This is a genomic window from Tunturiibacter empetritectus (assembly GCF_013410875.1).
In the GTDB taxonomy this organism is placed as follows: domain Bacteria; phylum Acidobacteriota; class Terriglobia; order Terriglobales; family Acidobacteriaceae; genus Edaphobacter; species Edaphobacter empetritectus.
The window spans coordinates 1,092,121-1,149,791 of record NZ_JACCCU010000001.1 but is presented as its reverse complement, the minus strand read 5'-3'; the positions used below and the strand labels follow the sequence as shown (position 1 = coordinate 1,149,791).

47 protein-coding genes, 1 tRNA gene and 1 pseudogene (2 of these 49 only partly in view) are annotated in these 57,671 nt (G+C 55.9%); 25 read left to right on the top strand and 24 right to left on the bottom strand.

Annotated features, from left to right (window positions below; all coding sequences use genetic code 11):
- A protein-coding gene (locus HDF08_RS04825) for an aldose epimerase family protein (RefSeq protein ID WP_179637434.1) crosses the window boundary here: on the bottom strand, window positions 1-511 show its 5' end (the start). The gene continues 518 nt to the left of window position 1, outside the view; only the first 511 of its 1,029 coding nucleotides appear in the window; it begins with the start codon at window positions 509-511; its stop codon lies beyond the left edge, outside the window.
- A 34-nt stretch (window positions 512-545) separates the two neighbouring features.
- Window positions 546-1,907, bottom strand: coding sequence for a Gfo/Idh/MocA family protein (locus tag HDF08_RS04820; protein WP_179637433.1), 1,362 nt, complete (start codon window positions 1,905-1,907; stop codon window positions 546-548).
- A 252-nt stretch (window positions 1,908-2,159) separates the two neighbouring features.
- On the opposite strand from HDF08_RS04820, the gene HDF08_RS04815 reads away from it, so the two are divergent.
- Entirely contained in the window at window positions 2,160-3,353 is a 1,194-nt protein-coding gene (locus HDF08_RS04815) for an acyltransferase family protein (protein WP_179637432.1), read from the top strand.
- Between the two features lie 151 nt (window positions 3,354-3,504).
- Window positions 3,505-4,332 (top strand): DeoR/GlpR family DNA-binding transcription regulator, encoded by an 828-nt coding sequence (locus HDF08_RS04810; protein WP_257031042.1) that lies wholly within the window; start codon window positions 3,505-3,507, stop codon window positions 4,330-4,332.
- A gap of 120 nt (window positions 4,333-4,452) precedes the next feature.
- Here the strand turns inward: HDF08_RS04810 and HDF08_RS04805 are convergent, their stop codons facing one another.
- The 5 genes and pseudogenes from HDF08_RS04805 to HDF08_RS04790 form a co-directional block, all read right to left on the bottom strand.
- Window positions 4,453-7,896 carry a TonB-dependent receptor gene (locus HDF08_RS04805; RefSeq protein WP_179637431.1) on the bottom strand — a complete coding sequence of 1,148 codons (3,444 nt, stop codon included), beginning with the start codon at window positions 7,894-7,896 and terminating at the stop codon, window positions 4,453-4,455.
- Window positions 7,897-9,471: 1,575 nt separating this feature from the next.
- Complete coding sequence (locus tag HDF08_RS22100; RefSeq protein WP_373563170.1) at window positions 9,472-9,759, bottom strand: OB-fold nucleic acid binding domain-containing protein; 288 nt, start codon at window positions 9,757-9,759, stop codon at window positions 9,472-9,474.
- Between the two features lie 300 nt (window positions 9,760-10,059).
- Window positions 10,060-12,629, bottom strand: a pseudogene (locus HDF08_RS21950) (DNA polymerase III subunit alpha); the annotation flags it as partial.
- A gap of 67 nt (window positions 12,630-12,696) precedes the next feature.
- Window positions 12,697-14,187 (bottom strand): DNA polymerase Y family protein, encoded by a 1,491-nt coding sequence (locus tag HDF08_RS04795; protein ID WP_179637430.1) that lies wholly within the window; start codon window positions 14,185-14,187, stop codon window positions 12,697-12,699.
- Window positions 14,184-14,957, bottom strand: a complete 774-nt coding sequence (locus HDF08_RS04790; protein WP_179637429.1) for an ATPase domain-containing protein — start codon at window positions 14,955-14,957, stop codon at window positions 14,184-14,186. Before HDF08_RS04790 ends, HDF08_RS04795 begins: the two co-directional genes overlap by 4 nt.
- Before the next feature lie 209 nt (window positions 14,958-15,166).
- Between HDF08_RS04790 and HDF08_RS04785 the strand changes: the two genes are divergently transcribed.
- The 11 genes from HDF08_RS04785 to HDF08_RS04735 all read left to right on the top strand — a co-directional run bounded on the left by HDF08_RS04785 (window position 15,167) and on the right by HDF08_RS04735 (window position 22,866).
- Window positions 15,167-15,382 carry a hypothetical protein gene (locus tag HDF08_RS04785; protein ID WP_179637428.1) on the top strand — a complete coding sequence of 72 codons (216 nt, stop codon included), beginning with the start codon at window positions 15,167-15,169 and terminating at the stop codon, window positions 15,380-15,382.
- A 334-nt stretch (window positions 15,383-15,716) separates the two neighbouring features.
- Window positions 15,717-15,923, top strand: a complete 207-nt coding sequence (locus tag HDF08_RS04780) for a hypothetical protein (RefSeq protein WP_179637427.1) — start codon at window positions 15,717-15,719, stop codon at window positions 15,921-15,923.
- Window positions 15,924-15,955: 32 nt separating this feature from the next.
- On the top strand, window positions 15,956-16,429 hold the full coding sequence (locus tag HDF08_RS04775) for a hypothetical protein (RefSeq protein WP_179637426.1): 474 nt from the start codon (window positions 15,956-15,958) through the stop codon (window positions 16,427-16,429).
- 62 nt (window positions 16,430-16,491) lie between these two features.
- Entirely contained in the window at window positions 16,492-17,331 is an 840-nt protein-coding gene (ku, locus tag HDF08_RS04770) for a non-homologous end joining protein Ku (protein WP_179637425.1), read from the top strand.
- A complete protein-coding gene (locus tag HDF08_RS04765; protein WP_179637424.1) occupies window positions 17,331-18,113 on the top strand; it encodes an SOS response-associated peptidase in 783 nt (260 codons plus the stop codon). Before ku ends, HDF08_RS04765 begins: the two co-directional genes overlap by 1 nt.
- A 245-nt stretch (window positions 18,114-18,358) precedes the next feature.
- Window positions 18,359-19,657: a hypothetical protein gene (locus HDF08_RS04760; RefSeq protein WP_179637423.1), complete on the top strand. Its 1,299-nt coding sequence runs from the start codon at window positions 18,359-18,361 to the stop codon at window positions 19,655-19,657.
- Window positions 19,658-20,091: 434 nt separating this feature from the next.
- Window positions 20,092-20,400 carry a helix-turn-helix domain-containing protein gene (locus HDF08_RS04755; protein ID WP_179637422.1) on the top strand — a complete coding sequence of 103 codons (309 nt, stop codon included), beginning with the start codon at window positions 20,092-20,094 and terminating at the stop codon, window positions 20,398-20,400.
- Window positions 20,400-20,876: a hypothetical protein gene (locus HDF08_RS04750; RefSeq protein ID WP_179637421.1), complete on the top strand. Its 477-nt coding sequence runs from the start codon at window positions 20,400-20,402 to the stop codon at window positions 20,874-20,876. The genes HDF08_RS04755 and HDF08_RS04750 overlap by 1 nt, the downstream gene beginning before the upstream one ends.
- Before the next feature lie 312 nt (window positions 20,877-21,188).
- Window positions 21,189-21,407, top strand: coding sequence for a helix-turn-helix domain-containing protein (locus HDF08_RS22095; protein ID WP_179637420.1), 219 nt, complete (start codon window positions 21,189-21,191; stop codon window positions 21,405-21,407).
- Between the two features lie 41 nt (window positions 21,408-21,448).
- On the top strand, window positions 21,449-21,667 hold the full coding sequence (locus tag HDF08_RS04740) for a hypothetical protein (protein WP_179637419.1): 219 nt from the start codon (window positions 21,449-21,451) through the stop codon (window positions 21,665-21,667).
- A gap of 143 nt (window positions 21,668-21,810) precedes the next feature.
- A complete protein-coding gene (locus HDF08_RS04735) occupies window positions 21,811-22,866 on the top strand; it encodes a tyrosine-type recombinase/integrase (protein ID WP_373563169.1) in 1,056 nt (351 codons plus the stop codon).
- Window positions 22,867-22,887: 21 nt separating this feature from the next.
- On the opposite strand, the gene HDF08_RS04730 is transcribed toward HDF08_RS04735, so the two are convergent.
- A tRNA-Leu gene (locus HDF08_RS04730) sits at window positions 22,888-22,977 on the bottom strand.
- Between the two features lie 148 nt (window positions 22,978-23,125).
- Between HDF08_RS04730 and HDF08_RS04725 the strand changes: the two genes are divergently transcribed.
- Together HDF08_RS04725 and HDF08_RS04720 are read left to right on the top strand one after the other, a co-directional pair.
- On the top strand, window positions 23,126-24,361 hold the full coding sequence (locus HDF08_RS04725) for an ABC transporter permease (RefSeq protein WP_257030869.1): 1,236 nt from the start codon (window positions 23,126-23,128) through the stop codon (window positions 24,359-24,361).
- A gap of 2 nt (window positions 24,362-24,363) precedes the next feature.
- A complete protein-coding gene (locus tag HDF08_RS04720) occupies window positions 24,364-25,620 on the top strand; it encodes an ABC transporter permease (RefSeq protein ID WP_179637416.1) in 1,257 nt (418 codons plus the stop codon).
- Window positions 25,621-25,774: 154 nt separating this feature from the next.
- Here HDF08_RS04720 and HDF08_RS04715 read toward each other — a convergent pair whose 3' ends face one another.
- Both HDF08_RS04715 and HDF08_RS04710 read right to left on the bottom strand, forming a co-directional pair.
- On the bottom strand, window positions 25,775-26,038 hold the full coding sequence (locus HDF08_RS04715) for a hypothetical protein (RefSeq protein WP_179637415.1): 264 nt from the start codon (window positions 26,036-26,038) through the stop codon (window positions 25,775-25,777).
- 214 nt (window positions 26,039-26,252) lie between these two features.
- Window positions 26,253-28,712, bottom strand: coding sequence for a transglycosylase SLT domain-containing protein (locus HDF08_RS04710; RefSeq protein ID WP_373563121.1), 2,460 nt, complete (start codon window positions 28,710-28,712; stop codon window positions 26,253-26,255).
- 323 nt (window positions 28,713-29,035) lie between these two features.
- Between HDF08_RS04710 and HDF08_RS04705 the strand changes: the two genes are divergently transcribed.
- The 3 genes from HDF08_RS04705 to HDF08_RS04695 all read left to right on the top strand — a co-directional run bounded on the left by HDF08_RS04705 (window position 29,036) and on the right by HDF08_RS04695 (window position 30,769).
- Window positions 29,036-29,674: a PEP-CTERM sorting domain-containing protein gene (locus HDF08_RS04705; protein WP_179637414.1), complete on the top strand. Its 639-nt coding sequence runs from the start codon at window positions 29,036-29,038 to the stop codon at window positions 29,672-29,674.
- Window positions 29,675-29,909: 235 nt separating this feature from the next.
- The gene (locus HDF08_RS04700) at window positions 29,910-30,536 is read left to right on the top strand and encodes a sigma-70 family RNA polymerase sigma factor (RefSeq protein WP_179637413.1); all 627 of its coding nucleotides are present in this window, start codon (window positions 29,910-29,912) and stop codon (window positions 30,534-30,536) included.
- A complete protein-coding gene (locus HDF08_RS04695; protein ID WP_179637412.1) occupies window positions 30,533-30,769 on the top strand; it encodes an anti-sigma factor family protein in 237 nt (78 codons plus the stop codon). Before HDF08_RS04700 ends, HDF08_RS04695 begins: the two co-directional genes overlap by 4 nt.
- Before the next feature lie 231 nt (window positions 30,770-31,000).
- On the opposite strand, the gene HDF08_RS04690 is transcribed toward HDF08_RS04695, so the two are convergent.
- From HDF08_RS04690 to HDF08_RS04680, 3 genes are all read right to left on the bottom strand, one after another.
- A complete protein-coding gene (locus HDF08_RS04690) occupies window positions 31,001-31,375 on the bottom strand; it encodes a DUF779 domain-containing protein (RefSeq protein WP_179637411.1) in 375 nt (124 codons plus the stop codon).
- Between the two features lie 226 nt (window positions 31,376-31,601).
- Window positions 31,602-33,131 carry an aldehyde dehydrogenase gene (adh, locus tag HDF08_RS04685; protein ID WP_218884492.1) on the bottom strand — a complete coding sequence of 510 codons (1,530 nt, stop codon included), beginning with the start codon at window positions 33,129-33,131 and terminating at the stop codon, window positions 31,602-31,604.
- A 68-nt stretch (window positions 33,132-33,199) separates the two neighbouring features.
- Window positions 33,200-33,811 carry an NUDIX hydrolase gene (locus HDF08_RS04680; protein ID WP_179638782.1) on the bottom strand — a complete coding sequence of 204 codons (612 nt, stop codon included), beginning with the start codon at window positions 33,809-33,811 and terminating at the stop codon, window positions 33,200-33,202.
- Window positions 33,812-33,889: 78 nt separating this feature from the next.
- On the opposite strand from HDF08_RS04680, the gene HDF08_RS04675 reads away from it, so the two are divergent.
- Window positions 33,890-34,648 carry a DeoR/GlpR family DNA-binding transcription regulator gene (locus HDF08_RS04675; protein ID WP_179637410.1) on the top strand — a complete coding sequence of 253 codons (759 nt, stop codon included), beginning with the start codon at window positions 33,890-33,892 and terminating at the stop codon, window positions 34,646-34,648.
- A 68-nt stretch (window positions 34,649-34,716) separates the two neighbouring features.
- On the opposite strand, the gene zwf is transcribed toward HDF08_RS04675, so the two are convergent.
- From zwf to HDF08_RS04640, 7 genes are all read right to left on the bottom strand, one after another.
- Window positions 34,717-36,123 (bottom strand): glucose-6-phosphate dehydrogenase, encoded by a 1,407-nt coding sequence (zwf, locus tag HDF08_RS04670; RefSeq protein ID WP_179637409.1) that lies wholly within the window; start codon window positions 36,121-36,123, stop codon window positions 34,717-34,719.
- Between the two features lie 23 nt (window positions 36,124-36,146).
- Complete coding sequence (gnd, locus tag HDF08_RS04665; RefSeq protein WP_179637408.1) at window positions 36,147-37,169, bottom strand: phosphogluconate dehydrogenase (NAD(+)-dependent, decarboxylating); 1,023 nt, start codon at window positions 37,167-37,169, stop codon at window positions 36,147-36,149.
- A gap of 81 nt (window positions 37,170-37,250) precedes the next feature.
- On the bottom strand, window positions 37,251-38,885 hold the full coding sequence (gene pgi, locus HDF08_RS04660; protein WP_179637407.1) for a glucose-6-phosphate isomerase: 1,635 nt from the start codon (window positions 38,883-38,885) through the stop codon (window positions 37,251-37,253).
- Between the two features lie 331 nt (window positions 38,886-39,216).
- Window positions 39,217-40,563 carry a phosphoglucosamine mutase gene (gene glmM / locus HDF08_RS04655; protein WP_179637406.1) on the bottom strand — a complete coding sequence of 449 codons (1,347 nt, stop codon included), beginning with the start codon at window positions 40,561-40,563 and terminating at the stop codon, window positions 39,217-39,219.
- A complete protein-coding gene (xseA, locus tag HDF08_RS04650; RefSeq protein WP_179637405.1) occupies window positions 40,560-42,197 on the bottom strand; it encodes an exodeoxyribonuclease VII large subunit in 1,638 nt (545 codons plus the stop codon). Before xseA ends, glmM begins: the two co-directional genes overlap by 4 nt.
- A 40-nt stretch (window positions 42,198-42,237) precedes the next feature.
- A complete protein-coding gene (locus tag HDF08_RS04645; protein ID WP_179637404.1) occupies window positions 42,238-42,462 on the bottom strand; it encodes a DUF2905 family protein in 225 nt (74 codons plus the stop codon).
- Between the two features lie 12 nt (window positions 42,463-42,474).
- Window positions 42,475-42,846, bottom strand: a complete 372-nt coding sequence (locus HDF08_RS04640) for a response regulator (protein WP_179637403.1) — start codon at window positions 42,844-42,846, stop codon at window positions 42,475-42,477.
- Between the two features lie 271 nt (window positions 42,847-43,117).
- On the opposite strand from HDF08_RS04640, the gene HDF08_RS04635 reads away from it, so the two are divergent.
- Window positions 43,118-44,308 carry a potassium channel family protein gene (locus tag HDF08_RS04635; RefSeq protein ID WP_179637402.1) on the top strand — a complete coding sequence of 397 codons (1,191 nt, stop codon included), beginning with the start codon at window positions 43,118-43,120 and terminating at the stop codon, window positions 44,306-44,308.
- 80 nt (window positions 44,309-44,388) lie between these two features.
- Here HDF08_RS04635 and HDF08_RS04630 read toward each other — a convergent pair whose 3' ends face one another.
- Entirely contained in the window at window positions 44,389-45,150 is a 762-nt protein-coding gene (locus HDF08_RS04630) for a tetratricopeptide repeat protein (RefSeq protein ID WP_373563120.1), read from the bottom strand.
- A gap of 259 nt (window positions 45,151-45,409) precedes the next feature.
- On the opposite strand from HDF08_RS04630, the gene HDF08_RS04625 reads away from it, so the two are divergent.
- The gene (locus HDF08_RS04625) at window positions 45,410-47,257 is read left to right on the top strand and encodes a phosphoenolpyruvate carboxykinase (GTP) (RefSeq protein WP_179637401.1); all 1,848 of its coding nucleotides are present in this window, start codon (window positions 45,410-45,412) and stop codon (window positions 47,255-47,257) included.
- 297 nt (window positions 47,258-47,554) lie between these two features.
- Window positions 47,555-48,361 carry a HugZ family pyridoxamine 5'-phosphate oxidase gene (locus HDF08_RS04620; RefSeq protein ID WP_179637400.1) on the top strand — a complete coding sequence of 269 codons (807 nt, stop codon included), beginning with the start codon at window positions 47,555-47,557 and terminating at the stop codon, window positions 48,359-48,361.
- A 254-nt stretch (window positions 48,362-48,615) separates the two neighbouring features.
- Here the strand turns inward: HDF08_RS04620 and HDF08_RS04615 are convergent, their stop codons facing one another.
- Window positions 48,616-49,299, bottom strand: a complete 684-nt coding sequence (locus HDF08_RS04615) for a TetR/AcrR family transcriptional regulator (RefSeq protein WP_179637399.1) — start codon at window positions 49,297-49,299, stop codon at window positions 48,616-48,618.
- Between the two features lie 142 nt (window positions 49,300-49,441).
- Here HDF08_RS04615 and HDF08_RS04610 point away from each other — a divergent pair, with 142 nt between their 5' ends.
- Window positions 49,442-50,197 carry an SDR family oxidoreductase gene (locus HDF08_RS04610; RefSeq protein ID WP_179637398.1) on the top strand — a complete coding sequence of 252 codons (756 nt, stop codon included), beginning with the start codon at window positions 49,442-49,444 and terminating at the stop codon, window positions 50,195-50,197.
- Window positions 50,198-50,329: 132 nt separating this feature from the next.
- Here the strand turns inward: HDF08_RS04610 and HDF08_RS04605 are convergent, their stop codons facing one another.
- A complete protein-coding gene (locus HDF08_RS04605; protein WP_179637397.1) occupies window positions 50,330-53,947 on the bottom strand; it encodes a TonB-dependent receptor in 3,618 nt (1,205 codons plus the stop codon).
- A gap of 257 nt (window positions 53,948-54,204) precedes the next feature.
- Here HDF08_RS04605 and HDF08_RS04600 point away from each other — a divergent pair, with 257 nt between their 5' ends.
- Window positions 54,205-55,899 carry an MFS transporter gene (locus tag HDF08_RS04600; RefSeq protein ID WP_179637396.1) on the top strand — a complete coding sequence of 565 codons (1,695 nt, stop codon included), beginning with the start codon at window positions 54,205-54,207 and terminating at the stop codon, window positions 55,897-55,899.
- Window positions 55,900-56,103: 204 nt separating this feature from the next.
- Window positions 56,104-56,493: a hypothetical protein gene (locus HDF08_RS04595; RefSeq protein ID WP_179637395.1), complete on the top strand. Its 390-nt coding sequence runs from the start codon at window positions 56,104-56,106 to the stop codon at window positions 56,491-56,493.
- Window positions 56,494-56,682: 189 nt separating this feature from the next.
- On the opposite strand, the gene HDF08_RS04590 is transcribed toward HDF08_RS04595, so the two are convergent.
- Window positions 56,683-57,671, bottom strand: the final stretch of a protein-coding gene (locus HDF08_RS04590; RefSeq protein WP_179637394.1) for a 2-oxoglutarate dehydrogenase E1 component. The gene runs 1,498 nt beyond the window's last position; only the last 989 of its 2,487 coding nucleotides appear in the window; the start codon falls outside the window, past its right edge — the gene reads right to left on this strand; its stop codon occupies window positions 56,683-56,685.

The window sequence follows — 57,671 nt, the reverse complement described above, 5'->3', positions numbered from 1 at the left end:
AAACACTCTTCGGTAAGACGATGCGGTCCCCTACGTCAATCGAAAGCAAAGGGTGACACGCATAGAGATACTCGACAGGCTGTGAGCCTAAATTCTGAACTACATAATCAATCCGCAGAGACGTTGGATAAACCTCAAGCCGCTTCGTAAAACGCAGCGGTCGGCTGGTCCCATCAGCTGTGATAGTGACAGAGTGTGCAGTGGCTGGCTCCTGGAGTGTCCACGGAATTGCCCAGAAGTCTCCATGATCGGGTACTTCAAGGTCTGGTATGCCAATTCCCGATCTCGCAACTGTCGGAAGACACTCGTCGATCCCTGAACAGGCCCCATCCTGAAAACTTATGCCTGGAGTCATACGCTCATAAGGGTTGCGTGGACCGGAATCCACCGACTGGAGCAGGAATTCAAACCCCGCGCCTTGCAGCGACTCGATTCTGCCGCCGCTGCCCGGCAGCAGAACTACTTTTATCGGACCGTTCTCCAAAACAATCCGATCGTTGTCTGTGTTCATGCTGTGTCGCACCAATTCTAGTTCGACCGCGTTACTAGACCTGCGTCGCGATTGCCGAGACCTTTCGCTCCCGCCACTTGCCTCGCGTGAAGTCGGGAAATTCCATCGGTGCACTACCGCGACTCACAGAAGCAATACTAAGCGGAGTTACCGAGGACCATGCAGCGGCATCGTAAACATCCATATCAGGCGGCAGACCCTCGCGGACACACTGGAGCAGGCGATAAAGCATGATGTAATCCATGCCTCCGTGACCTCCAATTTTTTTGGCGATCTCTCCTTCTTTCTTCCAGAGTGGGTGCTCATACTCCTTCCACGAGTCGATTGGTTCCCACGATTCGTCTTTGTTCTGACCGTCAAGATAGATACGTGGAGGATAGTCTTCGAAGATCCCCTTCGTTCCCGCTATGAGATTGATGCGGTCGTACGGATGCGGAGTAGAAACCGTGTGCTTTACCGTAATAGTCAGACCATTAGCTGTCTTGATCAATGACGTGTTCATATCGCCTGTGATGTATTTTTCTGTCATTCGAGGATCGCTCGCCTGCAGGTGCTCTTTACGGTACGCATCCAAGCCGCGCTGAGGAGTGCTCATCGAAACGATATAGCCAAACCGATCGCCACGCTGAACTCCCATGTAATTCGCCACGGGCCCCAGGCCATGGGTCGGATATAAGTTACCGTCACGTTTGGTATGCTCTGTCCGTCTCCAAAGCCCCTCGCCAGCGTTAGAAAACAACTCTTCTCGAAGATCGTGAAGATAGGCGCCTTCACCATAAAGCAGATCACCAAATTTACCCGCATGCACCATGCGAAGAATCAGCGTCTCGTTGTAGCCATAGCAGCAGTTCTCAAGCATCGTGCAGTGTTTGCGGGTCTCTTCTGATGTTTTAACGATCTTCCAACAGTCCTCGATCGTCGTGACGGCGGGCACTTCCACAGCAACATCCTTGCCGTGTTTCATGGCAGAGACAGCCATCTCTGCGTGCCAATTCCACGGGGTCGCCACCACAACCAGATCCACGTCCTGTCTGCCTAACATCTTTTCGAAAGCGTGCGGGCCATCGGTATATAACTCGGGGCTCTTTTGACCTGATCCCACAACCAACGAAGCGGCGTGTTCGGCCTTCTCTTTTACCACGTCACACAGCGCTACTACTTGAGCATCCGCGGCCAGCAGATTTTCAAGGAGATTCGTTCCGCGTCCGCCTGTGCCGATCATAGCGATCCTTGGATTACGCTTTTCAAAAGGAACGTCGATCATGCTGGCCGATCCGCCCGCTTCTGCCTGTGCCAGACTTCCAAGGCTTGCACTTACGGCACTGGCTGCGCTTATCTGCACAAATCGGCGTCTAGTCCACGATCCCAATCCGGTAACCTTTTCGTCGAAACTCATGTGAATTCTCCTTGGATTTCTGATCGCAGAGCATTACCTAAGTTAAATCAATTCGCAAGCAATCGAAATGTTTAATCTTTCGCATAAGAGTATTTGAATTAAACATTGAGTGTCAAAGCCATAATATGTCGCCGCAGTGAAGATATGTGAAAGATAATGAAGCCTATTCATGCTAAAATTGGCACACCGCGACGCTCCAGTAAACCTCTTGGCGTCTGTCGCATTAGAAAATGACTCCGGGAGATCCCGCTTATGGGTGCAGCTGTCGACATAATACCGCCGCAGCGTAACGTTGCCGTTGATGCCTATCGCGGTCTGGTCATGCTTTTGATGATGGGCGAAGTAATGCAATTTGAGACAGTTGCCCACTCCTTCCCAAACAGCACCCTATGGCGCATCCTTTCCTTCAATCAGACGCATGTCCAATGGGTAGGGATGGGGCTTCACGACATGATTCAACCATCTTTTACCTTCCTTGTCGGCGTCGCGCTTCCCTATTCTTTGAGAAGCCGCCACCGAAAAGGTGAAACATTTCAGCGGATGGTCGGCCATACGATTTGGCGAAGCTTTCTTTTGGTAGCGCTCGGGATCTTTCTGAGGTCCATCCACAGCGAAATGACGAACTTCACCTTTGAAGACACTCTGACCCAGATCGGTCTTGGATACACCTTTGCATTTCTCCTTACTTTTGTCCGACCTCGCTGGCAGTGGACCGCCTTTGGAGTGATCCTGTTTGGCTACTGGTTGGCATGGGCTCTCTATCCGGCCCCTGGACCGGCCTTCCCTTATGCTTCTGTCGGAGTGCCTGACGACTGGCATCAGCATCTCTTGCACGGATTCGCTTCACATTGGAACAAGAACAGCAACCTTGGTCAGGCCTTTGATCTATGGTTCCTGAATCTGTTTCCGCGGCCAAGTCGGTTCCTCTTCAATGACGGCGGATATCTCACTCTCAGTTTTATTCCTACGCTCGGCACTATGTTGCTCGGCTTGGCCGCGGGCCGTTGGCTGATTGCGGACAAACCGAATGTCCCATTGCGCAAGTTTTTGACCGCAGCTGTCATCCTGATAGCTGCGGGCCTCCTGCTGCACTTCACAGGAATTTGCCCCATTGTCAAAAGAATTTGGACGCCTGCATGGACACTTTTTAGTGGCGGAATGTGCTTCCTTTTTCTTGCCGCGTTTTCATGGATCGTGGACATCAAGAAACATACGCGTCTTGCATTTCCTCTTGTCGTAATTGGCATGAATTCAATCGCAGCTTATCTAATGGCTCATCTTTTCGAGGATTTCGTTGAGAGCAGCTTCCGCATCAATTTGCGCATGGCGACGCTCAATATCTTCGGCACTGCTCTCGAGCCCGTCACACTTGGGCTCCTTACGCTCGCAGTTTACTGGCTTATACTTCACTGGATGTTCCGGAATAAAATATTTCTTCGCATCTGATCACGAGGGATGCTCAAGCTCTTTTGAAGAAAATGACCTGCCGTGGCCCGGGTTGTCTCCGATATGCTGTACTTATTATTCCGGCTTCGATCTCGCGTAGACTTTGCACTGAGAGCAGCGCGGCATCTTTCAGGAGAGCGGAGTGGGTGAAATGAAGAGAGAAGTAGCTGAAAACCATACAGGCGAGTCGCGCGTAGAGGAGCCTTTGCAGGAAGGAATGATGGCAGAGGAGCGCCGAATGCAGATTCTCCAGATCCTGAGGTCTGAGGGCCGGGCAAAAGTAAACGAACTCGTGCGCCGCTTCAATACCTCGGCGGTCACCATCCGCAGCGATCTCAATGAATTAGATCAACGAGGCCTTGTGCAGCGTTCACACGGCGGCGCGGTCATCCAAGACACTGTATTTCGCGAGTCTCCTGTACACGAACGCATCAAGAGCCAGTCAAAAGAGAAACAACGCATTGGCGCAATGGCGGCTACGCTCGTTCGAGAGGGCGAGACGATCATCCTCGATTCAGGCACCACAACGCTCGAGGTCGCTCGGCATCTCAAGAATATCCCGCATCTTCAGGTCATCACAAACGGAGTGAATATCGCAGCCGAACTTCTTGGTTCACGCAACACCCAGATCATCATGATGGGTGGCACTGTACGTAACGATTCAGCCTCAATCGTTGGTCGGGCTACCGAAGATATGCTTGAACAGTTCTCAGCGGACAAACTATTCCTGTGCGGCGCAGGCTGCGATCCCGACTTCGGCGTGAGCGGCACAAATCTGGAAGAGACAATGGCCAATCGCGCAATGCTGCGTGCGGCACGTGAGATCATCGTGGTCGCCGATGCTAGTAAGTTCAGCAAGCGCAGCATGTCCTTGATAGCCTCATTTTCAGAGGTTGACATGGTTATCAGTGATGTAAGCTTGCTACCTGAACTTCAGGAAAGAATTCGATCTTTTGGTTGCAAACTGATTCTGGTTTAAAAAACGTTGATTAGGTATGCTCTGCGCTGGTGCAGATAGAGTTCTTCTACCCATTTTGCTAAGTTACGTAAAAAGACCGCGTCGATTCAACTTTCGCGGTCTTTTCTCATTGCAAAGAGACTAGTAGTAGAACTTCGCGCCAATCTGGATAAGCCTTGGGTCTCGCGCTGCGGTCACAACACCAAAGTTTGTTGAACCGAAGGTAGTAGCGTTATTGGAATTCTGTGGACCTGGGGCCGCAAAGAGAAAGTTCGGATGATTGAGCGCGTTGTAGAACTCCCCACGCAGTTCAAAGCGGCGAGCCTCTCCGACAGGAATTGTTTTTAGCACCGAGATATCCCAGTTCTTCACGCCTGGACCGTTGACTGTGTTAAGCGATACGTTTCCAAAAGATCCGAATGCAGGATCCTGAAAGGCACATGTATTGAAAAACGTACCAGCAGCGCACGGTTTGCCGGAGGCTTTCTGCCCGGGGACAAAATCAGGTCGTTGTTGCCCATCGGAGTTTGCAAAGTTCGCATTGGAGTCGGTAACCGTGTACCAGGTGCCTGAAGATAGCGTGGCTATACCAGACAGCTGCCAGTGCCCAATAATGTAATCCAACGGACGTCCGGCCGATCCGGCGAACTCTTTCCCTGTCCCGATTGGAAGATCCCACGAGTAGCCAGTCGTAAAGCGGTGCCGGACATCGAAGTCCAGATTTCCATACTCACCTACAGTCCTGCCGTCACGGAAGGAGTCGTTATTCTGTGCTCCTAAATTGGCGTTTGAGGAGTTGCCAAGACCGTGGCTGTACGTATAGTTAACGATCGCAGCTACGCCATGACTCAAGTGCTGCTCGAGTTTAAGTTGGCCGGAGTTATAGTTGGTAAAGCCATTCGAGCGCAGCCATCCAATCGACGTGTCCAGCGTCGGAAAAGGACGGCGTGGGGCAGACGGAGCGGACGAGTCTGCAGTAGGTGCAGCCTGATTCACGTTTGCAAATGTATAGAGATGCGTTCCCTTGGATCCGACGTATGCCACTTCGATGGTTGTGTGTGGAGTGATCTCATGTTGCACCGTCAAATGCCATTGTGCTACGTAGGGTGTCTTCAACTTATCTTCGGAGAAGAGATTAGGTGTATTCGGGTCGCTAAGAGCGTCAGATGGGAAGCCATCCGACAACGTGCGTAGGCCTGGAATCGAACAGTCCAGCACGGACGCATACGATGCGAGACTACAAGGCGCAACATAATTCTGCGAGGCGAAGTAAGGTGGGTTAAAGCCGGGACTTGGGTTACTGTATGGCCCGCTCTCTTCCCCATTGAAGAAAAGACCAGTACCCGCACGCAAGACCCACCCTTGCCAAAACTGAAGCGCCAGACCGAAGCGCGGAGAAACATTGGTATAGATTGGCGGAATCAATCCGTTCGAAGCCGTTCTATTCACAGTAAGCAAACCTGCAAGCGTAGGGGTTAGCACCGCGTTGTTACTGCGAGGGATGTCGAGTTGACCTGTGATCGGATTGAAGTTGGCCTGCGAATTATGACGTTCGAGTATGGCGGAGAAGAAGTCGTAGCGAATTCCCGCATTGATCGTCAGCTTCGGTGTGGCACGCCAATCATCCTGCAGGAAAATCCCGAAGACCTTCCTGTTGTAGTCGACGTTGTTGAGGTTGTTAATCCCACCACCATCCGGCTGTCCGGTGAGCAGGGTAGCAAAACCACTTCCACCAGTTCCCTGCGCGGCCGGATTATCTGTGAACTGTGTCCCAAAGGTTACGGTCCCACGTGGTGCTGCAGGTTGGAAGATTGTGAACTCTTCCGGCCGTATCTCACCGCCAAACTTAATGCTGTGATCATGCACAATGAGAGTAAAGGTGTCGGACAATGAATAGGTGTTCTGAATTTCATTCGAAGGAAGATAAGTAGGGCTTCCAAGGGTCGCCACATCATTGAAGAACATCTGTGGCAATCCACCATTGTCCGTGCCTGCCTGATACGGGACTCCAGGAAAGCCAACAGCCGCTGAAACATTGGTATTAGAGTTGAACTGAAATCGGTTCGTATGAAGCCGGTTATAGCCAATGCGGATTTCGTTTACGCGCGTCGGAGAAAATACATGTGTTTCACTCACTGCAATGGAGTAGGCACGATTATCTCCCACCCCTGTAAAGAAGCCGCCGCCGTCCGCAATGCCGGGGAATGTAGCTGGAATCGTTGAAGGTGCACGGCTTATGCTGAACCGGTAAAAGATATTGTCACTATGCGTCATTACCTGATCGACTCGAACATCACCCTGATTCGCGTTTCGTATCAGCTTGGGATTCGAAACATAGTTGTAGCCTGAGCCGTTCGCGTTTGGCGCGGGGTATAAAGCGGCCAACTTGGCTCCTAACGGATCGATAGCTGAATTGGGAATCACGTTTGACGGTGTGCCATCCGCGTTATAACCAAACGGAACGCCGCAATAACCAGTCGGACTCGCCGCCGAAGCCTGGGTTTTTTTGGTATCGAAGAGCTCTCCGTTATAGGTTGGATTGCCGTTACAGTCATTTACTCCCGTGGCCGAAGTAAGGTCAAGCTGACTCGAAAAATCTCCTGCAGTCTGCGCGGCGGTTGGGACCAGTGCAGTGTAGGTCTGTCCCTGCGACAATCTCAGGCCTTCATAGTCAGCGAATAAAAACAACTTGTTGTGAATGATAGGAAGACCAATGGTCGCTCCGAACTGATTCTGATGATAAGGAGGCAACGTTTGATCGAAATAGTTACGCGCATCAAACGCCTGGTTACGCAAGAACTCATAAAGGACTCCATGAATATGATTCGATCCACTCTTGGTCGTAGCATTCACAACAGCGCCAGTAGCGCGGCCGAACTCAGCAGAATAAGAATCAGTCTCAAACCTGAACTCTTGAAGGGCATCCACTGACGGCATCACTACATAGTTTGCTTCGTTCAAGAGATCTGGCAGGTTCGAGTTATTGTCTATGCCATCCAGCAAAAAATTATTTTGCAGCGACCGCGCACCATTCGCGCTGAAACCGTAGCCCTGTTCGTCGCGGGCACCCGGCTCGCTGACCGTCACGCCTGCGGACAACTGCGCAAGTTGAACCGGATTTCTTCCATTGAGTGGAAGGGTTTGCATCGTGCGGCTGTCGATGAGTTGGCTGCGCTCTGAAGTGGCCGTCTCAAGCACTGGCGCAGTATCCGAGACCTCAACAACTGCGCTCACCGAACCAGTTTGCAACGCAAGATCGAACTGCTGCCGCTGTTGAACACTCAAGGTGAAAGGGCCGGCAACTGCCTGGCTGAATCCCGTCGCGCTAATTGCCAATCGATACGTGCCAATATGAACCGGGCTAATCGTCCACTCGCCGTTTGCAGAACTCTTGGCGTGATAAACGAAGTTAGTTTCAGTATTTGTGACTGTCACATCTGCCATTGGAACAGTGGCTCCGGTCTTATCGGTGACTCTGCCCGCTACGGTTGCAGTATCGATCTGCCCCTGCAAAAGCGGGACCGCGGCCAGAAAGATCACAAGCAGAATGAAACCTGATACCTTCACATTCCTTCGCATCTGCATATGAGCTTCCCTTCAGCTTCATGAATTTTCATTTGTTTACGTATTGTTGTGAATAATCAGGGAAGATCAATGAATTGTCAATCTATTTATGTTTCCCCGAACCCGAGAAGACTTCCAATATGCGAAGTCGGGATTTGATCAGGTTCATGATCGCAACAGATCGTTGAAGACTCTAAAAGTAACGAGATCATTGCCTCGACCGTCATTTCCGGACTTGTGCAAAGAGCAAAATACAAGGAATCGTCTTGGTATTCGCGAGCTTTGTTTCTTTCGGTGACCGTGGTCAGTCTGAAGGCAACATAGACTTCGGAGGGCTACTTTTAAAACCGATGCTCGTTCGGAATGGCTAGGTGTCTTAGGCGTGACGGCAGGCCGGATAGCTTGTCCTGACGGATTTTTACCTCAGGCCAAGAGACCGGATGAGATTTTCGAGGAAGAATTACACGCCTGACGCAGATTCGGCTTCGACCTACACAGGGCTACGGTACCCTACCTGACAAGTCTGACCCTACACCCAAGAACGTCAACTGATGTAATAGATTGTGGGTTATTGGTGCCCGGAGGGGGACTTGAACCCCCACGACCTGATAAGGGTCTGCGGATTTTAAGTCCCCTTCCGCGCCAACCTTCTTGGCTGGAATGCCACATTATTCAGTAATTTTCGGCAATCAGACTTGTTCGATCAGTGAGGTTCGATCACGGTCGATTAGGATCGAATGGTCACGGAATTAGTCACGGTCCACAGCCAAGCCATCTCAATCGTGAGATCAGCCTTTTTACAATGAGCCGCTGTTTTCGTGACACTGTCCTGACTGGAATCAAACCTACTCAGCGACGTGCGTGGTCGGCTAATTTAGGTGCCTAAACAACCATGGTGGTATCGCTCTGGACTCCGCCTCCCCCATCTGGTCCATGTGTCGATAGTAGGTCCGCCAGTGCATTCCTTTGGGTTTGGATACCGGGTCATCAACGATGCCGCTTCCACCTAGTTTCTCGTGGATGCCTTGTGCTTTATGCAGTGCGCGGAAGTGCGGAGCTTCCCGCTGTGACTCATAGGAGAGTTGTAGGCAATGGCGACATGCGAACACCGTCGCGCCATACAAGATCGCCGAGCGACGGTTACATGCAGGACAACGGAACCATGCGCGATTGCCTCCGAAGAGGCAAGGAGTCCATTCAACAACAACCGAATAGTGTTTATGTTGCCATTCTTCGCCCCTAGGACGGGTTCTGTATCGGAGAGTGATTTGGCCATCCACAGCTTGGATGTTGACAGAGGCAAAGCGTTCTCCCCGTCGTGACCAATGCACCATACCGGACCACCCTGGCCTTAAGTATCCTTGGCGCTTGCACCAGCGTACATCGAGCCGCACGTAATCATCCGTACATCCCCATCTTTGCGTTCTACCACTGCCATACCCGCCCATCAATTTCTCCCGTATTGTCAATCATTTCCGATTTATCGAAATCAATTGTGAAATTAGCCTGTTATCAGCTCCTTATGGCACTTTTGCTTTGTCACATAGTTTGTCTCTCGATATGCCACTTTCAGTTAGAGTCTTGAACGAAGAAGACTCAATGAAAATCTCGCGACTGCACGTCTATATTACTGAACGTTAGGATATGTACGGCTGACGCTCTCACGTTAATAACACCGTCTTGATTCTGCAACGTACCTTCTATACGAAGGAATTTTCCTCGTGTCACCGTGACGCGATGCCGTTCATAGAGATGCGGACTTATGATTGCGTTGGAGATGCCCGTCTCATCTTCCAGGCTGAGAAAAATGAACCCTTCCGCCGTTCCGGGCCGTTGTCGAGCAATCACTGCTCCAGCGATGCATGTGTACACTCCGTCCGGCATCCCTCTCAAACTCGTGGCCGTGAGCGCACCAGCGGCGTTCATCTCTACCCGGTGATACGCCATCGGATGCGGGCCAAGCGTTATTCCAGTGCTTTCAAAATCAGCCACTAACCGCTCTTCCGTTGTCATATGCCGCAGCGGAGAAGTAGTCTGGAGTTCATGTTCGTCAGGGATGTTCTCAAAGAGCGGCCCAACGGTTTGACCTGCCCGCTCTGCGTTCCATAGAGCGGTACGTCGATGATGTTTCTCTCCGGTCCAGTTGAATGCTCCTGCTTTCGCCAGCAGAGTCAATTCCAGCTTCTTGATTGCTGTTACCCGTCGACTCAAATCGTACTCAGAGGCGAATGGACCTTCCATAATGCGGGCCTCGGCGATTGCGTCCCCAACTTTCTGCCGTAATCCCTTTACATATTTCAGTCCCATGCGAACGGCGAAAGGTCCTGCATATCTGGCGCGGTCATTTTCGCTTAGTTCTTCGAGCGTGCAAAACCAGTCCGAACGCTGTACGTCGATGGGTATGATCTTGACGCGATGCCGTTTCGCATCATTCGCTATCGTAGCGGGTGAATAAAATCCCATCGGCTGATTGTTGAAGAGGGCGCAGGTATAGGCAGCCGTGTAGTGATAGCGAGTATAGGCACTCGAATACGCGATAGAAGCGAAGCTGTGAGCGTGGGATTCAGGGAACATGAACTCTTTCACGGTCGAGAGCACCCGCATCACTTCTTCCTGCGCTGCGGCGCTAAATCCGTTCGCGGTCATACCCTCATGCAATCTATTCTTCAGTCCGGCGATGATGGATTCCGACCGTTTGCCACCCATCGCCTTACGCAGCTCTTCGGCTTCTCCGCCTGTGAGATTCGCGGCGACCATGCCAATCTTCATCACCTGTTCCTGGAATAACGGCACCCCGAGTGTCCGTTCCAGAAATGGCTTGAATGACGAATGCAGATAGGTGATGGGCTCTCTGCCAAGCCTACGTGCGATATAGGGATTAACAAACTTGCCTGTTACCGGCCCGGGGCGAATAATGGCAACTTGCATCGACAGGTCGGCGAAGGACTTTGGCTTTGTGCGCGGCAGAGTAGACATTTGGGCACGGCTTTCGATCTGAAACAGCCCCACTGTGTCAGCCTGCTCAATAGTCTCGTATACGGCTACGTCCTGTGGAAGTTGTGCGTAGTCAAGTTGTTCGCCGTAATACTGCGGAACGAGGTAAGCAGTATCCTTGAGCACTGCGAGCATCCCGAGACCCAGGAGATCTACCTTGATGATGCCCATATCGGAGCAGTCGTCTTTATCCCACTGCACGACTGTGCGACCTAGCATCGAAGCTCGTTCGATGGGCACGACCGAATCCAGATGCCCTTGGCAAATGACCATCCCGCCTGAGTGCTGGCCAAGATTGCGGGGGAGGTTCAGTACTTCGCCGCACTTCTGAAGATAATGCGCAATACGTCGGTGCTTTATATCGAGTCCTGCTGCCTTGAAGCTGTTTTCGAGCGTATCGCTGGGAGCCTTCCATTCCCATGCGCTCATAAGACTGGCGAGTTTTGCCGCCGTCTCCTGATCGAAGCCAAGAGCTTTACCCACCTCTCGCGACGCTGACCGACTGCGGAAAGTGATGACGTTCGCCGTCATGGCGGCCCCCAACTCCCCGTAACGTTGATACACGTACTGAATCGCACGCTCGCGATCGGATTTGCTAGGCAGGTCCAGGTCGATGTCCGGCCACTCGCCACGCTCTTCAGAAAGGAATGCTCAAAAAGCAGGTCCAGTCCGACCGAATCGACGATGGTGATTTCGAGCGCGTAGCAAACAACGCTATTCGCCGCCGAGCCACGGCCTTGAATGAGAATTCCGTTGTCCTTGCAGAAGCAGACAACGTCCCACACGATAAGAAAATACCCAGCCAATCCCAGCTTTTCGATAAGCCGTAACTCGCGTTCCGCTTGCCGCTTGGCCTTCTCATAAAGGGCCGGATCATTCTTGGGAAGATAGCGGCGACGCATCCCCTCCTCAACGCGCTTGCGGAGAAACGAATCCATCGTTTCTCCATCAGGTACGGGATACGCCGGGAACTCGTATCCGAGGCCCGTCATCTGAAATTGCAGACGGTCCGACAACTCGCGAGTGTTGGCAATGGCTTCGGGATGGTCGTAGAACAGCCGACGCATCTCCACTGCTGTATGCAGGTGCCGCTCCCCATTGCGGCTGAGGAGGCGCCCAGCCGTATCAAGAGTCTTACGATGGCGTATGCACGTAAAGATGTCGAGCACTTCACGCTCATACGGAGTGCCATAACTGACACCGCCCGTCGCCAGCAGCGGCAGGTTCAGCGAGCGCGCAATACGAATCGCCGCACGGTTGCGATGCTCCTCTTCGCGGTCAAAGTGGCGCTGCAATTCGACGTAGACATTCCCTGAACCGAAGAGTTGTATCAACTTCTCTACGGCATGGTGTGCAGCGTCATAGCCACCGCGAGCCAATGCCGCAGCCAGCGGGCCTTCGGTTCCACCCGTCAGGCAGACAACACCCTTGCTGTATTCTTCCACGTCCGCAACCGTCGCCGTGCCTTCGGACTTAGTTGTCTCGCGTAGCTTGAACTGCGTAAGCAGTCGCGAAAGATTCTGGTAGCCAACGCGTGACTCAGCCAACAGCGGCAAGCGTACAGGCTCAGCAGGAAGCTGATGGGGTAGATACGGTGCAGGTTGAAGGCGTTGGCCCAGGTCGCTTACCGCAACCTCCGCGCCGATGTGCGCTCGCACCCCAGACCGTGTTCCTTCCATATGAAAGCGCGCTGCTCCGTAGAGGCCGTTGCGGTCGAGCAGAGCCATCGCCCGCATCTCCAGATGCGCGGCCTGCTGCATCAGGAACTCCGGCATAGTGGCACCTTCGAGAAAACTGAAAGCCGACCGCGCATGCAGTTCAACATAGTCAATCATATGTCCCCTGCAAGTACCAGCAACGAGAGCGTGGATCGAAGGCAATGCGGCAGAGCCGCTCCATAGTCCCGTTCTCCAACCGTACATCCCATTCTTCGCGGCACCAGTTGGCCTCGGACCACCACTGTCCGCTCACGCGTACCGGACCGGCAGCATCCCGGACAACATAGGCAGTTCCGTCCCAAAAGACCCGCACAGGTGCCTGGTTCGCAAGTGCAACGCCGACCGTGGGCGGTGGACGCGAGACACGCAGAGCCACCGGCGTCGAAACTGAATGCCGCTCGTTTCGACGCGGTGGCGGCGGCTCGAAGGGAACCATGCGAAAGGCGTTCGGTCGATGATCGTCGGTCAACTCCGGTGAGCCGACACGCTGCTCTCCCAAGAGCTTTCGCATTCGCGCGAGCATTACTTCGAGTTGTCCTGGTTCCGGCACTTGCGGCAGAAAAAGGCCATGCTGCGCTCGGTATGGCGTTGCAGATTGCGCGTGCAGTTCCAAACCCACAATCCCTGCACTCGGAGGATGCGTCTCCAGATCGAGTTGGAGGAGCTTGAGCAGTGTCGCCGTATCCTGCAACGGCAATGCAGGACGAACGGTGCGCTCATGCTGTGCGCCGCCGTCGAGACACAGCACGACCCGGAGCGCGGCGATGGCCCGTGCCTTCCCGCGAACACGCTCCAGTAACTCCGTCGTCATGCGGGAGAGTAGGAACAACAGACGTTCCAATTCCCCTACCGGAAAATCCAGTTCCATTCGCTCCACCAGACTGGCTTCGAAACTCGGTTCTATCGGGAACATCAAGTGCGGCCATGTACCGCATGCGAGGGAATGCAGCTTCTTTCCCGCTTGACCGAGCCGCGCAATCAAATCTGTCTCTGTTAGCGCGGCCAATTCCGCGCATGTGCGAATACCCCAGGCCGCAAAGGTCGCTTCATGCTCCGGCGAAAGGTGGAGCGCCGTGACTGGGAGTTGGCCGATCGCGTGCGCCTCGCAGCCAGACGGCACAATGGAGACGCCGGTCTTGACACATGCAAGCGATACCGCAGCGTGGACGTTTTCGGCGACGGCAATGTTCGCAAGAAAGCCCGCCGTCATCACACTTCGTCGCAATTTGTTCGCAAGCTCTGCCGCATCTCCGTACAGGAGATCCATGCCGCGAATGTCCAGCGCATACGTGCCGGGCCGCTCTTGCACCGACTCGATACGGGGCGAGAACATGCATGCGACATGGTGAAGGGTGGTATGGGCCGTATGCTCATGTTCGATAACACGACGGAGTACGGTGATTTCCGAGAATGTTTCGGCCTGTAGCCGGGTCATACCGATCTCGACACCCTGAGAACGCGCTGCATGGTTGGCCGCGAAAACCATATCGGTTGGCGGTTCTCCATCCAGCACTACAAACGGTCTCTTCCGCAACTCGGGGCGCTGATACGCCGCGGCCTGCGCGAAGAAGTTCGGTGGATGAAGAACGGCATACATCATCGCACTCTTGACCAAAGTGTCTCTGCTGGCCAACTCACCCGCTGCACAGGCTTCCGCTGCATGAAAGGTGTAGCTTCATTGCGATTGCGCTCACGTACTAGTTGGTATTGTTGCCGTTCAAACAGTGGCGTTTCGCCATTGCTGCTGAATGGCATCGCCTCCCCCGGCTCGCAACGGAGCGCCAACGACGCGCAACTACTAGCGCAAGGCGACTGCGTGAGAAAGATCAACGAGGTGCGTGCCTGCTCTGCCGCCAGCCGGAAGCGATACCAGGTCGCTAACGGAATGCGTCTTGCGTGTTGAGCCAGCATATCGCTCATATCGAGCACGATGGCCCCGAAGCCTCCCGTTTGCAGTAACAGATCAGTCGCTTTCAAGGCTTGCTCCAGCCGCGACCAGGGCTTATCTACCACCTTCTTTCCACGCTCGGCAGACATACGGAGCCAGAGCAAACGCCTCAGCTCCACGCCCGCCGCAGCGGCAGCTTCCGGGGAGAGCGCATCACTCACATCCACCCACGCACAGGCGTTGCCGAGTTGCGTTATGGAAGCGATAGTCGATAGAGCAAAAGAAGTCTTCCCGGTCGAGGCTGCTCCGTTGACCTCAGTGATGCAGCCTCGCGGAATACCGCCGGCCAGGATCTCATCTACTGCACTGATACCGGTGGCGAATACCTCCGAAGCATGTTTAATCTTGAGCGTCAGCGCAGCGGGCACACGCTGAGCTAGCTTGGTTTCGATCTGAAGACGGATTGCATGGGCGGCGGACATAATATGTTCGCCTTATATTCGCCCAAACTGCCCCATTTCGCCAGCCTATTGTCGTCTTATGAGGCGTGCATTTCGCTGTAACACCATGAAAAGTAAAGAGATAATAAATTTGCCCCGCATCAAGTGCACAACTCTGTCTCTGCCAGAAAAACGTAGTGGATTTATGCCAGAATTGTTGGGTTCTTCACGTCAAAACACAGGACTCGATAATGGATAGCAAAGCACTACTCGCGCTATGGAAACTTGATGAGATGCCAGCCTGCCCGGAAGGGATGATGCTGGCTCAGGCTTATCTGATCAGCTGTGGCGAAGGAGTCAATCGTCTAGCCACCGAGGAACCCTTAGATCGGATGAATGACATCAAAGCTTGCTACATGGCCCTGGTCGAGCATAGTGAGGACTGTGATTCCTGCAATGAGGTCTGAGATGACGATGCCACTAGATGACACACAAGATCCAATGCCACCTGACACCGTGACGGTAAGCGATCCAGTCGTGACCGGGGTTCATCCTGTGCCAGATGACCATGACGGTCAAGAAAGTACCAAAGAAGCTTGCAGTGAAGGCGGGCTTAGCGGAGAAGCCACGGCCAACACAGAACCATTCCTATTGCGTAAGAGCACAGATGAAGATCGTGAACGATATTGCCGAAGAGATTCGGGATCGAAAGTGTAAAGATTGCGACAGTCCTATGGTCGTGAAGCGATATCCAGGTAATACCAAGAACACCTAAAAGGTGATAACTCACGGGAGATCATTATGGCCGATCCGAACCACGCAGACTCGATTGCCCAAATTCATTCGTCAGAACGTGAAATTGATGCGTTAGAGAACAAGATCAACGAGGCTGATGAGTCAACGACTGAGCCTAAGTATTACGCAGCCATGCGAAGGGAGCAGGAGCAGCATCGCCAACAGATCCTGAAAAGCAAGTCTGAGATAGATCAAAAGAAATACGCTGAATAACAAAGTGTGCAGTCTGTTACGCTGTCACCACTATGGCGAGAGCGCGTAAAAAGGTTGAACATCCAATACTGCCACTTGGGGAGCCGCAGTCACCGGCTACACCACCTCCGATGCCCCAAGTCGGTGACAGGGTGATACCTGAGCGATCTGATTCCGAATGGAAGATTACAAGTGTTCGCTCCGAGGGCAGATATGTTGATCTGGAATTCCCTGGAACCTATCTGACTCGCTTACACGTAGACGTTTCTACCCTCAAGTTCACAGACCGCATTGAATCAAAGACTCCAGAATCTGCACGCGATCTGTCTGCCATTTCAGAGCGGATTGCAACCGTTCAACGAGAAAGCCTTCAACGGCTCGACGATGACATAGAAATCCTTAAGAAGTATCTGAAGACTGAGAGGGCATCGAAGGCAGCCATCGATGCCCTTGAGACCCTAAGTAACGAAGCGCATGTCAGTTGGCAGTCTGCGGTGGAGCAGATAGAAGACGTGATGGAAGACTAATGCGTCACTCAGGCCGAACCCGCTGCATCATATCCTTCACAGTATTTTCATTAGGAGATGTGATGCCAACTCGTCCCACGTGGTCCGGATCTATTCAGATTTCGCTTGTTTCCATTTCGGTCAATATCTTTCCAGCCACCAACCCCGGACGACAGGTGGAATTTCACCAAATTGATCGCAAAACGCATAAGCGTGTCCACCATCAGAACGTCGATGAGAGCGGCGAGGTTGAGAAAGCAGACATCGTCAAAGGCTTCGAATACGCAAAAGATAAATACATCGAGATCGATCCGGATGAGCTAAAGGCTCTCCGCCTTCCAACCGCGACCACAATGCAAATTAAGCAGTTCGTAAAAGCCGATGAAATCTCATCAGCCCTCTATGATCGCCCCTACTTCGTCGCACCGAAGGATGAAGTTCAGGCAAAGGCGTTGAGTATCATGCGCAAAGCGCTTGATCAAACTGATACCTTGGGCATCGGAGAGATTGCATTCAGTGGCCGTGAACATCTGGTCGCTATAGGAGCGCCGCTCGATCCCAAACAAAAGGGACTGATGCTTTACATGCTTCGATACGCGGACGAGTTGCGTGATCCAAAATCATCACTTTCTGGTGTAAAGGAAGCTTCCGTCGATTCTGATGAGTTATCCCTTGCAAAACAACTGATTGCCAAAAGTTTGTCGAAATTCGACTTATCCGCGTATCAGAACGACTACGAAGCAGCAGTAAAGAAGCTCGTCGAAGCAAAACGGAAAGGCAGACCGCTGCCTGAGCCAGAGCCGACACCCGCCAAGAACAAGGTCGTAAACATCATGGACGCACTCAGAAACAGCTTGGCCGAAAGCAAGCCTAAGACAAGTGTCTCTAAGAAAACCTCACGCCGAAAGACGGTAGCAGTCTGATGTGCGGGCGATATTATCGCCGGTCGGACAAGCAGAGCATCACAGAAGCCTTCAAAGTCGGTAAGCTTCCGCCTGGCTTCAAGCTTCCGCCGGATTACAACATAGCCCCGTCGACCTTTCAGCCTGTGATTCGAACCGATCGCGAGACCGGCGAGAGGGAGATAACGATGATGCGGTGGGGGCTTGTACCCGACAAGATTGCGGATCCCGACAGCTTCAAGATCTTTTCGACGACGAATGCGCGATCGGAATCGATTCTCGACAAACCTATATGGCGAGGGCCATTCCGTCACACTCGCTGTTTGGTCCCGCTGGATGGATTCTATGAGTGGCTTCAGCGTCCAAGTCTGCCTCAGCCGCCACCTATCGAACCGGGAGAACATGGGCTGTTTGGTGAGATGACAGTGGTTTCCAAGAAAGCTTCCAAACCGAAAGCAGGATCGCGTCCCGTCTACAAATTCGAGATGCCTGACGGCGCTCCCTACGCCTTAGCGGGTTTGTTTTCGGAATGGCGACCGAGGAAAGGAAGCTCGCACCCTGCCCTCGATACTTTCTCCATCGTGACAACAGAAGCCAACGAACTGACTGACCCAATCCACAACCGAATGCCTGTAATCCTGCATCCGCGTGACTACGAACGCTGGTTGAATGACTATGATGAGTCCCGCCCTCCGATTGATCTCTTGCGTCCGTATGAGTCAAATGGGATGCGTATGACACCCGCCAACCGACTCGTTGGGAACGTGCGAAATAATGGGCCAGAGATGTTAAATAGTGCGTAGCGCGGTAGGGTCGGATCTATTTCAAGAACGTCAAATAAAGCTGTAACGATTGGACATTCGCTACAGCCGCGATGTGGGGCTGAAGGACTTGCCAGCTCACTCGCGACCTTTCTGCAACGCATTGGTTAGAATGCAGCTACCGGATAGCGGCTGACTGATCCTCAGCGGTGACAAGGTGGGACGCCTTCCCGTCCCGCCTTCCGAGTGCTTCGCGAAATGGGAAGGTCACGGAAGGGTGACGACCAATGCTTTCTAGTACTCGCGTAGTACCGCAAACCTCTACCCAGGCATGGGATTTCATACAAAAGGACTACACCCTAAGACTTTCGCTTTTTGCGTCTGAATGGGCGGAAGGGCATTTGAGCTCGTGGAACGCGGTCTTCGCTGAAGGCCGCAAACGTCGGAACGCGGGCTATGTCGGTTCCACCTTGGTTGAGATGGAGATCGCGGATGCGAACAAGCGCGCACAGTGGGCTTATCAGACCAGTTGCGAGATTTGGGATATCCAAGGTCGCACAAAATCCCGAGTCTTCTTCCGTGCCGTTTTCGAGTGCTGCCTTCAACCTATGTTTTCGGTTCGAGAAGGCTGCTTCAAGTCCGAATTAGAGCTTTGCCAGAAACGCACAAGCGCTTTCTATGACCTCTCGATGATCTGCGGTCACATGAAGCGAGAGATGGACAAAACCCGAGCTAAATGGAATACGAAGCTCGAAATTGCCGCCCGCGATTATGAGCATGAGTGGCAACCGACCCAAGTGCAAGAGTTACGGAAGGACCGCACACCAGCAGCGCCCGTTCCCGCGCAAATCAGCGCAGTTTTTGGTTGGAAGGAATTGGAAACACGGTTCCGTAATATCCAGTCCAAGGCACCAACGCAAGACAAGGTTTCAGCGTTGTTCACTGCGACGGAATCGCGCTCGGGCTCTGTCACTGAGGAATGGAGAGTTGTGGGAAATCCAGCTTGCCGGGTGGAATTTGAGCAGCTAGCGACAATCGCCGCACGTAAGCTTGGTTACGCCACCAGCGAGAATGCGATTACATACTGGCTTAGCCGCGTTCGAGAATGGATGCAACGGGAAAAGCTGGACAAAAGCAGAGACTTGGCGTGGCTCCCTACTGGATATGAGGATTTTGAGGGGCATAGAAACACAGCGCAGCATCTGTTTACGGAAAGGATTTCCGACCTGTCAGCGATGTTCTGCACGGAATTGATTGCTCGAGACACCCCTGAATCGGCCCTCTCTCGGCCTTCAGAGCGGTCGGAAGCTGTTGTCCGTCCTTTGCTGAATACATATCGCTCTGAAATCAAGCGAGCAATCCTCATTCAACTCACTAAGAACCCCGACGCAAGTGACCTCAATATTTGCCGTGGTCTCGATGCTGATGGTGCCGTAGAAATGCCCAAGACTTGGAGCAATGGAAGACCCGGCGAGCGGCAATTTGTCAACGCGTACAGAGACGCTTCTCGAAGACGCAAAATAGAGGTAGCAATTAGCAAAGTTCGAGGAGACCTCAGGAAACAAGGATTGATGGAGGGACGGTAAATCGGCACTCTCCACTCTCCAGTTACTCTCCACTTCGATTCTTCTTTCGGAAATTTTCCGTTGCCGATAGCTCCTTCGCATCGCGCGAATCAGAAACACTTGCCGTTTCAACTCTGTTAATCAGCACCCTTCTTCCTTCTTGGCAAACACTCGATCATAGAAACAAGAAAGCGATACTCGCTCCGGTCAAGGAAATGCGGGTACCGCCCATGGAGTTCTATGCAACGAGTTGAACATACTCCCGAACGTAACGCAAGAAGACATATTGCGCGCGCCGCCTCCCTCCTAAACCGGGCTGAATATCATCTCAGCGTCGCCAGTTCCACCATCCCAGACCACTATCACCAAGAACAACTTTATGGCCTCGCGCTTGATCTGCGACAGATAGACAAGCCTCTTTCGCAACTCTCCCTTTCTCTGTCCGGAGGTGATCGATGAGCGGTCTATGGCAGAATCACCCCGCCACTCCCCACCAGCAAACCCTCTTCCCGAAGACGCAGCGCAAGCGAAACGGCAAGCCGACCCAGGCTGACGTTTTGATAACGATGCTCAGGGAAGCGCGTTCGCAGAATCGTGCGCTAGAGCTTCCGGCGATCATGCAAGCTGGGATCGCCCAACATGGTGCGCGCTTCAATGAAATCCGTTCACGAGGTTTCGAAGTTGAGAACGAGTTGGACCGGGATAACGGTGCAATCCGCTCGCGGTACGTTCTCAAATTCGACCCCGAAATGGAGGCGCGCTAATGGATGCGTTCCCGAAAAAACAGGTAGGCGCAATAAAGCAGCGCCGGGCCGAACCTGAGATCGAATGGAAGTATCAGCCACGCATTACACCGGGGGAGTATCCGGGTTATACCCGCACCGCTTCGATCTACCATGACGGTCAATTCAAGCGGTGGGTCTGCGCTGTCCAGGTGGATGTGTTGAGGTCAGATCTAACAACTGTCCTTGCACGGCTCACATGGTTTCTCAACTTAGGCAACGGTGAAAAGCCGAACGCGACGCGACGAAAGAATTACTGGCTGGAATGGGTGAGGGCGAACGATGCCCCACCCTCCCGCAAGGACAGACTTTCGCCGAAGGTATTCACCAAGCGCTTTGCCTCAGTGACGGTGGCAGATACCACTAAGACATTCAAACAGGCGACCGTGACAGCGGAGGGCGCTTATAGCGTCATTCGGGGAGTGGTGCGGTGGGAGAGCGGGAGGGGTGAGCGATGAACCAGGCGTGCGTCTCTCCCGCTGCAAGGGATCAACTAATCAACCAAATCATCCATCAAGGCAAGGCTAAGAGAAGCATCCTTGCCAGAGACACTTACAGCAGATCGCTGTCAGTAAAGGAATGCGAGCTTCGGCCCGTGCCGGGGTCGAGGGATAAACAACTCAACCAATCCCAAGGGGCGGGCGTTCCGAAATGGCGCGCCCGTCAAAGGCTCAACACCCGACCTTCAAGAAGAATCAACGGATTCAATATCCGCCGTCCCTGTATATCTTCAACAGAGTCAATCACTTGGGGAGGGGTGTGACCAAACCGTGACCTATCGAAATCAACCCGAAATCAATCCTAGACAAAGGTTGCTCCGCCTCAAAGACGCTGCCCATTACTTGAGCCTAAGCCCTTGGAAACTACGTCGCCTCATTTGGGAAGGACGCTTGCCCGTTGTGCAGGACGGTGAAGGTTCGCCATTCCTGTTCGATTGTCACGATCTCGACTCCTACGTAGAGAAACACAAACGCAGCCTGCCATTATGATTTTCATTGCCATCTAACCTAACGCTAGGTAAGATGAAGACATGAAAAAGAACGAAGCAGCACAAGCACTCGGAAAGTTGGGTGGGCAGGCAAGGGCAAAAAACCTTTCTGACACTCAACTCTCGCAGATCGGCAAGCAAGGGGCGAAGGCCCGCGCAAGTAAGTTGAGCGCGGCCAAACGCTCAGAGATAGCGCGCAAAGCAGTCCAAGCGCGTATCGCGAAACAGAACCAGCACAAACTGAAAGGCGGAAAAGCATGACCACAAGACGACCCAAGGGAACAGGAAGCATCTATCAGCGGCCCGACTCAGCGGTGTATTGGCTCAAATACTCTCGGCATGGCAAACCGTACCGGGAGTCCTCACAGACCACCGACAAACGGAAAGCGGAGAGGATCTTGAAAGTGCGGCTATCCGAAATCACCACGGGAACATTCATCGGGCCACAGGCGGAGAAGATCAAAGTGGCGGAACTTGCAGAAGATTTTCTGCGCGAGTATCGCATCAACGAGCGCAAGAGCATTGACGACGCGACGGCCCGCTGGAATCTACACTTAGAGCCGTTCTTTGGCGCTAGGAAGGCCATAGACGTATCGAGCGATCTAATCTCCCGCTACGTCGATCAGCGACAGCACGAAGGGGCAAAGAACGCGACCATCAATCGCGAGGTTGCCGCGCTCAAGCGGATGTTTCGTCTTGGCCAGCAATCAACGCCCGCGAAAGTCTTACGTATGCCCCACTTCCCTCACCTTCGCGAGAACAACGTCCGCAAGGGCTTCTTGGAAGATAGCCAATATCGCAAGCTGGTTGAGGGCCAGGAGCTATGGTTTCGCACCATCGTTGAATGTGGTCGCACCTATGGCTGGCGAATCTCTGAATTGCTCAGTATGAAGGTTAAGCAGGTAGACCTTATGCAGCGCGTCATTCGCCTAGACCCAGGCACAACCAAAAACAACGACGGACGAGAAGTATTCATGACCGATGCGCTGTATCTCTTGCTTGGTGCTTGTGTGGAAGGCAAGGGCGCGGAGGATGCCGTATTCACGCGACCGAATGGGATCCCCGTCCGCACCCTTCGCGACGCTTGGGAAAAGGCTTGCACCGCCGCGGGCGTTGGACAATTCATTTGCGTTGACTGTGCGACGCCCGTGCAAACTGGCGCACCCTGCCAGAAATGCTCAGGCAAGCGAACGAAGTACACCGGTCTGATCTTTCATGACCTCCGCCGGACTGCCGCACGGAACCTCCGCCGTGCTGGAATATCGGAAACGGTAATTATGAAGATCGGCGGCTGGCGCACTCGCAGCGTCTTTGAGCGATATGCGATTGTGAGCCGAGGCGACATCGTAGATGCAATGCAGAAGCTTCAAATCAACCAGCAAGAATCACAGATAAGTCACGAAATTGGTCACGCTGCACAAGCGGACCAAATTGACGCTACACCCAAGAGCGTCAACTAAAGCAATAAATTCAAGGCTTTTTGGTGCCCGGAGGGGGACTTGAACCCCCACGACCTGATAAGGGTCTGCGGATTTTAAGTCCGCTGTGTCTGCCGATTTCACCATCCGGGCTTGCGAGAGATTATGACCCGCCTTCATCATCTTAACGCATTCCCGAAAGATCTCCCGCCAGGGAACCTCCGTTGGCATCTTTGCGTATCTGCAAAGAGTTTGCATCCTATCCCGGGTCGGTTACTCCATGCCTCTCCACGAAATCCTGATGCAAACCTTGTCTGCTCTCTGGGACACCAAGCTCCGCAGCTTTCTTACAATGTTCGGCATCGTCTGGGGCATCACGTCGGTGATCCTGCTCGTTGGCCTTGGCATCGGCTTCAACGTGGATCAAAAGGAGCATCTCCGCACGATTGGCACCGACATCGCAATCATCTTTGGCGGCAAGACCGGTGCCCAGGCGGGAGGATACGCCGCAGGCCGAGACATTCATCTCACCGTCGATGACGCCATCGCGATCCAGCAACAAGCGTCTCTGGTAAAGACCGTAAGCCCCGAACTCCGCCGCAGCGTCGCCGAGGTCAGCCAGTGGAATGCAGCAAACCGGCCCGTGCGTGGCGTATGGCCGGAGTATCAACGATTCCGCTCCCTCACCGTTGAACAGGGACGGCTCATGACCGCGCAAGACGAAACCGAAGGGGCACGCGTCATTCTACTTGGTGCCGAAGCAAATCGGCAGCTCTTCCCTGGCAAGCCAGTCATCGGACAGCCGTTGATGGTTAGCGGTTATGAATATACCGTCATCGGTGTGCTTGCAAAAAAGAAGCAGAATGGCAGCTACGGCAGCGGCCCCGACAACACACAACTCTTCACAACCTATTCGGCCATGGCCCGCGACTTCCCGCCAACCGAAGGTCCCGGCGTCATCCGCGGATACGTCAACAACATCGTCGTCGAGCCCGTATCCCCCGGCATGCACGAAAGAGCCCTGGACCAGGTATCGCGAATCATCGCAGAACGTCACCACTACGATCCCAACGACAAAGAAGCTCTCTGGATATGGGATACCCTCGAAGGCTCGAAGTTTACCGAACGCATCTTCAGCGTCATGACATTTTTCTTCGGCGCAGTAGCGCTGCTGACACTCGCCCTCGGTGGTATCGGCGTCATGAACATTATGCTGGTCGCAGTCACCGAACGCACTCGCGAGATCGGCGTTCGCAAAGCCCTCGGCGCCACTGCCATCGATATCAAACGCCAATTCCTCGTCGAGTCCGCAATCATCACCCTGGTCAGCGGACTCGGCGGTCTGGCACTTGGAGTCGGAGTCTGCGTCGTTATGCGTTATGCCCCACTTCCCGACTTTGTGCCGCACCCAGTAATCTCTCCAATGGCCATTGCCGCATCGCTCACCACCCTGGCAGCCATCACTGTCTTCGCAGGAATGTACCCTGCTCTTCGCGCCGCTAATCTTAGCCCCATGGAATGCCTGAGGACAGAGTAGAGATGAGCCTTCTTGAAATCATCCGCCAGAGCCTGGACTCGCTCCTCCGCAACCGGCTGCGCTCTGGCCTCACCATGCTCGGGATCATCTGGGGACTTGTAACCGTCGTTCTTCTGCTGAGCTATGGCAAGAGCCTCGGCGAAGGCGTACTCAACGGCTTCATGGGCCTCGGCGACAACGTCATCATGGTGTGGGGCGGTCAAACCAGCATGCAGGCTGGCGGCGAACGATCCGGTAAAAAAGTAAAGTTCCTCGATGGCGACACCGAAGCAGTACGCGACGCGGTTCCCTTCCTCAAAGCAGTCAGCTCTGAGACCGACGACGGCTTCAGCTTCAAGTACGGCTCCAAGGTCGTCAACATCCAGAGCAAAGCAGTCGACTTCCCCTACGGAGGAATGCGCCGGCTCAACGTCGATCAAGGCCGCTACTTCGAAGCAGCCGACTTCACCGATCATCGCCAGGTCGTCATCTTCGGCCCGCACGCCGCACAAAAGCTTTTCAACGGCTACCCTCCCGTCGGCGAGTCGGTCCAGATCGAAGGCCACGTCTTTCAAGTGATCGGCGTTCTAAAAAACAAAATCCAGGACTCCTCCAACAACGGCCCCGACAATGAAAACGCTTTCATCCCCTTCGACATGATGCGCCTACTCCGCAATCAGCGCGACCCAGACAGCATCGTCTTCCAGCCCAGCGCACCCGAGCTCCATCTCAAGGCACTCCAGGCCGTTCGCGCCGTGCTCGCCCAGCGACATCATTTCGATCCCAAGGATGACAAGGCCGTCCCCAGTTGGGACACAGTCGCCGACTCAGCCGAGATCATGCAGTTCAGCACCGCGCTCGACCTTCTCCTCGGTATCATCGGCGCCATGACCCTTGGCGTCGGCGGAGTCGGCGTCATGAACATCATGCTCGTCTCGGTCACCGAGCGCACCCGCGAGATCGGCCTGCTCAAAGCTCTAGGAGCACGCCGCAAAGACATCCTCACGCAGTTTCTCCTCGAAAGCCTGACCCTGACCTTCCTGGCAGGCATCGTCGGAATGATCGTGGCCGTCGTCGTCGCCTACCTTATTCCGCCGATGCCGCTCTACTCCGACATCTACAAGACAGCCAACCACGAGGGCGACATCCTCCTCCGCGCCTCCCCAACCATCATGCTCGTCTCGTTCGGGATCCTCGCCTCTGTAGGTGTCATCTCCGGACTCCTCCCCGCAGTACGAGCCTCGCGCATGGACCCCGTTGTTGCCCTCCGCCACGAATAGCCCGGTCCTCACGACCAACGGGAGGACCAGCACCGTTCACTCCGCCGTAACAAGGTAGAGGAGTCACGAAGTGACCGCGCGAATCGGGGTCCCCCCGAACAAATTTTCGTTCGTGGGGGCAAGCGAAGTGGGCCCGTCCAGCAGGACACACGCCCTAACTAGCCAGCCGATACCGAATCGCCTGATCCTCAAGAAAATACTCTGCCGAGCAGTCCAAAGCCCCACAGATCATAGCCTCCAGCCCAGCGCACTGCTGCTTCGTAATCAGCCCCAGCGATCCGCACGACGGACACGCCAGCACCGCCCAGTAAGGGTTATCCGCCTTACCCAGCTCGCCCGCTTGCTCCAGCAGAAACAACGTGCCCGGCTGCATCTGCTCCGGGATCCACACTTCAAGTAGGTTCAATTCCGCTACCATGCTTGCCTCTTCTCCCAACGGTTGTCTGCGATTCACGACTCACGCGTTCTAGCGCCAATACCGAATTGTCACGCTGCGGAAGAGACCTCCTGGATGACTTTATGTCATGTCGTCCTGTGCACTACTTCTGGTGCACAGAATAACGGAATTCCCGCTCCTGTCAATCCCGCATTTTGCACAATAATAAGAAAAGAAGACAGCGTGGTTCGCCGCCCTACTGCACCGCATACAGAGCGCGATAGATCTCACGGTTGCGCAGAATCGCCTGCACATACTCCCGCGTCTCACTGTAAGGAATCGACTCGACGAACTCGGCGATATCCTTGTAGTCTCCGACCTCCATCCATTGCCGCACCGGCACGTCCCCTGCGTTGTAAGCAGCCAGCGCATACTCAGCCTGTCCGCCGAACCTGTCCATCACCTCGCGCAGGTTCAGTGTGCCCAACTGTAGGTTTGTCGCCGGGTTCAACAGCATATTCGCATCGAAGTGTTTGATCCCCTGCTTCTTCGCCGCCGCCTTCCCCACCGAAGGCAGCAGTTGCATCAGCCCCCAGGCGTTTGCATGACTCACTACACCTGCATTGAACTCCGACTCCTGCCGAATCAGCGACGCCACCAGGAAGGGATCCAGACCGTTCTTCCGAGAGCTCGCCGTCAGATCTGCCCAGTAAGGCTGCGGAAACAGAAGCTTCCAATACACCGTCGGAACCTCATCCAGCGGCAGCGAAAAAAAGGAGATCCCGCTATGCTTCATCGATTGAATCGCCCGCGTCGTCTCCCCATACGACGAGTAGATCTCCGCCTGGGCCAGAGCGCCCCATTCGCTCGAGGTTTCGCTCGCCTGAATCTCCGGCCCGATATATTCATTCAGCGCCGCATTCGCCAGCAGCCGCGCCTTGATCAGATGAGGCTCGTTCTCCGGCAACTCCCCAGTCAACTCCGGAACCACCGGCACATGCACCGCGCTCAAAGCCGCGGCCGGAGCGACACTCGCCGTCTGCGCCTTCAGCACATTCAACCGTTGCCTTGCCAGCCCTGCATAGTACGAGTTGATATACGAGCCACTCAGCGCACGATAGTAGTTCGCAGCCTGCCCGAAGTTCTTTTCTTCATCCTCATAAATTCGCCCGCGCCAGTAGAGAGCCCCAGGAATTTCGATCCCCCCGCCAAACATCTGGATCTGCTCCTCCATCAACCGCGCCGCCTCAGCATAGTTATGCTGCCGATAGTTCATCCACGCCGCCCGCCAGTGTGCCGAAGGCGCATATAAACTCTTCGGAAACAACTTCACCAGCAGCGCATAGTGATAGGTCGCCTGCTGCGCATCATGCTTCAGCAGATACATATTTCCGCCTGAATACAGCGCCTCCTCCAGCCACCGGCTCGTCGGAAAATCTCTCACCATCTGCGCGATCAAAGCGTCATGCGCGCTTTGATCATTCTCATTACGCGACAACTCAGCCAGCAGATACAACTTCAGAGCCGCACTATCGTCTTTTGTATCCGGCAGCTTCTCCACCTCTCGCCGGCTGATTTTCTTCAACCTCATATCGGATGCCGCGGCATAGATCAACAGCGCATCATGGTCCGCCACGCTCAAACCCGAACCATCCCGCTCGATCGAGTGATACTCCTCTCCAGCCTCCGCGTATCGCTTCGCGTTGAACAGTTGGTCCGCGTGAACCTTACGTTCTGCAGCAGTAGGAGGCGTATTCATCGCCTGCAACTGCGTACGCGCCTGGGAAGCCTCAACGCTCAAAGGAAACCCAGCATAAATTCTGCTGTAAATGGAAGCCGCATGTGCCGTGTCACCCGAGGCCTGGTAAGCCCGCGCCAACGCATAACGAAAGTCGACATGCGACGCCTGCGCCGAATCCACCAGCGGCACCAAAACCTTCAGCGCGCCCTGCGGATCATTTTGTTGCAGATGAGCATTCGCCAGCAACACCGGCGCACTCGCGTCGAAGATGCTCTCAGGATGCCGTTCCGCGAACCGATCCAGTAACCCATACGCATCCGCCCCATGCCCACCCTGTATCGCCGCCTGCGCCCCTAGGCAATCCGCGTAGTCATCCAGCGCCGTGCCGCTCACATTCGCCTGTCGATAGCTGCCCACCGCATCGTCATACCGATGATCCAGCATCGCAGCATGCCCCAGCGCCAGGTAAGCCGCAGCCGCGCCCTCTCCTGGATGCTGCCGCGCATAAGCCTCTACCCCGCTATAAGCCGCTGCCGACCGAGTCGCCGCCAACTGCTGCGCCATCGGACGAAGCAGCTCCGAAGCCTTGAACGCGCTCGTCAACCGAATCGTCTGCGCCGTTGGCTTCCGCGAGACCACGTGGCGCTTCCGGCTCGCAGTACCCTTCTTCCCCGTCGTCTTACTGCCCGACGTCTTGCCAGATGCCCCCGCCCTCGCCTTCCCGCTCGCCCCCTTCGTCTTCGATCCCGAGGCCTTCCCTGCGCCTGCAGAGGATGTCCCGGACTTGGGCGGTGTCTTCGGCGCCTTCTTAGACTGCGGTTTAGATTGCGCCGTCGCCGGTGTTGTGGCCTGTGCCTGCCCGACCGTGTAGCCCGCAGAACACGGCACGCTCATCCCAATCGAAGCAGCGGCAACCACCGCCAACCAGACCTTACCGCCGATGGTCACCATCGTTCCCTTGTTTCTCCAACCCACATCTCCACTCTAAGCTGAGCCGCTCCGGCTCCGCAGCACCAATCGACCGCGAACCACCCCAGATACCACTCCAGTTACTTCATAGGATGCGTCCGACCTGCGCCTCCTGCCCTTTTATCGGCGCCGAGCGCTCCTGAGATTACTAGTTGCCGGTCTTTTTTCACGAGAAGAGTAAAGATCTTCCCCTCAAGGCCGAATAGACGAAGAAGACTGCAATATGCAGGTAAGTGCGTACGCATATCTCACTCATGTTGTCCCGCGAATGCATTCTCTCCCTCCAGAAAGAGTCTCCAGATTGCCTCTGAGGAAGTACGAGGAATACTATGCGCTTAAGCCTGCACGCCCTTGCCTCTCTCCTTGCCCTCGCTTGCATCCCTCTCCTCGCCGACCCTATCCCCTACGCAAACGTCGGGCAACTAGCTCCGGACCAATCGTTTACAGCAACCGGCAACGGGATAGTAACCGCCTACTTCTACTCTTCCAGCGCCAGCAACGACGACAAGATCATCCTCTGGGACAAGACCTCCGGCACACGCACCGTCCCCTCTCTCGACAACCACACCTCCGCCGGCGGATCCTCTGTCTCACTATCTGTCAAAGCCGGTGACTCCCTCATCTTCGTCTTTGACGACGTCACAACCGACCAATACTTTAGCTCAGTCGACTACTTCGGCACAGCCTCACCCGCAAACTACAACGACGACGGCTACAACCACGCCTACTCCACCGCCTCCTCCGGCGGAGTAGGCGGTATTCCTGCAGGCATCTATATCGGGATGGAGGATCTCGGAGCCACAGGCCTCAAGCCGCTCACCCTCTCCGACCTCGACTACAACGACGACAGCTTCATCGTCACTAACTTCACCACCGCACCCACTCCCGAGCCAAGCACCATCATCCTCTTCGGCACCGGCCTGGTCGCAGCAGCCAGCGCCCTCCGGCGAAAGTTCGCCCGCGGCTAAGTCCCTTCGCCATCGACGTTCGGCAACACCATCGAGCATGATCCGTCAAGCCGTGTTCTCCGGGAACCTCGCTTCGGGAACCGCCTCTTCCGGCAACAAAAATTCCTCTCCGCAGATCTCTTCCAATCCATAACTTTGCTCTCTGCCTCACCGACATTTACTATGTTGTAGATACTGATCTCAGCCCTCCTTCAACCGGACGATTTCAGTACCTGTTTTCCGCACCTTTTCACTCATGCCCGCCATCCAATCCCCAGCCACGGAAGAGGTACACCCCGACGTAGCGCTTGTAGCGCGCGCAAAGGCGGGGGATACCGCAGCATTCGAGCAACTGGTTCGTCAGTACGAGCGCCAGATCTTCCGGGTAGCGCAGCATATTACTCAAAACCGTGAAGACGCCGAAGACATCACGCAAGACGCATTCCTCAAGGCCTACGAGAAGCTGGAGCAGTTCCAGGGAAACTCCAAGTTCTCGACGTGGCTCGTCCGCATCGCGGTCAATGAGAGCCTCATGCGGCTGCGCAAGCGCAAAACCAGCAAGACCGTCTCCATGGACGAAGACGTTCGGACCGAAGAAGGATCTATTCCTCGCGATTTTGCCGAGTGGCGGCCAAACCCCGAGCAGCAGTACAACCAGGCTGAGCTCGCCGACATTCTCCGCAAGACCATTCAGGGTCTCCCCCCAGGATTCCGCACCGTCTTCACTCTCCGCGACGTTGAAAATCTCTCCACGGAAGAGACTGCGGAGGCACTCGGCTTGAGCGTCCCCGCGGTGAAATCAAGATTGTTGCGTGCGCGGCTTCAACTGCGCGAACGTCTCAGCCGATACTTCCGGCAGAAGCAGGAGGGCCAGCCAGCATGAACTGCACGGACCTATTGAGCCATCTTTCCGACTACTTCGACGACCAGCTCACTACCGAGCTTCGCGAGGAGATCAGCGAACACACCGCTGGCTGCCAGCACTGCCGCGTCGTTCTCAACACCACCCACCAGACCATCGAGGTCTACAAGGGTAACGAGATCTACGAGGTCTCTCCCGGACTGCGCGAACGCCTTCACTCCGCCATCATGGCCAAGTGCCTCGCCAAAAGATAGCCCCATTAAAACATCCGTCATCCTCGCCAAAGATAATCCCGTTAGACATCCGTCATTCTGAGCGCAGCGAAGAATCCCCGCATTCTTCCGAAGTGGCACACCTCTCTCTTAGAGCAATTTGCCTGTTGGTGCAGCGCTCCTCCTTTTTGTTGTCATTCCGCAGCGTAGCGGAGGAATCTGCTGTTCGCTTCACCCACATCAAACAATCAGCCTGAGCGTCCCAACCACCCACTAAATCCGCCCCGCCGCTCTAAGAGCACCAATCTCCACATCCGTGAACACCCTCGACCGGATCAGAAACCGTACCCCTTCTCCGTTCTCCAGCGAAAACATCCCCCCGCGTCCCGGCACCACATCTAAAATCAGCTGCGTGTGCTTCCAGTATTCGAACTGGCTGCCGCTCATATAAAACGGAGTCTCCCCCAGCGTCGCCAGCAGCACATCGCCATCTCCCACTAAAAACTCCCCCCGCGGATAGCACATGGGGGAGCTGCCGTCACAGCAACCTCCCGACTGATGAAACATCAGCTCCCCATGTTTGTTCGACAACCTGCCCATCAACTCCTCAGCAGCAGGCGTCGTCACAACCTGTTCCGGTAAACCCATCTTTAACCCCATGTCCTGCCGGACGGGCCCACTGCGCGTGGGGCGGTCACTTCGTGACGCGTATACCGGTCTCGGCAGCACTAACAGCATCGGTCCTCCCGTTGGTCGGAGATGATCGTTCCCGACCAACGGGAGGAACCACGGAACTCAACCCGCCAAAGAAGGGTATACAAGTCACGAAGTGACCGCCCCACGCGCAGTGGGCCCGTCCGGCAGGACATCTCCTCTAAAAAAATCCCATAGCATTCGGGCTATAGCTCACCAGCTGATTCTTAGTCTGCTGATAATGCTCGAGCATCATCTTGTGATTCTCCCGCCCAACACCCGACTGTTTATACCCGCCAAAGGCCGCATGAGCCGGATACAAGTGATAGCAGTTCGTCCAAACCCGTCCTGCCTCAATCTCCCGCCCAAAGTGGTAAGCGCGATTCATATCCCGAGTCCAAACTCCCGCGCCTAACCCGTACAACGTGTCATTGGCCAGCGCCAACGCCTCCTCCTCATCGTGGAAGGTCGTCACCGAAACTACCGGCCCAAAGATTTCCTCCTGAAAGATGCGCATCTTGTTGTTACCTTTGAAGACAGTCGGTTCAATATAAAATCCCTCGGCCAGATCGCCACCCTGCGCAGCGCGCTTCCCTCCTGCTAGCACCTCCGCACCCTCCTGCTTGCCGATGTCGAAGTAGGAAAGAATCTTCTCCATCTGCTCGCTCGAAGCCTGTGCTCCAATCATCGTCGTCTTATCCAGCGGATTTCCCTGCCTGATCGCACCGACGCGCTTCAGGGCACGCTCCATGAACTGGTCGTAGAGCGTGTCCTGAATCAGTGCGCGTGAAGGGCAGGTACACACCTCGCCCTGGTTCAATGCGAACATCGTAAAGCCTTCCAACGCCTTGTCGAAAAACGCATCATCCGCGCTCGCCACATCTTTGAAAAATATATTCGGACTCTTCCCCCCAAGCTCCAGCGTCACCGGAATAATGTTCTGCGAGGCATACTGCATAATCAGCCGCCCCGTCGTCGTCTCCCCTGTAAACGCAATCTTGTTGATGCGCTTGCTCGAAGCCAGCGGCTTCCCAGCCTCCAACCCAAACCCATTGACGATATTTACCACTCCCGGCGGCAAAATATCCTGGATCAACTCCATCAAAACCAGGATCGACATAGGAGTTTGCTCTGCCGGCTTCAGCACCACGCAATTTCCTGCGGCCAGCGCCGGCGCCAGCTTCCACGTCGCCATCAGGATCGGAAAGTTCCACGGAATAATCAGCCCAATCACACCCAGAGGCTCATGGTAGTGGTACGCCACCGTATCCTTATCGATCTCCGAGATCGAACCCTCCTGTGCACGAATCACCCCGGCGAAGTAACGAAAGTGATCGACAGCCAGAGGCATATCCGCCGCCATCGTCTCGCGAATAGGCTTGCCGTTATCCCACGTCTCCACCGTCGCCAGCATCTCCAGATTGTCTTCGATCCGCTGCGCAATCTTCTCCAGCATGCGTCCGCGCTCAGTTGTTGAAATCTTTCCCCAGGCCTTCTTCGCCGCATGCGCCGCGTCCAACGCTCGGTCTACATCCGCCGCATTCGACCGCGCAATCTCGCACAGTACCTGCCCCGTCACCGGCGTCACATTCTCAAAGTATTGCCCAGACAGCGGTGCGACCCACTCCCCGCCGATGTAGTTCTCATACCGTTTCTTGATCTGAACCGGAAACCCATAGGTCCCTGGCTGAAGCGCAGTCATCGTAGCCATAGTGTCCACTCCCTCGAGATCCTTACCTTCACCGCGCTCGAAATTGTAGTCCTCCTCGCCGATTCCTGTCACAGCGAATCAGGCAACCCAGATCGTCCGTTCTGTTTACTGAACAAATGAATATAGGCATACTGCAACAGCATGATGGTCTTGCCGTCCGCGATTTCACCCCGCCCGATCGCCGCCATCGCATCTTCAATCGAAAGCTCCAGCACCTCAATATCCTCCCCCTCGTTGAAGTTGCCGCCTCCCTGCGCTACCCGACTCCCGCAGTTATACTCCGCTAGGAAGAAGTAGAGCTTTTCGGTCACCGAGCCTGGACTCATAAAGGCTTCAAAGATCTTCCGCACATGATCGACGCGATACCCTGTCTCCTCCTCCACCTCAGCCTTGATTCTGTCTTCAGGGCTCGCTTTATCCAAAAGGCCGGCCGCCGTCTCTATTAGCATCCCGGAGTGTCCATTCACAAAAGCCGGAAAGCGAAACTGTCGTGTTAACACAACCGTTCGCCGCTCAAGGTTGTACAGCAGGATCGTCGCGCCATTGCCCCGGTCGTAGGTCTCCCTGCTCTGCTGCTGCCAGGTTCCATCGCTCCGTTGCAGTTCAAAAGTAGTCTTCTTCAACACATACCAATCGTCCGAGAGCGTCTCGACCTTCGTGATCCGCACGCGCTCTTTCATGGAAGGCGCTTTAAGAAATTCAATCATGCTGAAACGTTATCGTGCATTTTCGTGCAAAGTCAAGTAATATCGTGAACAATGCTAACCGATCACAGAAAACAACAGCTCCTCTCGATTCTCAAAAAGAACGGACAGATTATCGCAAAAGAAGTCAGTCGCGCTATGGGTGTCTCAGAAGACACCATCCGACGCGACCTGCGGGAGATGGCCCAGCAGGGACTTCTTCAGCGCGTCCACGGCGGAGCCCTCCCTGCCTCCCCCGCGGTGGCAGACTTTGCCGGACGGGAACGAATCGCTTCTGATGGAAAAGTAGCAATCGGTCGCGCTGCGGCAAAGATGATTCAGCCCGGACAAGTCGTAATCCTCGATGGCGGCACCACTGCAAGGCAGATTCCACGCCACCTTCCCTTAGACCTCAAAGCGACCATCATCACCCATAGTCCGACCATCGCTCTCGAACTCATCCACCACCTTAACGTTGAAGTGATCCTTATTGGAGGACGCCTCTTCAGGCACTCCGTCGTCGCCGTCGGGGCTGCAGCCATCGAGACAATTGCTCAAATCCACGCCGACATCTACTTCATGGGAGTAACCGGCATACACCCAAAAACCGGCCTCACCACAGGCGACTACGAAGAGGCGGCGGTAAAACGCGCATTGAGCCACGCCGCGGCAGAGACCATAGTGCTCGCCTCCTCCGAGAAGCTCAATGCAGCCTCTCCATACGTCGTCGTCCCTTTCACGGAGATCAGCGGCATCGTCACAGAACGGTCTATAGAAAAATCAGTCTTACGACCGTATGAAAAACTCGGAATCACCGTAACTCGCGCATCGTAGGCGCACACTATTCGCCGCTGAAATAGAAAAGCCCCGGAATCACCGGGGCTTCTTGCGTCGTGAAAGGGCTACCTGCCGACGACTCTAAAGTCATCCGGTTCATGAGCAAGCGGCGTATCCCACCCGCAGCACGGAACGATATTTTTTCCAGCTTCTGGCGGTCCCCACGTATGCGGCTCGTAAACATAAACCGGCGTGTCCTCCTTAAGAACAGGATCAACAATACGCCAGGCTTCTTCAACGTAGTCCTGCCGCGCGAAGAGCGTTGCATCACCCGCGATCGCATCGGTCAGCACCCGCTCATAGGCCTCCATCTCCTGTGGGCTCGGATGGCGGCTGGCAATCAGTTCCACCGACTCGCGCCCAGTGCCCTCCAGTTCGTTCGCGATGGAAACCGACATCGCAACCGTCATCTCGGGACTGATGCGGAAGCGCATATAATTTTGCGCCGTATTCGGCTCTGTGATGTTCGTCGTCGGTGGTTTGCGAAACCGCGCCATCACCTCCATGCATGTCACCGGAAGGTTTTTCCCCGCACGAATGTAAAAAGGAACGCCATCCCACCGCCACGATTTAATCTCAAGCTTCAGGCAAGCAAACGTCTCGACTTTCGAGTTCGGCGCAACGCCCTTCTCCTCCAGATAGCCGCGAAACTGTCCACGAACCAGATCCTTCGCTTCAATCGGAGGAATAGCCTTTAATACCTTCACCTTCTCGTCGCGCATCGATTCCGCATCACCGCGCGCAGGACACTCCATCGCAAGATTACACATCACCTGAAAGATGTGGTTCTGAATCACGTCGCGAATCGCACCAGTCTGGTCATAGAAAGCCCCGCGCCCCTGCACGCCAAAGTCCTCCGCCATCGTGATCTGAACACTCTCAACATAATCGCGGTTCCAGATAGGCTCCAGGAACGTATTCGAAAAGCGAAAGGACACCATATTATGGACCGGTCCTTTCGCAAGATAGTGATCGATGCGAAAGATTGAAGACTCTGGAAACGCCGAGAGCAAAATCCGGTTCAGCTCTTGCGCTGAAGCCAGATCATGTCCGAACGGCTTCTCCACAATCATTCGAGCGCCCTTCGCCGAGCCAGACTTAACAAGTTGTTCGACTACCTCCTCGAACAAAGAAGGAGGAATCGCCAGATAATGAGCTGGCCGCTCCGACGAACCGAGAGCCTTCCGCACTGCAACAAACGTCGACGGATCCACGTAGTCCCCGTCGACATACTGCAGCAGCGCACTCATCTTCGCCCATGCGTCAGGATCCAGTCCCCCGTGCTTTTCGAGACTGTCTTGAGCACGCGCTTTGAACTGATCGAGATTCCAGCCAGCCTTTGCAACACCAATCACTGGAACATTCAGCGTGCCCCGCTTCACCATCGACTGAAGCGCAGGAAAGATCTTCTTGTAAGCGAGGTCGCCGGTCGCACCAAAAAATACCAGTGCATCGGAATGAGTTTGACTCACGAGTTTTCTCCTTCAAGTCCAGACTATTTTTCGTGCGGCTTCTCAAGATGGCCGCCAAAGGCAAAGCGCATCGCAGACAAAAGCTTATTTGAGAAGTCAGCTTCTCCCCGCGAACTGAACCGCGAATAAAGAGCCGTCGTCAGCACCGGAGTTGGAACGCCTTCATCGATCGCAGCCTTGATTGTCCAGCGGCCCTCACCCGAATCCGAAACCCTTCCGCCATACTTCGAAAGCTCAGGGTCCACAATCAGCGCAGACGCCGTGAGATCCAGCAGCCATGAAGCAATCACGCTCCCGCGACGCCACACCTCGGCAACATCAGGCAGGTTGAAGTCGTAAAGATAGTGTTCAGGATCGCGCAACGGTGTCGTCTCAGCATCGATCTCTGCCGTGTGCTTGCCGATATTGGCAGCCTTCAACACGCCTAATCCTTCTGCGTAAGCCGCCATCATCCCATACTCAATTCCGTTATGTACCATCTTGACGAAGTGTCCGCCGCCGCTTTCACCGCAGTGCAGATAACCCTGTTCCGCCGTCCCCCCAACCTTCTCACGGCCAGGGGTCTTCGGAATATCGCCTATACCAGGGGCAATCGTCTTGAAGATCGGGTCAAGATGCTCCACCACCGACTTTGGGCCGCCGATCATCATGCAGTAGCCGCGCTCCAGGCCCCAAACGCCTCCGCTCGTGCCCACATCCACATACTGAATCCCCTTAGGCTCAAGCTCTTTGGATCGCCGAATGTCGTCAATGTAGTACGAGTTTCCACCGTCAATCAGGATGTCGTCCTTCTCAAGATGCGGCACGATCTCCGCAATTGTCTGCTCGACCACTCCCGCAGGAATCATCAGCCAGATAGCGCGCGGCTTGGATAGCTTGCTCACAAAGTCCTCAAGCGAACTTCCCCCCGTGACGCCCTTCTCCTTCGCAAGATCAGAGACAGCCTGTTGCGACCTGTCGAAGACAACGCATTCATGCCCATTCTTGGCCAACCGCTTCACCATGTTGGCTCCCATTCTGCCCAGGCCTATCATTCCAAGTTGCATTTAACGCTCCCTCCAATAGTTATTGGTTCACTGAACATCAAAAACGGTGCAGAGTTTTCTTGCAACCGCAGCCGCCGGGCCTTATTTGTTCTTCCTATATCTCCGAATCAAATTCGTCGTAGAAGTATCATGCGAAAGCGCGGGCTCCGTCTTGCTCTCCAGCTCTCCAATAATCTTCTGCGCCAGCACCTTGCCAAGCTCAACCCCCCATTGATCGAACGAGTCGATGCTCCAGATAGTACCCTGCGTGAACACCGCATGCTCATAAAGAGCGATCAACTTACCCAGCACCTCCGGGGTCAGTTGATCCGCAAGAATCGTATTCGACGGACGATTGCCTTCGAACACCCTATGCGGAACCAGCCAGTCCGGCGTCCCCTCAGCCTTGACCTGCTCCGCAGTCTTGCCGAACGCCAGCGCCTCAGCCTGCGCGAACACGTTCGCCATCAGCATGTCATGATGCTGGCCCAGCGGATTGAGCGTCTTATAAAATCCAATAAAATCGCAGGGGATCAACCGCGTCCCTTGATGGATCAGCTGATAAAACGAGTGCTGTCCGTTAGTCCCAGGTTCGCCCCAGTAGATCGGCCCAGTCACTGTAGCAACGCGCTCTCCATCGAGCGTCACGTGCTTGCCATTGCTCTCCATCGTCAACTGCTGTAGATACGCCGGAAACCTTTTCAGGTACTGTTCATAGGGCAGAACCGCAACCGTCTGCGCATCGAAGAAATCCGTATACCAGACCGTCAGCAGCCCCAGCAAAACTGGCAGATTGCTGGCGAAGGGTGCGGTGCGGAAGTGCTCATCCATCTGATGAAACCCATCCAGCATCGCGCGAAAGTTATCCGGTCCGATCGCCAGCATCGTCGATAGCCCGATCGCCGAATCCATCGAGTAGCGGCCGCCGACCCAATCCCAGAACTCAAACATATTCGCCGTGTCAATGCCGAACTTCGCAACCTCCTTCGCATTCGTCGAGATCGCGACAAAGTGCTTTGCAACAGCTTTCTCATCGCCACCCAGTCCAGCCAGCGACCAATCCCTCGCCGAATGCGCATTCGTCATCGTCTCCAGCGTTGTAAAAGTCTTCGAAGCGACGAGAAACAGCGTCTCATCTGCATTCAGATCCTGCACTGCCTCGACGAAGTCCGTCCCATCCACATTTGAGACAAACCGGAAGGTAATATCGCGCTGGCTATAGTGCTTCAACGCCTCATACGCCATCACCGGCCCAAGATCCGAACCGCCAATCCCTATATTGATGACGTTCTTGATTCGCTTGCCGGTATGCCCCTTCCACGCCCCACTCCGAACCCTATCCGCGAAGGCCGCCATCTTGTCCAGTACCGCATGAACCCCCGGCACAACATCCTCACCATCAACGACGATCTTCTCACCCTGCGGCGCGCGCAACGCAACATGCAGCACAGCCCGGTTCTCGGTGATATTGATCTTGTCCCCGCGGAACATGGCGTCGATCCGCTCCCTCAACCCCGACTCCTCCGCTAACTGAAGCAGAAGTTTCAGCGTCTCGTCCGTAATGCGATTCTTCGAGTAGTCGAGAAAGATGCCCGCAGCCTCAAGGGTAAACCGCTCTCCCCGCCCAGGATCCTCCGCAAATAGTTGTTTCAGCTGCGTGTCTCCAATCTTCTGATGATGCGCACTCAGCGCCTTCCATGCCGAACGCTCGCTAAGCGGCGTCAATTTCGTCGTCATCTGCATACTCCTTGCATCGCTGTTTGTTCCCGCCAGACCAGACTACTATTCATTCCCGTTACAGATATTGCGCTGAGGAGTGAAGGTCGAAAAACCTTCAACATTCCTACAATTTTAACGAAGATCCCCGGCAGCCTACACAAATCTATAGTTCCAACACCAGCCTCTCTGCTATTGATGTTCGAAAGACAAACAGATATTCCAGAAAAAGCTGCCCTTATTCATCGCTCATCAGACAAGTTCGGCGGCATAAAGTTACCACTCTCCGGAAGAACCCTCAAACCAGCTCGGGTTACTAAACTTCTCGCCGCAATTGGTTAGATCCAGTCCCTCAGATCCCGATCTCGGTCCTTATCGCGGCCGCAATCGTATCGGCATGATGCCGCATCAGAGGCTCAGATTCCGCTTCGATCATCACGCGAGCCAAAGCCTCGGTGCCGCTATAACGAATCACCACTCGGCCCGAATCAGCCAGTTCGAACTCGGCGGCGCGAATCGCTGCAGCCACATTCGGAATCTCCTCAAGCGGTCTCTTCTCGCGTACTTTGACGTTCACAATCACCTGCGGAAACACCTTCAGATCTGCTACAAGCTCGGCCAAAGACCTCCCGCTCCGATGGACGACATCCAGCAACAGCAGCGCCGTCAGCAGCCCATCCCCCGTCGTGCTGCGTCCGCTAAAGATAATATGGCCGGACTGTTCTCCTCCCAGAGCCGCACCGGTCGCAATCATCTGCTCAAGAACATACTTGTCGCCTACCGCGGCACGTAGCATCTCGATCCCGCTGCGTTTCAGCGCCGCCTCAAGCCCCATATTGGACATCGTCGTCGCAACCACCGTCGAGTTCGTCAAAAGTCCGCGGCGTTGCAGATCGCGTGCCGCCAACAGCAGGACGGCATCCCCATTCACAACCTGGCCATGCTCATCTGCAAAGAGCGCTCGGTCGGCATCCCCATCAAACGTAATCCCCATCGACGCCTTGCAGTTCTTCACCTGTTCGGCAACAATCTCAGGATGCAACGCCCCGCAAGCCTCATTGATATTTCTTCCGTCGGGACTGGCATGAGTGATCAAAACCTCTCCGCCCAGGTCGGAGAATAACTGAGGCGCGACCGACGAAGCAGCTCCGTTGGCGCAATCGATCACGATCCGCTTCCCATCCAGTGACAACTCAGGAGCAGACGCCAGCAGATAGCGGACGTACTCTGCGCGATCGGTCTCATTCACCGCAGGCGGTTCAGTCCTTTGCGGAGCATTCGTTGACACAGCAAGTTGACGGAAGATCTCTTCTTCGATCGCAAGCTCAACCGCATCCGGGAGCTTATAACCATCCGGCCCAAAGAGTTTGATGCCGTTGTCCTGCCACGGATTGTGCGAGGCCGAGATGACGACGCCAGCTGCAAAGCCATGGGTATGTGTGAGGAATGCAATCGCCGGAGTCGTAATCACACCAGCGCTCTCAACAGATGCTCCGCCCGCGTCCAGCCCGGCAGTCAGCGTTGCGGCAATCCACCCGCTCGACTCGCGAGTATCCATACCGAGCAACACGCGGGGTCTCGGAGTCTTCACGCCAAGAATATGCGCCAGGGCAAGCCCGATAGCGTATACCGTGGTCGCATCGAGGGGTGACTGCCCAGCGACAGCGCGGATGCCATCGGTTCCAAAGAGCTTCTTCATAACTTGCCGGTCTCCGGTACTTCGTCCGTATCAGTTTGAGTTATTTTGGCTTTTAGCGTCCCATGCGCAAGCCGCGCACGTATAGTCTGGCCCGGCGTAGCATCTGCAGAAGAACGCAGCAACGTGCTGTCTCCAGCGCCGCTTTGCAGGTACACCAGGGCATAGCCGCGTGACAAAACGGCGAGCGGCGACAGGACATCAAGCCTCGTCGAAGCCCTTTCAAGCCGTGTACGCCGGCCGACAATGCTCTCCATTGCAACACGCTGCAACCGCAGCGTGTCAGCCAGCAAATGATTGCCCGTAGCTGCGATTCGAACGGAGATATCCTGGCGGCGGAGTCGGTCGCTCACCACATTCAGCCGTTGGGCGGGAACACGAAGACGTTGTTGTACAGCGGCGTCAAGACGAAAGCGGAGTTCGTCGAGCCGCTGATCCCTCCGGCTGACAGCATCTCGCAGTCTATTTAACACTGCCTCCGCTGAGAGTCGTGCGTAGCGCTGCCGCGCATGCATCAGATGGAATCTTCCGGCCCGCAGCACTCTTGCGCCCAGCGCAGCGACCTGGTCTTCGATGCGATGTTGAGCGGAAGTAATCAATTCAGCAGCAGCCGACGGCGTCGGCGCCCGAAGGTCCGCGACGAAATCAGCAATCGTGAAGTCGGTCTCGTGGCCAATTGCCGAGACCACAGGAAGTGCGGACGCCGCAATCGCGCGCGCCAGCGCCTCGTCATTGAAGCCGGCAAGATCTTCCATTGAGCCGCCACCCCTGGCAATCACAATCGCATCAACCAGCGAGGAGTTGGCGTTGAACCAGCGGATTCCCCCAACAACAGATTCCGGACTGGAAGCACCTTGCATCGTAGCGGGATATATCAGCAGATTCAGCCGCGCATGACGACGGCGAACGACCGTAACGATGTCACGAATGACCGCGCCGGACAGCGAAGTAACGATGCCAATGCACTTCGGAAACGAGGGCAGCTGGCGTTTACGCGCCGCGTCGAAGAGTCCTTCTGACAGCAATCGCGCCTTCAGTTGTTCAAACGCAAGCTGCAGCGCACCGGCGCCGCGGGGCTCCATCGTCTCCCCAATGAGCTGGAGCTGCCCTCGGCTCTCATACACTGAGACACGGCCCCTAACCAGAACCGCAAGCCCATCTGCAGGCCGGAAGCGCAACAGTCCTGCCTGGCGGCGAAAGAGCACTACCGGCAACTGAGCCTCGCCATCCTTCAGCGTAAAGTAAATGTGGCCAGAGGGTGCCGGCCTGCAGTTGGAGATCTCACCTTCGACCCAGAGATCGCTATAGGTCGTCTCAATCTGCTGTCTTGCGTTCATCACCAGCGCGCGAACGCTCCAGATATGGCGCTCCATCGCTGGTTCGCTCACGCCAGAGATTCTTCGCCGAGCTGGCTCTATCGCAATCTTGCCAGACTCTTCGCTGCCAGAAACCGGCTCAACAGAAGCAACCGCTAACGCACTGTCTTCTTCATAAAGGGAGAATAGCTCCGATTGAAACAACGTATCCGGCACCGGAATTGTCGAGGCCTTCGACGACGACCTTCTTTCGGTCCGAACCTTCCCTCGCCGCGCTCGCAGGCTGGCCAGTGTCGGCGGATTGTCTTCCCTTTCGGACATCTTGCCTGAGTCTAGCATCGCAGCGCAGCCAAGTAGACTGTCAGCGGCGCAGCCGTCCCATGACCCAAAGAAGTACGCTTAAAAGAACACTAATCAGAATTGAAGTTGCAATTGGAAATGAAACCGACCATCCCCTCCCCCGCCAGCTAAAGTCACCGGGAAGACGCCCAAGAGGAAGATTCAGGCGATTCAACCCAAGGATGAGGGCACCTGCCAAAGCCAGCAGCAGCCCGAGGATGACAAGAGTACGGCCCAGCTCAGACATGCTGCACCACTCTCAAGCAGTCGCCAGCAGCGCGGCAGCCTCACGCAGAAGCTCCGAAGGCTGACACGGCTTGGTAAGAATGCCTACAGGCCGCGACAAAGTACTGGCCCGCTCCCGCACACTCTTCAGATTGGAGTAAAAACCGGTCAGCATAAGGATCCGACATGCCGGCAACTCCCGCGTCACATCGTTCACCAGCGAAAGTCCATCCCGCCCAGGCATCGATACGTCGCACAGAAGAAGATTTGGCTCAAAGTCGCGAGAGTATTCCAATCCCTGATCTGCGGAGTAAGCGGCCTTTGCCTTGAAACCGCTCCTCTCAAAGATGAGAGTCAGCGTATCGGCCACCAAACGGTCATCATCAACCACCAGAACTCGCTTCATGGGGCCCTCCGTGCGAATCGTTCGGGTTGCGTGCGTTCACATGCCTGGCAAGCCTAGACTAGGCTTCAAAAAGCATTTTTGTCGAATCAAAATTCAATGATTTCATCTCTGAACATTAGACTCCGCTTTTCAGGCGGAGTCACAGATAAGGCTGTGCAAAAGAAAATCTGCGAACCAACAACCTGTGACTTCATCCACACAAAATCGCAACTTCAGTCTCTGGTAAGGTTTACGACAGAACGCTGACTCCGAATCAATCAAGGACATCACCTTGCACGTCGCCGCATTCATCGCCGGTCTGCTCTTTTGCCTGGGAGTCGCCCTCGACGCCTTTCAGACCATTATCCTTCCACGCCGCCCCACCGGACGATTTCGAATCACCCGCATCTTCTTCATCGGCACCTGGGTCCCCTGGGTGCTGATGGCCGAACGCGTCGCCAACAAGAAACTCCGCGAGCAAATCTACAGCATCTACGGCCCGCTCTCCCTTCTTCTGCTTCTCCTCTTATGGGCGCTTCTTCTCATCTTCGGCTTCGGAATGTTTTATTTCTCCATGCATTCCCCTTTTGGTGACGCCATGATGACCCACACCAACAGCCCTCTGGCTCAGTTCGGCACCGACCTTTACGTAAGCGGAACGACCCTCTTTACCCTCGGCTTGGGAGACGTTGTCCCCCACAGTCTTCTCGCTCGCGCCTTCATCATCTTCGAGTCGGGCGTAGGTCTCGGCTTCGTTGCCCTCGTTATCGGCTATCTACCTGTGCTCTATCAGGCATTTTCCCATCGCGAGATCAGCGTTGCCCTCCTCGACGCGCGCGCCGGCTCTCCGCCTAATGCCGCCGAACTCCTTCGGCGCCACGCCTTCGAAGGAAGCGAAGAAGCCCTCATCGATCTGCTGGAGGAGTGGGAGCGCTGGTCCGCCGAGATCCTAGAGTCGCACATCTCCTACCCCATTCTCTGCTTCTATCGTTCGCAACACGACACCCAAAGTTGGCTGGCTGCCCTTGTCTCCATCCTCGACACCTGCGCCCTCCTGATCTCGGTCATTGAAGGCAGCCATTCCCGCCAGGCCCAGCTCACCTTCGTCATGTCCCGCCACGCTCTTATCGACATTGGGGAGGTCTTCGAAGTCCTCGAACGCAACCCAGGGAAGCCTCGAACCGACCCCGACCGACTCCCGTCCAAAGACTTCTACCATCTCTGTGAGGCGCTCGGCGAAAATCAGCTCCGACTCTGTGGCGATCCCGCAGCGGCGAAACGCCTCCACACCATCCGTGCTCTCTACGAACCTCACGCTCACGGCCTATCCGAGTACCTGCGGATACCACTCCCGGTCTGGGTTGCGCCGCCAAAAGTAAACGATCAGTGGAGCATCCTCACCCGAATGCGAACCGACGCCGCGACAGCAATGAGATCCACAGGAGACGGCATGCCCTTCTTTCCCGACGAAGACCACGGTTAATCCACTCCCTAACGCAGATTCGGGATGCAAGGCGTACAGCCCTCGCATCCCGAACTCTTTCCAAATCTGTATCTAACAGGCTACTGACCTGCAGGTCCCGCAGGCGCAGGATTCAGCTTCTGAGCAGCCAGCGTCCCCGCCGCGCCCTTAGCGTCTTTATCCTTTAACTGCGCATAGATCTTCTTCGCCAGCTCAGGCTTCCCCTGTGCTTGATACAGCTCCGCAAGCTGTAGTTGTGCCAGCCCGGAGGGTACCGTCGTTGTTGGCTTTGCAGTCAGCTCGTTATATATATCCATGGCCTGGGAATCGCGCCCTGTCTGCCGGTAAAGCTGCGCCAGCGAGAGCTTCGCGAGCGCCGCAAGATCCCCATTCCAACCACCTGCCACCTGCTTCAGCGTGCTCTCAGCCGGGCCGTTCTGCCCTTCTTCCATATAGGTCAGCCCGCCAAAGTAGCGAGCCACCTTGCCGTCCGGTGTCATGCTGTATTTGTCTGCGACGCCCATGAAAAGATCATTAGCAGCCTTGGCCCGTTCCGTTGGAGACGCATACGTCTTCACCCCCGCAGGCACCGGCTGTCCGGGTGCTGCCAGCGGAGTCTGATAGGCCTGCATCGCTGCGCCAAAGGCCACTGACGCCTGATTCGCGCGGCTGTTATAGATCAGAAAGCCACCTACCACCACCAGGATCGCCGCAAGGACAATGGCACTGGTAGCGATTACGGAGCGGCGGTTTTCGCTGGCCCACTCAAGGCCATGCTGTGTGGTATCGACGAACTGGTCATGCTTTAGAGCTTGTTTGGTCTGCTGGTCCACTTTGTCTTGTTCTTCCTTTTTGCTCGTCACGGTCGTGCCGCGTTGAGGAAACTGGTAGCGCGAAGTCACAGCGCAGAACTTTAAGTCTATCAGCGCGGTAATCGAAGTGCGACTGGTTCGCACCTGAATCGCCTCAAAAATCAACAACCCATGCAAAATGAACCAATTCGAGCGCACTCCACGCAAAGCTCCGTTTTCTGCGGCCGCTTATCGCCGTATACCATCTACGGAGGGTTGACAGCCCCACAGTAGAGGCGAAGACTTGTACCCGAAGGAATTGCGCCCACTTATGAAGACCGTAGCCGTCGAAACTGCCATTGCAGCCCCGCCCACTACCAACAAACACCTCATCCGTTGGGTCGAGAAGATGGCCGATCTCTGCCAGCCCGACCGCATCCACTGGATCGACGGGTCGCAGGCGGAGTACGACTTCCTCTGCAACCAGCTTGTCCACGCCGGCACCTTTACCAAGCTCAACGAAAAGCTCTGGCCCGGCTGCTTCCTCGCCCGCTCGGCACCTAACGACGTCGCCAGAGTCGAAGATCGCACCTTCATCTGCTCCCTGTCGAAGGACACCGCGGGTCCAACTAATAACTGGGAAGATCCCTTCGTGATGCGTAAGAAGCTCAAGGCCCTCTTCAAAGGAGCTATGCGCGGCCGCACCATGTACGTCCTTCCTTACTCCATGGGCCCCATCGGCTCGCCCATGTCGCAGATCGGCGTTCAGCTTACCGACTCCGCCTACGCCGTAGTCAACATGCGCATCATGGCTCGCATCGGCGCGCCCGTCTTTGCCGAGATCGACAAGGACGAAAAGCGCGTGGTTCCCTGCATGCACACCGTCGGCGCGCCTCTCGCCCCCGGCCAGCAAGATGTTCCGTGGCCCTGCAACGATGAAAAGTACATCGTCCACTTCCCCGAGACCCGCGAGATCTGGTCTTACGGCAGCGGTTATGGCGGCAACGCCTTATTAGGCAAAAAGTGCTTTGCCCTCCGCATCGCCTCCAACATCGCCCGCGACGAAGGTTGGATGGCCGAGCACATGTTGATTGTCGGCGTTGAATCGCCCAAGCGTCCCGACGGCACCACCGAGAAGACCTACGTCGCTGCTGCCTTCCCCAGCGCCTGCGGCAAGACTAACTTCGCCATGATGATCCCACCCGCCGGTTTCGAGGGCTGGAAGGTCTGGACCGTAGGCGACGATATCGCCTGGATCAAGCCCGACAAGGATGGTCAGCTTCGCGCCATCAATCCCGAGGCCGGCTTCTTCGGAGTCGCGCCTGGCACCAGCACGAAGACTAACCCCAACGCAATGGCCACCCTGGCCAAGAACACCATCTTCACCAACGTTGCGCTCACCCCCGAGGGTGGCGTCTGGTGGGAGGGCATGACCGACACCCCACCCGCCGAACTCATTGATTGGCGCGGTAATCGCTGGACCCCGGCCATCGCAAAGGAGACCGGCACCCCTGCCGCACATCCAAACGGACGCTTCACCGCGCCTGCTTCGCAGTGTCCTACTATCGACCCTGACTGGGAGAATCCCAATGGGGTTCCCATCTCCGCGTTCATCTTCGGTGGCCGTCGACCTACCACCATGCCTCTTGTTTATCAGGCGTTTAACTGGTCGGCTGGCGTTTACATCGGGGCTACGATGGGGTCGGAGACCACTGCTGCAGCGGGAGGCGCCATCGGCAAGGTGCGGCGCGATCCTATGGCCATGCTGCCCTTCTGCGGGTACCACATGGGCGACTACTTCCGGCACTGGCTGAAGATGCAGCGCAACCTCTCGGCTACGCCTCGGGTGTTCCATGTCAACTGGTTCCGCAAGGGTCCTGACGGGCAGTTCCTCTGGCCCGGGTATAGCGAAAACATGCGTGTTCTCAAGTGGATTGTGGATCGGGTGCGGGGCCGCGCTTTGGGCAAGGAGACCCCCATTGGCTGGACGCCCCACTTCGACGACATCAACTGGAAGGGGCTGGAGTTTCCGCGCGCGACCTTCGACGTGCTTCAGACCGTGGACAGGGCGCAGTGGAGACAGGAGGTCATGGGACATGAGGAGCTCTTCCTGCTGCTCCACGACCACCTCCCCCCCGAGATGATCTACGAGCGGGAGCTCCTGATCTGCAGACTTTAGGAGCGGCCGGTCCGGGTTTTTTTCTGCGTGGTGGCGCATGCGTTTTTGCAGGGGTTTGTGCGAAATCGTGGTGCCAAAACGTGGTGTTCTGGATGGTGCAACGTGGTGAGATGGTGGTGAAATGCTGGCTGAAAACACCACGATTTCCGATCACGAAAGATACGCCACGTTTCAGCACTTTATTTTTCCTCTCCCGTCAGGAGCCAGATTCTCCCAAGATCCGGTTTTCTTTGAGCCGTGATTCACCATCAAATGAGTCTCAAGGAAAGCAGTACCCGAGAGAGTGAAGCAGGATCTATGTCGAATCAGCACGCAGCACCGATCAACCCTAACCCGCAGCCGCCGGTGGCTGAGCCCAGCAACGCTGAACGCGCCCGCACGCTGCTTCACCAAGCCAGCGTTGCCACGCTTTCGACCGTCTCCCGCAAGCAACCGGGCTTTCCTTTCGGCTCGCTGATGCCGTATGCGCTCGACGCTGGGGGACGGCCTTTATTCCTGATCAGCACGATGGCGATGCACACCCAGAACCTGAAGGGGGACCCACGCGCCAGCCTCTTCGTCACGCAGCCGCCCGCCGATGGCGACGTGCTTGGCGCGGCACGAGTCACCCTGGTGGGAGCGGTCCACCAGATCGTTGAGAAGGAGAGGGCCGGGGCTCGCGAGCTCTACCTGAAGGCCCACCCGAACAGCCACTACTGGGTGGACTTCACCGACTTCTCCTTCTTCCGTTTGGAACCGATAGATGTGTACTACGTTGGCGGCTTTGGCGTCATGGGCTGGGTGACTGCGGCGGACTACGCCTCAGCCTCTCCTGACCCCCTTGCCGGGGCAGCGCAGGGCATCCTGGACCACATGAACGCCGATCACGGCGACGCGCTGGTTCTGCTGACGAAGACACACGCCCGACTTGAAGCCGATTCGGCGACGATGACCTCGGTCGACCGGCTGGGGTTCCATATTCGGGCTGTTACGTCGGCAGGAGTCAAGGGTGCGCGCATCGCTTTTTTACGTGAGGCGAAGACGGCTGGCGACACACGTTCCATTTTGGTCGAGATGGTCAAAGAAGCCCGTCAGAAGAGCGCTCTGCCCACAAATGCCTATTGACTCCTATCCCCTTTCCCTTTATGTTTAATGAGTGGCAAGACTCCCTTCGGGTTGAGTCAGTCATAACGAAGTCCACCCACTTCGTTGCTTTACTGGAATACCCACGCAACAGCCCCCACCGCGCTGCGTGGGTTTCCTTTTTAACATCTCTTTCGTTGTTTTGATTGTCTAGGGCTTGTTCTGACACAAGGCCAAATGGAAGAGCAGATCCCGCTTGCGGAGGATATCTCCTGGCTTCCGGCTTACCCTGCACATCAGGTTCGAGGGGCCGACTTTGCAGAACTACCAGATCGTCTCCGTCGGGTTTCTGGACGTGTGTCGGTTTGCTTGCTCGCTCCGTAACGCAGGCCATCCACCAGCAGTTCGACCATTCTTCGGGCATAGACGGGCTCTTCGTCGTGAGGTCCGCGGCATAGGGTTGCGACTGCTCGCAGCAGATCGTCGGCTTCAATACCCGGGCGAACTTCTCCCGCTGCAACGGCCGCTTCGAGCAAAGTTTTGAGTGCCGGCATGAGGCGTTTATTGAAGTAACCCGGCAGAGCGCTGTAGGCCGGATCGCCTGAGTGGAGCGCTGCTGCAAGCCCTCGCTTGGTAGAGATAAAGTCCACGAAGCGTTGCATCCAGCGAGCCAATGCCTCACCCGGCTCGTACTTACCCGCGAGGATATAGGCCGCATCCGCGCAGGCATCCACGTGGGTCTGAAAGACGGCCTTGATGAGATCCGAGCGCTGCGGGAAGTGACGGTAGACCGTGCCCAGGCCGACGCCTGCCTTCTCCGCAATCTCACGGACTGGTGCGTCTACTCCTGACTTTCGAAAGACCTCCATCGCTGCCTGGAGCAGTGAAGCCATCTTGCGCTGCGCATCGGCACGCATGGGGCGAGGCCTGGCGTCTTCAGGCTTCTGGTCGTGTGTTCGTTCTGTGACTTTTTTTTTCATGGGCGCAGCCTTGCAATCGGAACACTGTTCCGTTTACTATATGGAACATGGTTCCGGTTGTCTTTCAAGCATAGCAGGATGTCAGCAACACACAACATGTCAGCAACACAACGTGTCAGCAAAACAACATGAGGAGAGCAAAATGCAAAACAAACCCGTCGCCCTGGTCACCGGGGCTAATCAAGGAATTGGTCTTCAGATCGCAAAGGATCTCGTGGCCCATGGCTTCACGGTACTGGTCGGGTCGCGCAATCTCGAGCGGGGCGAGGCTGCGGCCAAGGAGGTTGGGCCAGACGCTCGCGCGCTCCAGCTCGACGTGACGGATCAGGCTTCGATCGCCGCGGCGGCAGAGCGCGTCCGAACGGAGCTTGGCCGCCTCGATGTGCTCGTCAACAACGCGGCCATCTCGAATACGAGTAAGCTGCCCGGCCAAACTATCGCGGAGTACGCCAAGTTGACCCGTGCGAGCAACGTGTCTCTGGATGAGGTGCGCGCGGTGTGGGAGACCAACGTGTTCGGCGTGCTCGCCGTGACCCAGGCGCTGCTGCCGCTGCTGCGCGAGGCGCCGGCAGCCCGCATCGTCAACGTGTCGAGCGGCGTGGGCTCGCTGACGGAAAACTCGGATCCGGCTTTCCCCTATCGCTCGATCTTCGGCCCTTGCTACTCTGCGTCCAAGACGGCTCTCAACGCGATGACGCTCGCCATGGCGATCGAGCTGGAGTCGACCGGGATCAAGGTCAACGCCTGTTCCCCGGGCTTCATCAAGACGAACCTGAACAACTATGCAGGCACGGGAACTGTCGAGGAGGGTGCTCGCGAGCCGGTGCGCCTCGCGCTTCTTGGCGCGGATGGCCCGACGGGCACCTTCTCCCGCACAGAAGGTGTGATTCCGTGGTGATGTAGTCGCCAGGCGCATTCCGGCATCGACAAACGCCGGCTCTTACACCAATCGCAAGGAAGAGAGCGTCAGTTCGGGACTGACACTCTCTCCCTTGCGGATACGGATTAATTCCGTGCAGGCCTGTGCGTTTTAGAAATTCAGCTTGAGGGCCAGTTGGATTAAGCGCGGATTGTTGACGGTTGAGGTTACTTTTCCGAAGGAATCGGAGACTTGGCCCTGAGGCGGTGCGGCGAAGTTGATGTCGGCGATTGGCGATCCGTATTGCGGATGATTGAACAGGTTGAAGAATTCAGCGCGGAAGTTCAAGCCCATCTCCCGAGGCAGGCGAAATTGCTTGATGAGTGAGAAGTCCGTGTTGACGAAGTCGGGTCCCGAGACGGGAACACGATTGGCATCGCCGAGCTCGCCAGCAGCCGGGAAGGCGAAGCACTTAGGGTTGATCCATAGGTAGTTGGGGGCACTGTGACTTGTGTGCGTATTGCAGCCGGGAATCTGGTCGGGCCGGTTGTAATTGTTGCCATTGCCACCGGCATTGAAGCCAGCGCCCGACTGGTTGCTGCTGTCAATCAGTGGAACTGGGAACCCTGAGGAGATTCTTTCAATCAGCGTGACCTGCCAGTTGCCGATAAGCGTGTCACCGACAGTACCCATATTGCTTCCGAACGCTTTGCCCTTGCCGAAGGGCAGGTCATAGATGATGCTTGCAGTGAAGCTGTGATTCAGGTTGATCTGCGAGAGGCCCCAGTCGAGGTTTTCCCAGTTGGGCAGAGGGAAGTACGGGGCGCTCAGCAACGAGCCCAGGCCGTCGGTTAGACCATTGTCGTATGTCTTCGAGTAGGTGTAAGCGATCAGCGCGTAAAGACCGTGTTTGGGCGTCTTGGTCTCTGCTTTGATCTGCAGCGAGTTGTAGTGGGTCTTGCCAACGTCGCCAAAAAGCAAGATCGCGTTGAACGGAAGGTTGTACGGAGCGATGTAGGGTGCGCCGCCAGGCAGGCAGCCGAGCGTATAGCTGGATGTTCCGACGCAAGCAGAGGGACTGCTGACGTTGAGGTCATTGCCGCTTACCAGGATGTGGCCGCCGACTGCGCCGGCATAGCCAGCGGTGAGCAGAACATCGCCCGGCAGCTGGCGTTCCACGTTGACGTTATATTGACGAACCCTGCCCGGCTGGAAGTTGCGTGGCTGGTAGTAGAACGTGCCTTCGAAGTTGCCCACAGTCGGCGGCGTGGGCGGAACGGCAAAGCCGGTGGAGAGGTAAAAGGTTCCCGAAGGTGTCTGGCCGTGAGTAGCACAGTATGAAGTTGCAAAGGCGCAGCCTGCGCCGGCGAATTGATCGGTCTCGCCGAGGTTTGGCGGATTTTGCCACAGGCCCTGCGCACCCTGGCTCCAGACCGAGTCGTGATAGATGCCGAAGCCGGCGCGGAGCACCGTCTTGTCACTGCCGGCAACCTTCCATGCGAGGCCAAGGCGGGGTTCGTACGCGCCCCCGAACTGATTGATGCCTGCCGATCGGCTTACTCCGTTCTGGCCGGCGATCTGAAGCTCTCCGGTCGATGGGATGTAGTTGGCCATCCGATTGTGGACCTCGGTGATCGGAGTGGTGATGCCCCAAGCCAGGCCCAGATTGAGGGTCAGCGAGGGGATGATCCGCCAGTCATCTTCGACGAAGGGCCTTATGATCTTCCAGCGGCGGCCGGTGACTGCGCCATCGTAGGTCTGGTCGTGGATGGCGCCTCCGCTAATCCCCATCAGAAGGTCGGCTTCGGGATCGCCGGGCGCATTGACGCACGCGCTCGAGGCGTCCTTTGGGCAGGTGAAGCCGCTGAAGTTTCCGGTGGCACCCGGGAGCAGGAAGCCGGAACTAAAGGCTTCTGTACCCACATTCATCTGATTGGCACGGAGATCGATGCCGACGTGAATATCGTGTTTGCCGCGGATGAGGTCGAGATCGTCTTTGAAGGAGAAGATATTGGTTCCACCCTGGAAGGGAGAGTAGCCGCGATCGCCGAGTGCCCAATATCCGCTGGTGGGCAGGACGGAGACCACACCTTGACTGTAGGCGCCTCCGGCAAGAGGGGTACCGCTGGCCGAGCATCCGAGATCGGCATTGGGAATACCCAGAAGGGCCGATCCACAGCTAGAGTTACCCAGCGAATTGATGTAGTTGAAGATGCGATCGTACCCGAAGGAGGCCTGGTTGAGCGTGGTGGCCGCGAAGACGTGGCTCCAGCCGATGCCGACATTGCGTGCGTGGTTGACCAGGTTTTCATTGCTGCCGAAGGCATTGGCTTCGGCAAGGGTGGGGGCGCCGCCGGGCGCAAAAGAGAACGCTTGGTCGTAGCTGAAGCGGCCAAACAGGTTGTCGTTGGCCGTGAGGGTCTCGTCCAGTCGCACATCGAATTTGGTCTCGTTCAGGATGCGGACAGGCTCGTTGACATAGTTGTAGCCACTGCCGGAGGCGTTGGGCGCAGGATAGATATCGAGCAGGCCCTGGCCGGCGCTGTTGATCAGGTTTTGCGGAATCTTGCTGCAGTTGGTTCCCGGTGCCTGGCTGCCGTCGGGGTTGGCGGTTATCGGATTGCCGGAGGCATCGCATTGGAAGTAAGGGTTGGATGAGCCGAACACATTAGGGTTGGCGATGCCGAGACCTGTGGGTGCGGGTTTACCGAAGGCGTCGGCCGAGAAGTCGCCGTTGCGCATGGCCAGGGAAGGAACCACACCGGTGAAGGTGATTCCCTGACGCTGATACTTCTGCTCGCCATCGACGAAGAAGAACAGTTTGTTGTGGAGGATGGGCCCCCCGATAGAGCCGCCAAACTGGTTCAGATTGAACTTCGGGGTTGTAGTGTCAAAGTCGCCTTTGGCGTCGAAGGCGGTGTTGCGGACGAACTCGAAGAGAGATCCGTGGAAGTTGTTGGTGCCGGATTTTGTGGTGACCAGAACGGTGGGGCCCGCGCGGGAGCCGTATTCCGCGGAATAGCTGTAGGTGAGCACCTTGAATTCCGCGATATCGTCGATGGAAGAAAAGACGCCAATTCCGCCTGCCGTCAGTTCGTTATTGTCGACTCCATCGAGGAGCCAATCGGTGCTGTTGGGCCGGGAGCCGCCGACCGACAGAGAGAAGGACCCGCGCGCGGCCACCTCGCTGTCTGTGCCGGAGGTGAAGAAGCTGTTGGGGTTGGTCTCTGCCGTGGCGCCGGCGGTGAGGGTAGCGAGTTGGACGAAGTCGCGACCGTTCAAGGGAAGCTGCGAGACCTGCTGCGAGGTAATGACCTGGCCGAGAGAAGGGTTATTGGTCTCGGCAGTTACGGCATCACCGGAGACTGTCACTGAAGTGACTACTGTCGCAGTTGCGATGGAAAAATCGAGTTCACGGGCTTGATCAACATCGAGTTTCAGATTCCTGGACTCTGTGCTTTGAAAGCCTTGCATGTCGACGCGCACGGTGTAGGTATCGACAGGGAGTAAAGGAATCAGATAGTGTCCGGCGCTGTCGGTCTTCGTGTCTCGACTGAGGCCGGTTGCCTGAGACGTAGCTTTGACGGTGGCTCCAGGGATGGCCGATCCGGATTTATCGAGGACATTGCCGGAGAAACTTCCAACGGCCTGGCCATGGAGGGCAGGCGGGATCATAAGTGCGAGAACACAGATAACACAGATAACAAGGAAAAGTAGTTTGTGGGATTTCGTATCGGCGGGGCCTGCCACCGATTTCGGACACGTCGCGCCGACCATCGTGAGTTTCATAATTAAACCCTTTCGACAAACTAGGGTGGTTCTTGCATCGACTGCGTTGCGTTGGCTTGGATGAATAGACTGTAAGAATTGGTCAATGGAAAGTCAACGCAAGTTTTGCGGTTTCACAGATTTCGAGGTTTTTCGGGGATTGCGGCGGCTGCAGATGACCGCAGAGTTGGCTGGCTGAGCCGAACTGGCTGGATCCGCTGCATAAAAGCGCACGAAGGATACTATCGACTCGCGGGTTCCGTAAACTAGTCGTAGCGATGCCACTTGAATCTCCCAATATTGTTGCTGAGCCTCCGATCGTGGACAAGTCCAACGGCTTCGCTCCGCTGAAGATTCCTTTGTTTCGGGATCGCTGGATTGCGAGCACGGTCTCTTCGGTAGGGACGTGGATGCAGGATACGGCGGGTACGTGGCTGATGACCTCGCTTACGACGTCGCCGCTGCTGATTGCGCTGATGCAGACCGCGGCGAGTCTGCCGGTGCTGCTGCTGGGGCTGCTGGCTGGGGCTACGGCAGACATCTTCGACCGGCGCAAGCTGCTGATCTTCTGGCAGGCGTGGATGCTGGCTTCGGTAGGCGTGCTGGCGGTGTTGACGTTTGTGGGCTACATCTCGCCCTGGGCTCTGCTGGCGTTTACATTTCTGCTGAATATTGGGTCAGCGATGAACAACCCCGCATGGCAGGCGATTGTGCCGGAGCTGGTGCCTCGTGAACTGATTCCGGATACGGTGTCGCTGAATGCTGCGAGTAATAATCTGGCGCGTGCGGTGGGGCCTGCGCTTGGCGGATTGATGGTTGCAGGGTTTCAGCGGGTTTATACGGGTGCGGGGTCGGTGTTTGCGCTGAATGCGGTGTCGTTTGCGGGCGTGATCTGGGTGCTGGTGAACTGGAAGCGGATTCCGCTGTTCAAGTCGGCGCTGCCGTCGGAGCGTATTGCGGGTTCTATCCGGTCGGGGCTGCGGTATGTGCGATACGCGCCGGATCTGCAGTCTTCGCTGGTGCGCGCGTTTACGTTTACGTTCTTCATCTCGGCGATCTGGTCGCTGCTGGCTGTGGTGGCGAAGCGTGACTTGAAGCAGGGTCCGCTGGGATACGGAATTCTGAACGGCTCGCTTGGGCTGGGAGCGGTGATCGCGGCGACTACGCTTCATCGGGTTCGGCAACGTTTTTCGGCAGACCAGATTCTGGCGACTTCGACGCTGTACAACGTGGTTGTGCTGCTGGTGATGGCGTTTGTTCGCAGCCCTTCGATATTGATCGCGACGCTGATCCTGTCGGGCGCGGCGTGGACGAGCACGATGTCGACGATTAATGTCTCGGTGCAGCTGTCGGTTCCGGCGTGGGTGCAGGCTCGCGCGCTGGGCACCTATATGACGACGTTTCAGGGGGGCATGGCGCTCGGGGCGATTCTGTGGGGATACATTGCGGAACATACTTCTACGACGACCGCGCTGTCTACTGCGGCGTGTGGCTTGTTGATTACGTTTCCATTTGCGCGGCGGTTTCATATCCTTCAGGGTCCGCTGCCTGACCATACGCCTTATCAGGCGAAGCATCCGGCACCGCAACTGGCGCTCGATACGGATCCTACGGACGGGCCGGTGCGGATCTCGGTTGACTACCGCGTGCCGATTGAAAACTATGCGGAGTTCACCACTGCGATTCACCAGCTTCGCGGCGTACGTCTGCGTGATGGGGCGATACGATGGGGCATCTATCGCGATGCGATCGATCCGACGCAGTTGAACGAGACGTTTGTGATGGAGTCGTGGCTGGATTACTTACGTTCGCGCGAACGCATTACCGCGGCGGATGAGGTGATTCGCGCTCGTGTGCGAGCGTTACATCAACATGACGAGCCACCGAAGACGACATACCAGATCTATGCGCGAGAGGTTGCGAATCCTGTGCCGTCGCACTCGCCTGCGAGCGCCATTGAAACGAAGCCGTAATACTGGGCCGAAGGGTTTTCTTTTATCCCTGCAGGTTTTTGCGGTTGTTTGCGAGATGGGAGATGAAGTTCCTAAGAGCCCAGTCCGCAAATCTTTGAAAATAATGGCATGGCGTTTTCGGGAGAGCCGGAAAGGTGTTTGGCCGTCGGCTTGCTACTTACTCTGGCGGGCCCCTTCATTGAAAAACTTTCCTGAGGTCTCACAATGAGGCTAACGCTACGTGTGTTTTGCGCTACATCCTCGTTGGTCGTTGCGTTATTTTTTGCGAAATTCGCTTCTGCCGACACCATCCCTAACCCGCTTCTCGAGATACAGAACAACATATCCTCAGTGCCGCCGCAGATAGGCAGCGGCTCGATAGTAACTTACTCCGTATCAAACGGCTCCGTCAGCCATAACGCTTCCAAGGGATCTCTCGAGACGGAAGATTCTTTCCTTCCGCTCTCTGAGGAAGACTACGATGACGCATTTGTCTTGAAGGCTGCTGCTCCTGCTGCACCCGAGACGCGCAACTTTGTCTTGCTGGGGAGCGGGCTGCTGACCGCTGCGGGCTTTATTCGCCGCAGAAAGGTCGCGGTACAGGCCACCGAATAAACTTCGTTACCAGAACGACCGACGGGCACAGCGGAGATCATGGCTGTGCCCGTGGATTTTTTTAGCATCGATGATGGCGATTTGCCTGGTGATTTAGAGACTGCAGACGCAGATTCCCTTCGGGAATGACAAAGAGAAAAGCGAAATTGACTTCACACTAACTGCAGCGTTGATCAGACTGCGGCGTTGTTAGACTGCGGTGCCGAGTGCCAGGTCGATGAGGGTTTTTTCTTCGATCTCGTGCGCCTTGGCTGAGCCGGTTGCGGGGGTTGCGCTGGCGCTGCGCTTGACGCTGAGGACTGCGCGGTCGCCGGCCATGCGGCGCAGGAGCGGCATGACGTAGGAGAAGGCTCCCATGTTGGCTGGCTCTTCCTGGACCCAGATGATCTCCTGCGCTTCCGGATGTTGGTCGAGCGCGGCCTGGAGCTCCTGCTCGGGCCAGGGGTACATCTGCTCGAGGAAGATGATACCGACACTGAAGTCTTTGCGCTTTGCACGCTCGACGCGGAGGTTGTGTCCTATCTTTCCGCTGCAGACGAGAAGACGGCGGGGATTTTTTACGTCGTTGTCGGGAAGGACGTTCTGAAAGTGTTCAATGGCAAAGTCGGCGAGGGTTGAGGAGGCATCGGGGTGGCGAAGCATGCTCTTCGGGGTGAAGAGAACGAGTGGCTTGCGCCACGGCCGCAATGCCTGCCGGCGCAGGAGATGAAAGTACTGCGCTGCGTTGGAGGGTTGGCAGATCTGGATGTTGTCGTTGGCGGCGAGCTGGAGGTAGCGCTCGATGCGCGCGCTGGAGTGCTCAGGGCCCTGGCCTTCGTAGCCGTGCGGGAGAAGCATGACGAGGCCGGAGAGGAGACCCCACTTGGCTTCGCTGGCGGCGATGAACTGGTCCATGATGATCTGCGCGCCGTTGGCGAAGTCTCCGAACTGCGCCTCCCACAGGACGAGGGCTTCGGGGTAGTCGCGGGAGAAGCCGTACTCGAAGCCTAGGACTGCGGCTTCAGAGAGAAGCGAGTTGTAGACCTCGAACTTACCCTGCTTGTCACTGAGATGGGCGAGGGGGATGTAGCGGACTTCGGTTTCGGTGTCGACCATGACGGCGTGGCGCTGGTTGAAGGTGCCGCGCTGCGAGTCCTGTCCGCTGAGACGGACGGGAACGCCGGCTTCAAGGAGTGACG

Excerpts from the sequence above, each read along its gene's own strand:
- HDF08_RS04820 (WP_179637433.1), bottom strand. The coding sequence starts at position 1,907 with ATGAGTTTCGACGAAAAGGTTACCGGATTGGGATCGTGGACTAGACGC.
- HDF08_RS04815 (WP_179637432.1), top strand. The coding sequence starts at position 2,160 with ATGGGTGCAGCTGTCGACATAATACCGCCGCAGCGTAACGTTGCCGTT.
- HDF08_RS04810 (WP_257031042.1), top strand. The coding sequence starts at position 3,505 with ATGAAGAGAGAAGTAGCTGAAAACCATACAGGCGAGTCGCGCGTAGAG.
- HDF08_RS04805 (WP_179637431.1), bottom strand. The coding sequence starts at position 7,896 with ATGCAGATGCGAAGGAATGTGAAGGTATCAGGTTTCATTCTGCTTGTG.
- HDF08_RS22100 (WP_373563170.1), bottom strand. The coding sequence starts at position 9,759 with ATGCCGGACGGAGTGTACACATGCATCGCTGGAGCAGTGATTGCTCGA.
- HDF08_RS04795 (WP_179637430.1), bottom strand. The coding sequence starts at position 14,187 with ATGATGTATGCCGTTCTTCATCCACCGAACTTCTTCGCGCAGGCCGCG.
- HDF08_RS04790 (WP_179637429.1), bottom strand. The coding sequence starts at position 14,957 with ATGTCCGCCGCCCATGCAATCCGTCTTCAGATCGAAACCAAGCTAGCT.
- HDF08_RS04785 (WP_179637428.1), top strand. The coding sequence starts at position 15,167 with ATGGATAGCAAAGCACTACTCGCGCTATGGAAACTTGATGAGATGCCA.
- HDF08_RS04780 (WP_179637427.1), top strand. The coding sequence starts at position 15,717 with ATGGCCGATCCGAACCACGCAGACTCGATTGCCCAAATTCATTCGTCA.
- HDF08_RS04775 (WP_179637426.1), top strand. The coding sequence starts at position 15,956 with ATGGCGAGAGCGCGTAAAAAGGTTGAACATCCAATACTGCCACTTGGG.
- ku (WP_179637425.1), top strand. The coding sequence starts at position 16,492 with ATGCCAACTCGTCCCACGTGGTCCGGATCTATTCAGATTTCGCTTGTT.
- HDF08_RS04765 (WP_179637424.1), top strand. The coding sequence starts at position 17,331 with ATGTGCGGGCGATATTATCGCCGGTCGGACAAGCAGAGCATCACAGAA.
- HDF08_RS04760 (WP_179637423.1), top strand. The coding sequence starts at position 18,359 with ATGCTTTCTAGTACTCGCGTAGTACCGCAAACCTCTACCCAGGCATGG.
- HDF08_RS04755 (WP_179637422.1), top strand. The coding sequence starts at position 20,092 with ATGAGCGGTCTATGGCAGAATCACCCCGCCACTCCCCACCAGCAAACC.
- HDF08_RS04750 (WP_179637421.1), top strand. The coding sequence starts at position 20,400 with ATGGATGCGTTCCCGAAAAAACAGGTAGGCGCAATAAAGCAGCGCCGG.
- HDF08_RS04740 (WP_179637419.1), top strand. The coding sequence starts at position 21,449 with ATGAAAAAGAACGAAGCAGCACAAGCACTCGGAAAGTTGGGTGGGCAG.
- HDF08_RS04725 (WP_257030869.1), top strand. The coding sequence starts at position 23,126 with ATGCAAACCTTGTCTGCTCTCTGGGACACCAAGCTCCGCAGCTTTCTT.
- HDF08_RS04720 (WP_179637416.1), top strand. The coding sequence starts at position 24,364 with ATGAGCCTTCTTGAAATCATCCGCCAGAGCCTGGACTCGCTCCTCCGC.
- HDF08_RS04715 (WP_179637415.1), bottom strand. The coding sequence starts at position 26,038 with ATGGTAGCGGAATTGAACCTACTTGAAGTGTGGATCCCGGAGCAGATG.
- HDF08_RS04705 (WP_179637414.1), top strand. The coding sequence starts at position 29,036 with ATGCGCTTAAGCCTGCACGCCCTTGCCTCTCTCCTTGCCCTCGCTTGC.
- HDF08_RS04700 (WP_179637413.1), top strand. The coding sequence starts at position 29,910 with ATGCCCGCCATCCAATCCCCAGCCACGGAAGAGGTACACCCCGACGTA.
- HDF08_RS04695 (WP_179637412.1), top strand. The coding sequence starts at position 30,533 with ATGAACTGCACGGACCTATTGAGCCATCTTTCCGACTACTTCGACGAC.
- HDF08_RS04690 (WP_179637411.1), bottom strand. The coding sequence starts at position 31,375 with ATGGGTTTACCGGAACAGGTTGTGACGACGCCTGCTGCTGAGGAGTTG.
- adh (WP_218884492.1), bottom strand. The coding sequence starts at position 33,131 with ATGGCTACGATGACTGCGCTTCAGCCAGGGACCTATGGGTTTCCGGTT.
- HDF08_RS04680 (WP_179638782.1), bottom strand. The coding sequence starts at position 33,811 with ATGAAAGAGCGCGTGCGGATCACGAAGGTCGAGACGCTCTCGGACGAT.
- HDF08_RS04675 (WP_179637410.1), top strand. The coding sequence starts at position 33,890 with ATGCTAACCGATCACAGAAAACAACAGCTCCTCTCGATTCTCAAAAAG.
- gnd (WP_179637408.1), bottom strand. The coding sequence starts at position 37,169 with ATGCAACTTGGAATGATAGGCCTGGGCAGAATGGGAGCCAACATGGTG.
- pgi (WP_179637407.1), bottom strand. The coding sequence starts at position 38,885 with ATGACGACGAAATTGACGCCGCTTAGCGAGCGTTCGGCATGGAAGGCG.
- glmM (WP_179637406.1), bottom strand. The coding sequence starts at position 40,563 with ATGAAGAAGCTCTTTGGAACCGATGGCATCCGCGCTGTCGCTGGGCAG.
- xseA (WP_179637405.1), bottom strand. The coding sequence starts at position 42,197 with ATGTCCGAAAGGGAAGACAATCCGCCGACACTGGCCAGCCTGCGAGCG.
- HDF08_RS04645 (WP_179637404.1), bottom strand. The coding sequence starts at position 42,462 with ATGTCTGAGCTGGGCCGTACTCTTGTCATCCTCGGGCTGCTGCTGGCT.
- HDF08_RS04640 (WP_179637403.1), bottom strand. The coding sequence starts at position 42,846 with ATGAAGCGAGTTCTGGTGGTTGATGATGACCGTTTGGTGGCCGATACG.
- HDF08_RS04625 (WP_179637401.1), top strand. The coding sequence starts at position 45,410 with ATGAAGACCGTAGCCGTCGAAACTGCCATTGCAGCCCCGCCCACTACC.
- HDF08_RS04620 (WP_179637400.1), top strand. The coding sequence starts at position 47,555 with ATGTCGAATCAGCACGCAGCACCGATCAACCCTAACCCGCAGCCGCCG.
- HDF08_RS04615 (WP_179637399.1), bottom strand. The coding sequence starts at position 49,299 with ATGAAAAAAAAAGTCACAGAACGAACACACGACCAGAAGCCTGAAGAC.
- HDF08_RS04610 (WP_179637398.1), top strand. The coding sequence starts at position 49,442 with ATGCAAAACAAACCCGTCGCCCTGGTCACCGGGGCTAATCAAGGAATT.
- HDF08_RS04605 (WP_179637397.1), bottom strand. The coding sequence starts at position 53,947 with ATGAAACTCACGATGGTCGGCGCGACGTGTCCGAAATCGGTGGCAGGC.
- HDF08_RS04600 (WP_179637396.1), top strand. The coding sequence starts at position 54,205 with ATGCCACTTGAATCTCCCAATATTGTTGCTGAGCCTCCGATCGTGGAC.
- HDF08_RS04595 (WP_179637395.1), top strand. The coding sequence starts at position 56,104 with ATGAGGCTAACGCTACGTGTGTTTTGCGCTACATCCTCGTTGGTCGTT.